This window comes from Shinella fusca (assembly GCF_014203155.1).
Taxonomy (GTDB): Bacteria; Pseudomonadota; Alphaproteobacteria; order Rhizobiales; family Rhizobiaceae; genus Shinella; species Shinella fusca.
On the sequence record NZ_JACHIK010000010.1, the window covers coordinates 1 to 55,667 of the forward strand.

Consider the following 55,667-nt stretch of genomic DNA (forward strand, 5'->3'; position numbering starts at 1 on the left):
TCACAAAACCACCCATAACGCGGGGTGGAGCAGCCCGGTAGCTCGTCAGGCTCATAACCTGAAGGCCGCAGGTTCAAATCCTGCCCCCGCAACCAGTGTTATATAAGAAGCCCCGTTGGAACTCCGACGGGGCTTTTTGTCGTCTGCCTCCCCAAGCAGCATGATCGCGCCAAGTTCACCCACGAGTTCGATATGAAGATCGCCCTCACTATCGGGCGTCAACCGGATCGAGCTGACCAGGCCGCGCAGAACCTCGACCGCCTCGTTGCGGGCAATCTCGTCCTTGTTCAATGCTTCCGTCAATGCCGCGACCTTGCGGCGGTAGATGTCGCTCAGACCCGGGTGAAGCCGGAGCGGTTCCTCTTCACCGAGCTCGCTCAGTTCGTCCCGGATCGCAATCTTGCGGGCCTCCAGAGCCGTCATCTTCTCCTTCATCGACGGGTGATACATGCCGTCGGCAATCGCATCGACAATCTGGGTAATGGATTGCTCGACCTTCGCCAATTCTGTCTCGCGTGCCGTGCGGATAGCGAGATCGGCCTGCATGGCCTTGTTGTATTCCCGCTGGTATTCCTCGACGAAGGCGGCGATGAGGTCCGGATGGAGGAGCTTGTCGCGCAGGCCGCCCAGAACGCGGTCTTCCAGGCGGTTGCGATGGATCATGCGGCGATTGTCGCAGGTACCCTTGTTGCGGGCGCTGGCGCAGCCGTAATGCTGGCCGCCGACGAGCGTGTATGCGCCGCCACAACAGCCGCAGGCGAGAAGGCCGGAGAGAAGATAGCGGGTGCGGCGTGCGCGCTCGGGGCGAAACGCCCGGTCTTCCGTTTCCATGACGCGGCGCGTGACGCCTTGGCGTTGCTTGACGGCATCCCAGAGCGCCTGTTCGAGGATGCGAAGCTCCGGCACCTCCTGGATCACCCATTCCGTCTCCGGATTGGGGCGGGCCTGCCGCTTGCCGGTCTCCGGGTCCTTCACGAAATGCTGCCGGTTCCAGATCATCCGGCCAATGTAGAGTTCATTGTTGAGGATGCCGGTCCCGCGTCGCCAGTTGCCGTAGATGGTGGAGGCACCCCAAGATGCGCGCGCAGGGCCGGGAACACGGTCTTTGTTCAGGCGGGCGGCGATGGCGCGTGGGCTGATCCCGCTTGCATAGTCGCGGAAAATGCGACGGATGACAGCGGCCTCGTGGTCGTCGATAGCGCGCTCGCCGGTTGTGAAAGTGCCGTCCGCCAAAGGTTGGCGAACGATCTTGTATCCATAGGAGATGCCGCCGACGGCCTTGCCGTCGCGGACACGACCCTCGAGGCCGCGATGCGTCTTCTGGGCGAGATCCTTGAGGAAGAGGGCCGACATCGTGCCCTTCAGGCCGATATGCAGCTCGGAGATCTCGCCCTCGGCCACGGTGACGATGGGAATGCCGAGATAGCGCAGCTGTTTGTGGAGGGCGGCGATGTGTTCCTGGTCGCGGGAGAGGCGGTCGAGGCCTTCGGCGACGAGGACATCGAACTTCCCGGCGCGGGCATCCATCATCATCGCCTGATAGGCGGGGCGCAGGTGCGAGCTGCCGCTGAGGCCCTGATCTGCATGGAGCTTTGCTTCGCTCCAGCCACGCTCGTCGATGAGGCGGCGGCAGATGCGATGCTGATCCTCGATGGAAGCCTCGCGCTGTAGTTCGGAGGAATAGCGGGCATAGATGGCGGCGCGCATGGTCGATTCCTATTCCCTCTTGTCGGTTCGCCGTTTGCGGCGTTCTGTCTTTGCCCTCTTGCGGCTCTCGCTGCGAAGGTTGCGTAAAACCTCCTGCAGCCTACGGCTCGCTTCGACGGCGGTTGCGCGATTGTAATGCCGTTCCGCCGTCTGGAGGGTGGAGTGGCCGAGGATGTCGCGGATGATGCCGACGTGTTCAGGAGCATAGGTGGCAATCGACGTCGCTGCGATATGGCGGAAGGCATGAGGACGAAGGGTGAGTCCAAAGACGCGTTCTGTCAACAGGGCAAGCCCCGAGGTGAAACTGTCGATAGACATGGGATTGCCGCGCTGGCCGATCCACAAAGCATCGGAATTCTTGCGGCGCAGGAGGGCCGGGCGGTGAATGTCGAGATAGCGCAGCATGAAGGGAACGAGCGGTTCGGGGAACGGCATGCGCCGTGCCTTTTTGTCCTTCATGTCTTCTGCCGCGAAGCACAGCGTTATGCCATGCTCCGAAACTTCGACATGCTTGCTGACGGTCATAGCCATAAGGGCACGGACCCTGACAGGCCGGGCGATCAGCAGGCCGACCATCAGCGCCTGGCGAAATCGCATGGCGTGGACCACCGGATCTGAAACGGGGCTGTCTTCCAGCCGGTTCAGGAGAGAAAGGCTCCACTCGAACAGCTCGGCAGCGGTGATCGGAATGGGCGGCTTCAACTGGTGCGGGTTGGATTGCTCATAGAGCGACCGCGCCGCATGGTAGAGCCAGGACCAATCGCCGTCCTTATCGAAACCCCTTGCGACAACCGCAAGTGACAGAACTTGGTTGGAGATCGGGCGGAGCTTGAGACGCTGCTTGCCCTCATCGATGAAGGCGCTCACGGCTTCCTTTGTGATGCGCTCAGTCGGGAGGAGGTCGAGACGATCAGGCTGGCTGCGATGCAAAAATGACAGCTAGGCTCAGGACCTATTAATTTGGCCTGAGGTGTGATTCACGGTATCCGATAGGAGGCCGTGATGAGTGATTTGTTTCTACTGAGTGAAGACCAGATGGCTCGGATCTCGCCGTATTTTCCTTTGGCACATGGCGTTCCGCGCGTCGACGATCGCCGTGTGATCAGCGGGATCGTCTATGTCATCAAGCACGGCCTGCAATGGAAAGACGCGCCAAAGGACTATGGGCCACACAAGACGCTCTATAACCGCTTCATCCGTTGGAGCCGCCTGGGTGTATTCGACCGCATCTTCGTGGCCCTGTCCGGTGACGGCCCGAAGCCCGAACGCATCATGATCGACGCCACACACCTCAAAGCGCACCGGACAGCCGCAAGCCTGCTCAAAAAGGGGATGTTCCCCGCCGTATCGGGCGAACCAAAGGCGGACTGAACTCAAAACTATACACTGTCTGCGACGGTGAAGGCCGCCCGATCATCATGCTGCTCAGCGAGGGGCAGATGAGTGACCATAGGGGCGCGCGCCTTGTGCTGGATGCCTTGCCGCCAGCCAAGACGCTCATTGCCGACCGGGGCTATGACAGCACGCCGTTCCGAGACGCCCTACAGGCAAGAGGTATCGAACCTTGCATTCCCTCCAGCCGAAGCCGCAAGATACAATACTCCTACGACAAGGTGCTCTATCGCCAGCGCCACAAGGTGGAGAACCTCTTCGCCAAGCTCAAGGACTGGCGCCGTATCGCAACCCGATACGACCGATGCGCGCATACCTTCTTCTCAAGCATATGTATCGCCGCAACAGTCATCTTCTGGCTTTGATTTAAAAAGTCCTGAGCCTAGATGCATGGCTCGCTTTCACCTTGCCCTCTGCTCCGATCCTCTTGGCCTTCGCTTTCGGCGCATCATCGATCATCGGACCATCCATGGCCTTCCTAGCGCCTTCATCGCGCTCGCGGCATATTCCTTCCGGGAATGCTCATAGTTTATGGTGCACTTCCGTTCTTGGGCATCCTCAAAGCGCAACCCTTTGCGCAGGCCGGCATTCGCGGAGCAAACGCCGCGGTCGTCGGCATTTGGGTGCGGCGCTCTATGACCCGCTCTGGATCAGCTCCGTCTTCTTCTCGGTGGAATTTGCCCTGGCACTGGCAGGGTTTCTGCTGCTTACAGTCTGGAAAGCGCCGCCTTGGACAGTTGTCTTGCTCCTGGCCGGGTGTTCGGCTCTGCTCTCCTATTTCTAGAAAATTCTGTTCCGAGATATCGATTCACGAGTCTGCCCCCATCGATTGCAAAAGTCAGTTCTCCACTCTGTTCGACGTTGGCACGTCCGCCAATGCCGCCCATGGTCTCGACCTCTGCGGTCATATCTCCGAGGAAGGCGCACCGGGATACGCGCTTTCGCAAAGCTTGCTGCGGAAACTGTTGTCTCCTCCGTCGCCGTTCGAGGGGCCTCCACCAAATAGGTACCCCACCGGCTGCGGCCGCACGGTTCCTTCCTCGCGCAGGAGAAACAGCGCATCGAGGTGCAGACGGCGCGCGAGCTTGCCGCCGGATTCCGGACCGAGAACCATCAGCGCGGTCGCCCATGCGTCGGCTTCGGCGCAGGTGCGCGCAACGACGGTGACGGAGGCGGGAGGCGAGAGGAGGGGCGCGCCGCGACGCGGGTCCATCGTGTGCGAAAGACGACGGTTTCCGACGTCGACCCAGTGCCGATAGTCGCCCGAGGTGGCCACCGCGGCATCCTGCAAGGCAAGGATCGAATATGGCGCCCGGCGCTCACGGTCCGGTTTCTCAACCGCGATGGTCCAGGGTTCGCCGTCCGGGCGCAGGCCGAGCGCCCGCATCTCGCCGTCGATACCGACCAGTCCGGAAGCGATGCCGAAGTTGCGTAGCGTTTCGGCCAGCCGATCCACACCGTGGCCCTTGGCTATCCCGTTGAGATCGAGGGTGACCGGGCTATCCTTTCTGATCCTGCGACATTCGAATTCCAGCTCAAGTACCTCATGGACAGGCCGGCGCGGAGCCGCAAACGCCTTCTGGACGAGATTCCGGTCGGCCGCTGCCGGGCCAAAACCCCAGGCATTCACCGCATCGCCGACGCCGATGTCGAAGGCGCCGCCGGAAGCGCGGCCGATGGCGAGCGACAGGCGCAACACCTCCATCAGCCGTTCCGGCACAGTCACCCATTCGCCGGCCGGAGCAGCATTGAGGCGCATCAGATCGCTGTCCGGCTTCCAGGTGGACATCTGCGCATCCACTTCGTCCACCGCGGCCTGGAGCGCGCAGCGAACCGGTTCGGGGTCGAAGGGGGCCGGCCTGTAGAACAATGCCGACCAGCGCGTGCCCATCGTGGGTCCGCTCAGCGCGTATCGCCCGGGATCAATAGACATCTTCGACATAGCGTCCTTCCGCTTTGAGCAGGTCGGGCGACAGGCCGATGGGTGCCAGAACGTCGGCGAGCGCGTCGGAGACCCCGGCTGCCATGCCGCGTCCGCCGCAAACCATGATTTTCGCCCCCTTTCGGACCAGCCTTGCGATTTCGGCGGCCTCCTCGCGTAAGGCATCCTGCACGTAGCGAGGCATCCGGCCGCGCGAAAAGGCCGTCGCGAGTTGCAGGAGGCGGCCTTCCCGCTGCCAGGCAGCCAGCTCTTCGGTATAGAGAAAGTCGCTATCAGGGTGACGCATCCCGAAAAACAGGTGGATCGGACGATGCCGCGCGTTGGCGCGCACGAAGCCGGCCAGCGGCCCGATCCCCGTTCCGGCGCCGATAAGGATCAGCGGCGCGCGCCCGCGGCCGGCGTGAAAGCCGGCATTGCTGTGCAGAAAGCCGTTTATGGTGTCGCCGACCTCCAGTTCGAGGAGCTGCCCCGAGCATAGACCGGCAGGGTGTTTCCTCACGACGATCTCGATGAAGCCGTCGCACCGTCCCGAGGCCAGCGAATAAAATCTCGGTACGGCCGAACCTGCGGGCAGGACGCCGAGCAGATCTCCCGCCGAAAAACGCCCGAAGCCGCCGCCTGCGAGCGCCCGCCACAGCGAAACCTTCGGCAAGGCGAAGCGCAGGATGGCCGTCGGCGCCTGCACCTCCGCTCCGTAATTGCGGCGTGAAACGAGCGTCAGGGAAAGGACGGCAGGCGGAACCGGCTGGTGGACGAGTTCCAGGTCGATGTCCATCGCCGCGCCGAGCAGCCGGCCCCAGCGGGCGAAATCCTGCGCCGACTGGCGGTCGATGCTGTCGAACGGCACCAGCATGCGCCAGCCCTTGGCTTCCGCCGTCTCGGCAATTGCCCGCGCGAAGGCGCAATAGGCGGGAAAGCTGCGGTCGCCAAAACCGAGAACGGCGAGGGGGATCGCGGGCGGAGCAGGAAGCGAGCGCAACCGGTCGATGAACCCCTTCGCCGAGGCCGGCGCATCGCCGTCGCCATAGGTGGCGGCGAGGATCAGGATGCGTTGCGCCTTTGCGTAACGCGCGGGATCGAAGGATGATATCGCCGCGACATGAACGGTCTGGCCCGCATTCGTCAGTGCGGCACGCAGCGTTGCGGCAAAACCCCAGGTGCTACCGCCCTCGCTGCCGACGAGGATGATCGTCTCGGCATGACCGGCGGTGACGTTGCCGCGAATGCGCGGCCTTGCGCGCCACCCTGAAAGCCAGAGGATGAAGCCCGTCACAGCCATTGCGGGCACGCCAAGCGCCGTCAGCCCGAGGACGAGCCCGATCCAGGCGGCGCCTTGTCCGGTGTGAAGCATGTAGATGGTTTCGGAGACGCCTTGCCAGCCGGTCAGGTCGTTCCAGGCCAGCAGCGCGCCGGTGCCCTGATCGAGCGTTCCGGTGCCGCGATCGGTCTTGACCGTGAAGACGTCTGCCGCGTCATCGGGCGCTGGAAGCGACAGGCTGCGCAGTTCGGCAGCCGGCGTTTCCCTCAGGAAATCCATTGCCGCAAGCGATAGGCCGACACGGCCGCTCGGGTTGGCCTGCATCGTCGATATTGCCGGCCCGTCGGGGAACAGGTCGAAGGTCGAAGCGGTCATCCATAGGCCGGTTGCGGAAGACAGCAGCAGACCGGCGACAGCCACGCGGGCGATTTCGACATGTAGCCGCCCCCAAAGCGGTCCGCGGAGCGGCATGAACCAGCGCCGCCAGCCGCCGGCCCTGCGCGCGACAAGAACGGTGCCGGACAGGGCGAGCAGCACCATGGCCGACGCTCCCGCCGCCGCCGCGATGCGGCCGCCGTCGCCCAGGAAGAGCGAACGATGCAGGTTGGTCAGCCACCGTTCCAACCGGTTCGGGTCGGCCGAAGCGATGCCCTGTCCGGTGACAGGATCGATGACCGCCGCCTGCGGCCTGCCGCCCTCGACCCAATAGGCGGTGATCCGGCCCGACGGTGCCCGCCGGATCTGCTCGACCTGGGGATGGACGGCCTGGATTCGCTCCGCCAGATCGGCGATCGAAAGCGCGGTCGGGGTCTGCGGCGAGGACAGGCGCTCGGCGGCGGGGAACACCGAGAGGGCTGCGCCGCTCAGGCTGAGCACCAGCAGGAGAAGCGCAGCCAGGAGGCCCGGCCAGCGGTGAAGCGCGCGGATCATGACGCCCTCCGGCTACATCGAATAGGAAAAGGCGGCGATGTAGCGCCGTCCGGGCGCCCGGGTCCCCGCGCCGCTCGCCGTCAAGGGAACCGCGACCTCGCCGGGACTGTCGCGCATGTCTTCGACGGCAGCGTCGATATGCAGCGTATAGCCGGCGTCAAACAGCGCATCGGCGAGGTTGAGTGTGATTTCCAGCGTCCGTCCCGCGCCGACGCTGGCCCCCGTAATGCCGTTGATCTCGGCCACGTTGCCGCCGGTCGCCCGATACCATCCTGTCAGATGCTCGTAGTATTTCGATTTGCCGCCAGCCATCCAAAGGCTGCCGACATAGGCGCCCTGCGCGTCGGTGACGTAGAGCGCGAGATAGGCGCCGTCGCCGCCGTAATTGCTCAGTGTCGTGGTGAGCGTGACGGGCCGGGCCATGGCAAGGCCCGGGAATGTCAGCGCCGTGCTCAGGGCAAGGGCTGAGATAATGGATTTCATAGTGGCTCCGCCTGTTCAATCGCGGGTCGCGAACGAAAATGTTCGGACCGGTTTGAGCGGATCAGGCCGGTCGATAGACGCCGCACCGATCCGCTAAAGGCAACCTGAAGCGTGCGGCTGAGCGTTTCCTGACATTGTGCGGGTTCATGCTTCAGCTTGCCGTCAGGACGGCAAGCCGCGGAAAAGCTCGGCCCCGCCCCCGCCCCACATCGCTGCGATGTGGGGCGGGGGCGGGGCCGGAGAAGAAAAAGGGTCGTGTCGCCTAGCGCAGGCTCATGCGCCGCATCGTCCCGTCACGCCGAACGAACTGATGCCACAACGCCATCAGGGCATGCAGGCCGGCAAGAATGAGGATGAACGTTCCGGCATTCTCGTGCAGCTCGGCGATGAGGCCGGGGCGGCCCTCGACCTTCGCCGCGATTGCCGGAAGCTCCACGCCGAGGAACGATATCGGCACGCCCATGCGCGATGCCGCGTACCAGCCGGTGATCGGCAACCCGATCAGCAGCAGATAGAGCAGGCCGTGGCCGGCCTTTGCGCCGGTCGCAAGCCAGCCGTTCTGCCCATCGCCGGCGGGAGCGCCTTCGGCCAGCCGCAGAATCAGTCGCGGCACGACGAGCGCCAGCACCGCCAGCCCCAGGGTGAAGTGCAACAAGGGCGGGTCCTGCACCATCTCGCGGCCGCCCCTGGCGGTCAGCCAGGCACCGAGCACGAACAAGGCGGTCAGCCAGTGAATGAGGATCATGCCTGTCGAATAACGAAGGGAATTGCCGGACATCGTCTGCTTTCCTGCATCTGGGGTGAAATGGCGCCGCGCGGCCGGTTATTTCACGACGGTCTTCGGCCGTGAGCCCGCCTCGAACAGCCTGTTCGAGGGCAGGATGCCGGAGGCGCCGGTCAGGTCCGATCCGCTCGGTCGCTGCCTGGCGCGCGTGTGGTCGTCGTCATGCCTGTCCTTGCGTTTCATCTTGACGACCGAGAGCGTCGCCGGATCGATCCTGGCCTTGAATCGCCGTCCTGTTTCATCGACGCCCCTGATCTCGTAGCAGCCGTCGTCGATCTTGATCCGGCTCACCTGCCAGCCGCGTCCTTCCGCCATCTTCTGCACCGCCTCGCGCGGCTGCCACAGGCTCATGGGGACATGGCAATCGTCGTCGTCGGCCATCGCCGGACCCCAGCCGATCAAGGCCAGGAAGAGGGAGGCTATGGCAATGTGCTTCATCATGTCGTTTGTCCTGCATCATCGTTCATGTGCAGGAAAGGTGGCACTCGTTCCTGACGAATAGCTGAAGCCGTCACGCCTTGTCCGTCAGCCGGCTGACAGGTTTGCCGGCAAGGGTTCAGAACAGACAGGACGATGTGTTCATGAGAATCCTTCTGATCGAAGACGATACGATCCTCGGCGCGGCGATCCGCGACCACATCGCCGCCGACAACCATTCGGTCGACTGGGTGACGCGGCTCGACGCGGCCGGCGATCACCTCGACAGCGCCGTTTACGATCTCGTCCTTCTCGATCTCATGCTTCCCGATGGGCGGGGCATCGCCTTCCTGCGCGCGCTGCGCCGCAGGGGTAGCGTGACGCCGGTCGTCATCCTGACGGCGCTGGACCAGATTTCCGACCGGATCGCCGGGCTGAATGCCGGAGCCGACGACTACATGACCAAGCCTTTCGATCTTTCCGAACTGTCGGCGCGGCTGAGCGCCGTAGCGCGCCGCTACAGCGGCAACCCGAACCCGCTGGTCGCCATAGGCAATCTCGAAATCGATCTGGCGGCGAGAACCGTCCTGCGCGACGGCCGGCCGGTCGATCTGACGGGACGCGAATGGGCGCTGTTCGAGGCTTTCGTCCAGCATCCCGGCCAGGTGCTGTCGAAGGGGCAACTGGAGGAGCGCCTTTATGCCTTCGGCGCGCAGGTCGAGAGCAACACCATCGAGGTCCATGTCAGCCGTTTGCGCAAGAAGCTGGGGCACGCCGTCGTCGAGACGGTGCGCGGTATCGGCTATCGGCTGGGAAGCGGGCGATGATCGGACCGCGAAGCCTGCAATGGCGCATTTCGCTCTGGATGGGGCTTGGCATCACCTTGCTCTGGGCATTTGCCGCAGCGGTCACCGCGCAAAAGCTGCGCCATGAGATGAACGAGGTCTTCGACAGCGCGCTCGAAGAAACCGGGCAGCGCCTGCTGCCGCTCGCCGTCCGTGATATCGTCGGCCGCGACAGCGACGATGATGCCAGCCAGAGCGTCGCGACGATGCGCGAGCACGACGAATACTTCACCTATGTCGTGCGGGACGGTGAAGGCCGGGTGCTGCTGCGCTCCCACAAGGCGGACCTCTCCGTCTTTCCGCCGTTCACCGGCATGGGTTTTGCGAATACCCGCACACACCGCATCTATTCCGATGCCGCCCTTCAGGGCACGATCACCATTTCGGTCGCCGAGCCGCTCGCGCGCCGCCGCGCGGTGGCACGGGACGCGCTGCTCGGCCTGGCGCTGCCGCTCGGCCTGATCGCTCCCATTGGGCTGGTCGGCGTCTGGGGCGTGGTGCGCCTGTCGATGGCGCCGCTCCGGCGTTTTCGGGCGCAAACCGAGGCGCGAGGCGCCGGCGACCTGACCCCGATTTCCACGGCGGACCTGCCGTCCGAAGTCCAGCCGAACGCGCAGGCGGTAAATCGTCTGATGGAGCGTCTCGGACGCACACTGGAAGCGGAACGCAGCTTCACCGCCAATGCCGCGCACGAGTTGCGCACGCCGGTAGCCGCCGCGCTCGCCCAGACGCAAAGATTGATCATCGAAACGCCGGATGAAGCCGCGCGCAACCGGGCACGCGACATCGAGACGGCGTTGCGCCGGCTGTTCAGGCTGTCGGAAAAGCTGATGCAGCTCGCAAGGGCCGAGGGCGGACGGCTGCAGGCGGCCGAGCCGACCGATATCGCGGCCATCCTGCGCATGCTCGTCGGCGAAATGACGGAAAGCGCCGACGGTGCCGGGCGGATCGACCTTCAGCTCCCCGAGGCGCCGGTATCCTCGGACATCGATGCCGACGCCTTCGCCATCCTGGCGCGCAACCTGATCGAGAATGCGCTGAAGCACGGCGCCCGCCAGGCGCCGGTTCGCGTGGCTCTGTCGGCCGACGGCGCGCTACGCGTCGCCAATGCCGGGCCGGCCGTTCCACCCGATCTCCTCGCCCGTCTCTCCGAGCCGTATGAGCGCGGCCGCACGCAGGCCAGCGGCACCGGCCTCGGCCTTGCCATCGCCAAGGCGATCGCCGCGGGCACGGGCGGCAGGATCGAGCTCACCTCTCCGCGGCCGGGGCATGACGACGGCTTCGAAGCGAGTTTCCGGATAGGCGGGAGAACCTGACGCTCGGCTATTTGAATCTATTCAAGGGCGCTGATCCGGAGGCCTCCCGGGCGGGCGGTACTCCCTCAAAGATTCTCCTTCAGCAAGACTTCGATGCGTATCCGTTCCTGCGATGCCAGAAGCTCGCGGTGATCGGCGCGGGCGCGCATGATGCGTAGCGCGCTGCGCACGGCGTGGCCGGGATCCTGGGCGATCACGGCGTCAATGCGCTCATCCATGAGGGCCTGCTCGCTGAAGGGGGTGCGCTCGTGTGCGACGACGGTGAGGGGGCGGGAGCCCTGCGCGCTCCAGACGGCGGACAGCGGCACGCGCGCCTCCGAGCTCAGCACATAGACCGCGACGGTATCGGGATTGTGCTGCAAGGTGCGCCGGATGATGAGGTCGGCACGGTTTGCGTCCGCATAGGTTTCGAGCGACGGCAGGGGGTGAAGATGCGGAAACTGCGCGTTGATGATGCTGTCGAAGCCGAGGCGGCGCTGGATGCTGTCGAGCGCCATCATGGTTTCGGCGACGACCATGATCTTGCCCGGCCGGTTTCCGATGAAGCGGCCGGCGATCTTGCCTGCGGTGGCGCCCGCGGCGAAGTTGTCGATGCCGACGTAGTCGGCGCGCTCCAGCCGCTCCTGGCCGGAGAGGAACTGCACGACCTTGACGTCGCGCTCGACGAGCCGCAGCAGCGCGTCGCGCACCTGGGGCGATTCCGGCGCCATGACCGCAACGCCGTCCAACGTATCGGCGCCGATGGCGGAGAGATACTTGGCGACGTGATGGGGATCGTTCATCGGGATCTGGGCGATCTCGACATCCGTGGAATCGGCGCGCAGGATTTCCTTGGCCTCTCCCGCGCGGGCGATGAGCTCGGCCAGATACTGGTCGCCTGAGGTCGGCAGGACGAAGCGGAAGCTGTAGGTCTTGTTGCGTGCCAGCGCCACGGCGGCGGGATTGCGCACGAAGCCGATGCGCTCGATGGCCTCGGCCACTTTCCTGACCGCCTTCGGGCTGACGTTCGGCCGCTCGTTGAGAACGCGATCAACGGTGGCAAGGCTTACGCCGGCGGCTTCTGCCAGGTCTTTTGCGGTAGGCCGCATTCCACTCTCTCTTCAACGACGCAGGATCCAGATCGGATTTCTCCAGCAAAAGCAGGTGAAAAGCAAGAATTGGTGTGCGCACCTCAAAATTTGCTTGCATTGAGGTGCGCACCTCAATATGACTCCATGCGTGGCCGGCAGGAGGAATGCGCGCCACGAGGCGGTGCGGAGGAGACAGGCCCGCCGGGAAGTTGTTCCGCGCCATTGGCCCGCAAAGGGCGTTGTCAGCCTTCCGATGGGGTCGGAAGGCGAGGGAGGAGGTCCCCACCATGAAATTTCGTCACGCAAGATTTTTCGCCGCTTTCGGTGCGCTTCTGGCGGCTGGCGCCGCGGGCACGGGGCAGGCGAGCGCCAAGGAGCTGACGCTCTGCTGGGCCGCCTGGGATCCGGCTAATGCGCTTGTCGAGCTCAGCAAGGATTTCGAGGCCAAGAGCGGCATCAAGATGAAATTCGAATTCGTGCCGTGGCCGAATTTCGCCGACCGCATGCTCAACGAGCTGAATTCCGGCGGCAAGCTCTGCGACCTGATGATCGGCGACAGCCAGTGGATCGGCGGCGCGGCGGAGAACGGCCAGTACGTCAAGCTCAACGATTTCTTCGACAAGGAAGGGATCAAGATGAGCGATTTCATTCCGGCGACGGTCGTCGGCTATGCCGAATGGCCGAAGAATTCGCCGAACTACTGGGCGATGCCCGCCTTCGGCGACGTCGTCGGCTGGAGCTACCGCAAGGACTGGTTCTCCCGCCCCGAACTGCAGGCCGAATTCAAGGAGAAATACGGCCGCGAGCTGACCGTGCCGAAGACGTTCGGCGAGTTGAAGGACATCGCGCAGTTCTTCCAGAAGCGCGAGATCGACGGCAAGACGGTCTATGGCGCGGCCATCTACACGGAGCGCGGGTCCGAGGGCATCACCATGGGCGTCATGGACGTGCTCTACAGCTTCGGCTTCAAGTACGAGAACCCCGACAAGCCCTATGAGCTTGAAGGCTATGTCAATTCGGCGGAAGCGGTGAAGGGCCTGGAGTTCTACAAGGAGCTCTACGATTGCTGCACGCCGCCCGGCCATTCCGACGCCTACATGTCCGAGGACATCGATGCCTACAAGTCGGGCCAGGTCGCGCTGCACATGAACTTCGCGTTCACCTGGCCGGGCATCAACGCCGACGCCAATGTCGGCGGCGACAAGTCGGGTTACTTCCCGAACCCGGCCGGCCCGGAGGGTGCTGCCTATGCGCAGCTCGGTGGGCAGGGCATTTCGGTCGTCTCCTCGTCGGAGAAGCAGGAGGACGCGCTCGCCTACATCAAGTGGTTCGCGCAGCCGGAAATCCAGCAGAAATGGTGGCAGATGGGCGGCTATTCGGCACTCCTGAAGGTGGTCGAGGATCCGGGCTTTGCGACCAGCCAGCCCTATGCGCAGACGTTCCTCGATTCCATGGCCATCGTACAGGACTTCTGGGCCGAGCCGAGCTACGCCTCGCTGCTGCAGGCCGCGCAGAAGCGCTTCCACGACTATGTCGTCGCGGGCCAGGGCACGGCCGAGGACGCGCTCGACGGGCTCGTCAAGGACTGGACGCAGGTCTTCGACGACGAAGGCAAGTACTGACGCCATCGGCCGGGCCCGCGCCTCCCAGCGGGCCACGGCGCGGCCGGAGCCGGGGAGCTGCCCCGGCTCTGCCGCCGCCCATGCTGCTATAGGGGACTATCAATGCTGAAATCATCCGTGGACCGGGTCGCCGAGGCGACGCCGCATGCCATCGCCGGACGTATGCGCGGCCTGTCCGACCGCACGCTCGCCTGGCTCTTCGTCGCGCCGTCGATCGTGCTGCTGCTGGCGGTCAATATCTTCCCGCTCATCTGGACGATCCGGCTGAGCTTCACCAATTTCCGGGTCAACCGGCCCAATGCCGCGGTCGAGTTCGTCGGCCTCAAGAACTACCTGAATATCCTGTCCGACCGGGATATCTGGCTGACCATGCAGGCGACGGCGCACTTCCTGATCTGGACCATCGTGCTTCAGGTCCTGATCGGTTTCGCGCTTGCCTATCTGATCAACAAGAAGTTCCGCGGCAACGACCTGTGGACCACGATCATCGTGCTGCCGATGATGCTGAGCCCGGCGGTGGTGGGCAACTTCTGGACCTTCCTCTACCAGCCGCAGATCGGCCTCTTCAACTATGCGGTCGGCTTCCTGACCGGCGCGGACCCGTCCAGCTTCTCGATGATCGGCGACGTGGCGCTCGCCCCTTGGGCCATCGTCATCGTCGACACCTGGATGTGGACGCCCTTCGTCATGCTGATCTGCCTTGCGGGCCTGCGCTCCATTCCGCCGAGCATCTACGAGGCGGCCGAATGCGACCGCGCCAGCAGGTGGCGGCAGTTCTGGACGATCACCATCCCGCTCGTCCTGCCCTTCCTGATGCTCGCCGTGCTCTTCCGCGGCATCGAGAACTTCAAGATGTTCGACCTCGTCGTGCAGCTCACCGGCGGCGGCCCCGGCTCGATCACCGAGCTTACCTCGATCAACCTCAAGCGCGAGGCCTTCGAGAAGTGGCGTACCGGCTATGCCTCTGCCTATGCCGTCATCCTCTTCGTCACGGTCTTCGGCCTCGCCTCGATCTACGTCAAGGCGCTCAACAAGGTGAAACAACGATGAGCAGCTATTCCGTCACCGAACCGTCGCTGCGGCAGAAATGGGTCGCGGGCATCCTGGTCGTCGGCTACGCGCTGATCACCATCCTGCCGCTCATCTGGATCATCGCCACGGGCTTCAAGACGCCCTCCGACGCCATCGCCTATCCGCCGAAAACCTTCTTCACGCCGACGGTCGAGGGCTACGTCAACGTCTTCACCACGCGCACCCGGCTTTCGCAGGAGCAGTTGCAGGCGCTCGGCGAGCCCACGACCTGGTACGACAAGCTGGTGCGCAAGGACGGGCTCGTCATTTCCGGACCCTCGCGCTTTGCCGAGCGCTTCACCAATTCGGTGATCATCGGCTTCGGCTCGACGGTGCTGTGCATCGTGCTCGGGACGGTGGCGGCCTACGCCTTCTCGCGCTTCAAGGTGCCGCTGAAGGACGATCTTCTCTTCTTCATCCTTTCGACGCGCATGATGCCGCCGATCGCCGTCGCCATCCCGATCTTCCTGATGTTCCGCTCGCTCGGGCTCAGCGACACCCATGCCGGCATGATCCTGCTCTACACGGCGGTGAACCTGTCGCTCTCCGTGTGGCTGCTCAAGGGCTTCATCGACGAGATTCCCGTCGAATACGAGGAGGCGGCGCTGATCGACGGCTATACCCGCTTCCAGGCCTTCTACAAGGTCGTGCTGCCCCAGGCGGCGACGGGCATCGCCTCCACCGCGATCTTCTGCCTGATCTTCGCGTGGAACGAATATGCCTTTGCGGTGCTGCTGACATCCGGCAACGCCCAGACGGCCCCGCCCTTCATTCCCACCATCATCGGCGTCAGCGGCCAGGACTGGCCCGCCGTCGCCGCCGGTGCGACGATCTTCCTCGTGCCGGTCATGGTGTTCACCATCCTTCTGCGCAAGCATCTCCTGCGCGGCATCACCTTCGGAGCAGTCCGCAAATGACACGATTTTTCAACGGCCTCCTGCATTTCCGGCGCAAGGCCTGGGAAATGCTGGCCTCGGTGCTGATCGCGGCGGGCGTCGTCATGCTCATGCAGCCCTTCGCGCTCGCGCTCTATTCCTGGTCCTTCGTCGTAACCCTCCTCGGCACGGTGATGTTCATCATCGTCAGCCATTTTCCGGAGTAGGCCGATGGCGCAAATCAGGATCCAGAACGTACGCAAGGAGTTCGGCGCCTTCACCGCCGTCCGCTCCTCCACCTTCACCATCGAGGACGGCGAGTTCTTCATGCTGCTCGGCCCTTCCGGCTGCGGCAAGACGACGACGCTGCGCATGATGGCCGGCCTCGAACTGCCGACCTCCGGCGAGATCTTCATCGACGGTGAGGAGGTCGGCATGAAGCCGGCGAGCCAGCGCGATATCGCCTTCGTCTTCCAGATGTTCGCGCTCTATCCGCATATGAACGTGCGCAAGAACATCTCCTATCCGCTCGTCAGCCAGGGCATGAAGCGCGAGGCGGTGAGCGCCCGCGTCGCGGACGTCGCCCGCATCCTCAGGATCGAGCATCTTCTCGACAAGCCTGTCGGGGGCCTTTCCGGCGGCGACCGCCAGCGCGTGGCGCTTGGGCGCGCCATCGTGCGCCGGCCGAAAGCCTTCTTCATGGACGAGCCGCTCGGCGCGCTCGACGCGGAGTTCCGCGAGCACATGGCCGAGGAGTTGCGCGCGCTGCATGACCGCATGGGCGCCACCACCGTCTATGTCACGCACGACCAGCTCGAGGCCATGCAGATGGGCGACAAGATCGTCGTCATGAACCATGGCGTCGTCGAGCAGTTCGGCAAGCCGCAGCAGATCTACGACTGGCCGGCGACGAAGTTCGTCGCCCAGTTCATCGGCTCGCCCTCGATGAACTTTCTCGACTTCGAGGGCATGATCGGCATCGGCGGCGACAGCGTCGAGCTCGGCGGGGTCAAGGTCCACGTACCCGCCGCGCGGGAAGGCCGCGCCGGCCGCCTGACGCTCGGCGTTCGCCCCGAGCATGTGGCGTTCCGCGACGACGCCCCCTATCGCGGCCGCGTGAGCGCCGTCGAATATCTCGGCACGACGCAGATCGTTACCCTTTCGACGGAGCACGGCGACGTCAAGGCCCGTATCTCCTCGGGGCAGGCGGTGCGAGAGGAGGAGCTGGTCGGCCTCGATTTCGACGCGCGCACCCTCTCGCTCTTCGATGCGGAAAGCGGCAAGGTCCTCATTTCCGAGGGCAATGAAGGAGTGCTCGCCCATGGCTGAGGTCGTGCTTGAAAACGTGACGAAACGGTTCGGCGCGACGGTCGCCCTCGACAATGTCTCGCTGACGGTGCCGGACGGCTCCTTCGTCGTCCTGCTCGGCCCGACGGGCGCGGGCAAGACGACGACGCTGCGCATGGTCTCCGGCCTCGACGTTCCCGACAGCGGAGAGGTCTACATCGACGGCCGGCCGATGAAGGGCCTTCAGCCCGCCGAGCGCAATGTCGCCATGGTGTTCCAGCAATATTCGCTCTATCCGCACCTCACCGTTCGCCAGAACCTGGAGTTCCCCCTGAAATCGCCTCTCCTGAAGACGCCGAAGGCGGCGATCGAGCGGAAGGTCCAGGAGGTTGCCGAGGTCCTGCAGATCGCCCACAAGCTGGAGAACAAGGCGACGGCGCTTTCGGGCGGCGAGATGCAGCGCGTCTCCATCGGCCGCGCATTGGTGCGCGATCCCAGGATATTCCTGATGGACGAGCCGCTGAGCTCGCTCGATGCGAAGCTCCGCGCGGACCTGCGCATCGAACTGAAGCGCATCCAGGCGAAATCCGGCGCGACGCTGCTCTACGTCACCCACGACCAGATCGAGGCGATGACCATGGCGACCCATGTCGGCGTGCTGAACGAAGGCAGGCTGGTGCAGTTCGGCTCGCCGCGCGAGGTTTACGAAGAGCCCGTCAGCATCTATGCCGCGACCCGCCTCGGCCAGCCGCGCATCAACGTGCTGCCGGCCGATCTCTTCGCCGGCGCGCCGGCGGGGGCGAAGAGCATCGGCCTTCGCCCGGAGCATATTTCGCAAGGCGAGGGCGAGGAGGCGCTGGTCAAGCGCGTCGAACATCTCGGCGACCAGACGCGCCTGCACCTCACGTTCAAGCGGCACGACCTCATCACCGTCACCGACGCCCACACGCCGCTCCGGGGCGGTGAGACCATCCGGATCCAACCGTCGCGGCCGCTCTTTTTCGATGCCGCGGGCCTGCGTTTAGTTTAGGGAGAACAGCAACCATGGCGCAATTCATCAACACGCGCGAAGATGTCGTCACCGAGGCGATCGACGGGGTCCTGGCCCTTTCGGGCGGCGCGTTGACGCGGCTCGACGGCTATCCGCATATCCGCGTCGTTCTGCGCAGCGACTGGGACAGGTCGAAGGTGGCGATCGTCTCCGGCGGCGGTTCTGGCCATGAGCCGGCCCATGTCGGTTTCGTCGGCAGGGGCATGCTGACCGCCGCCGTCTGCGGCGACGTCTTCGCCTCGCCCAGCGTCGACGCCGTGCTCGCCGGCATCCTGGCGGTGACGGGCCCGGCCGGATGCCTCCTCATCGTCAAGAACTACACCGGCGACCGGCTCAACTTCGGGCTTGCCGCCGAGCGGGCGCGCGCCTTCGGCCTCAATGTCTCGATGGTGATCGTCGGCGACGACATCGCGCTGCCCGACCTGCCGCAGGCCCGCGGCGTGGCCGGCACGCTCTTCGTGCACAAGATCGCCGGCGCGCTCGCCGAAGAGGGTGCCGACCTCGATACGGTGACGGCCGCCGCCAGGCGCGTCATCGCCGGCACCCGTTCCATCGGCATGTCGCTCGATACCTGCCGCGTGCCGGGTTCGCCGAAGGAAGACCGCATTCCCGAAGGCAAGGCCGAGCTTGGCCTCGGGATCCATGGCGAGGCAGGCGTCGAGCAGGTGGATTTCGCCGGCGCGCGGGCGGCGGTCGCCACCATGGCGGAGCGGCTTTCCGCCGTCATGGGCGAGGGGCCGCATGTCGCGTTGATCAACAATCTCGGCGGTGCGTCGGTCCTGGAGATGTCGGTTCTCGCCCACGACCTCCTCGGCTCTGCGATCGGCGGCAGGATCACCCATGCCATCGGGCCCGCGCCGCTGATGACCTCGCTCGACATGCAGGGCTTTTCGGTCTCCGTCTTCCCCGCCGAGGCGGGTGAGCTGGCGCTTCTCAAAACCCCCGTGCCGATTGCCGCCTGGCCCGGCGTCTCGGAGGTCCGGCCGATCGCGGTCGCGGCGTTGCCGGACGGCCTGACGCCGATCACGCCGATGCCGTCGAACCACGAGATGACGCGCGCCTTCATCGTCAATTGCTGCAAGGTCCTGATCGCCGCCGAACCGGGCCTCAATGCGCTCGACGCCAAATCCGGCGACGGCGATACCGGCTCGACGCTGGCGGGCGCCGCCCGCGCGCTGATCAGCGCCCTCGACCGCCTGCCGCTCTCCGACCACACGCAGCTCCTGCGCGCCATCGGCCAGGAGCTGAGCCAGACGATGGGCGGTTCTTCCGGCGTGTTGCTCGCGATCTTCTTCGCCGCCGCCGGCGACGGCGCATCGAGCGGCCTGCCGATGCGCGAGGCGCTGCTTGCCGGCCTTGCCCGCATGCAGGAAATCGGCGGCGCGCGCATCGGCGACCGCACCATGGTCGATGCGCTCGCGCCCGCGCTCGAAGCGCTCGGCGAGAGCCTTTCCGCCGCCGCCGCGGCGGCCCGGAAAGGCGCGGACTTCACCGCGACCCTCACCCGCGCAAAAGCCGGCCGCGCCGCCTATGTCAACGCCAGGCAGCTTGAAGGTCACGTCGATCCCGGCGCCGAAGCGGTGGCCATCCTCTTCGAGCATCTGGCAACGTGAAATACGAACATCCCGGCCGCTGATCCGATACTGCGGCCGGGATGGAATGAAAGACGCTGCGCCTATCCTAGCGAACCTGATCGACCATGTGGAACAGCATCACGTCGATGGTCGGAAAGAGGTTCTGCCGCCCGATCAGTCGGATTTGCGCATCCACCGAAACACCGTCGGCTATTTCAGCCTTCAATGTTCCTTGCCCGCGACGGTATGCTGTGCTTCGTCAGAGCTTCTGATGAGACGTACCGTTCCGAGCCGGATCTCGGACCTCAGATCCAGACGCGCTCGCGCCAGCAGCGACGGTGCCAGCGGCCGTGAATACGGGCACGGCGGCACACGCGGCGCCACACCCTGCGCCGGTGGTGGCGATGATGGCGGTGCCAATGTCCCCGGCGATGGCGGACATCCACTATATCCGGCCCGGAGCCTTCCAGGTCGCCCAGAATGCCGCTTCCGGAGCCGATGTCCCCGGGGTTGACGATGCCAGCCTGCACGATTTCCGGTTTGACTACCGAAGCCAAGGCCGCGGTGCCGGCCAGTCCAAGCAATCCGGTCAGAAACGATCGCCGATCCATGCTCTCCTCCAATTTTGCGCCATACTTGGCGATTGAACGAAGAAGAGCCTGAATGGTTCCTGAATGGTCCTGCGATGGACGGGCACGGGACCCGGAGCCGCTTGTGGGCTCCGGGTCCCGGCGCGGCTTCAGTGCGAAGCGCCGGAGCCTCCGACGGCGACGATGGCGAAGGGCCGGCCTTCGACGGCGATCGTGCCCGTTTCCTCCAGCGTTTCAGGATCGACGAGGCGGACGAGCGAATGGCGCGGATCGGTGATGGCGACCCTGCCGTCGGCCACCGCCAGCCGCGGACGTTGTTGTGTGGATGCGCAGGCGGTTTGCCTGCCGCAGCACCGCTTTCCTTCCGAATCGATCGAAGCTGAGCTGAACGGATGATCGGGGCTTGCTCTCCATAGAATTAATGTTATTACATTACTGAAATTCTCGGTACGTAATAACATTACAAAAGCGAATGCTGTCAACCCCGGAGCGGCCATGAACCGCAGCTTCATCAATTCGCCGGCGCGTGGGACGGCGAGCGTCGTCGACAGGGCACGCACCACCAAACGATGGACGCGCCTCCGCGGCGGTTTCATGTCCGGCCTTGACCAGCCGCCAGCTTCTCAATTAACTGGTCGCGACGGTTCCCCTACCCATGAGGCGGAGGGGAATAATAGGGAACACGGTGCGGACGACCCGCATGGGACCAAAACCGTGGCTGCCCCCGCAACTGTAAGCGGTTTGCCGTCCATCCTTGTGGCGCATAGCGCCATGCCACTGCGCGATCCGCGCGGGAAGGCAGATGGACGGCGGATATCCGCAAGCCAGGAGACCTGCCGTCATCCATCGATCCATCGTCACGGGCGGGGAAGCCCGGAACAGGAGCATGCAATGAACATCACCAGCGCCTCGCGGCGTCGACTGACGCCGCCTTTTCCCCAATCCGTGGATCGTTCGATCGCAAGGACGGCTTGACCGTCCTTCGCTTCGCCGTGCCGCCTTGCGCGGCTTTCAATCCGTATTCGGGGAAAATCATGATATCGCTTTTCAAGACGCCGCTTCGAGCGGGCTTCCTTCTCGCGTCGCTGGCAACCGCCGTCCTTGCCGGTCACGCGCAGGCCGCAGAGACCGCCTATCCGCTGACCCTGCAGAATTGCGGCCGCCAGATCACCATCGACAAGGCGCCGACGAAGACCGTGTCGATCGGCCAGAGCAGCACCGAAATTCTCTATCTACTCGGCCTTGCCGACAAGGTCGTGGGCACCGCGCTCTGGGTCGGGCCGGTCCTCAAGGGCTATGAGGAGGTCAATGCCAGGATCGACCGCCTGGCCGACAATGATCCGAGCTTCGAAAGCGTGCTCGCCAGGAAGCCGGACCTCGTCACCGTTCAATTCCAGTGGCAGGTCGGCCCGGAAGGGGTCGTGGCCAGGCCCGAGCAGTTCGAGGAATTGGGTATCCCGGTCTACACCTCGCCGTCCGATTGCGTCGGCAAGGAAAACTCCGCCGCCAGTGACGGCGTGCGCCATCAGGTCTTCACCATGGACCTCGTCTATCGGGAGATCCGCGAGCTGGCGAAAATCTACAACGTCCAGGACAAGGGCGAGGCCGTCGTCGCGGACCTCAAGGCGCGAGAGGCGGCGGCCCGGGCCAAGGTTGCTTCGGCCAAGGGAAAGCTCTCGGCGGTCTTCTGGTTCTCGAGCGCTGCGGATGCCGATCCCTACGTCGCGGGCAGGAACGGTGCGCCGGGATACATCATGTCGGCGCTCGGCATCGAAAACATCATCAAGACGGATGACGAATGGCCGACCGTCGGCTGGGAAACCATCGCCAGGGCAAACCCGACAATGATCGTCGCCGGGTCGATGGAGCGGCGGCGCTACCCGCTCGACAGCCTCGAGGCGAAGCTCGATTTTCTCAAGTCCGACCCCGTGGCCAGCCTGATGCCGGCCGTCGCCAAAGGCTACGTGTTCGATATGGATGCACAGGCGATGAACCCGACGATCCGCACGATCGAAGGCATTGAACTGCTGGCCGACAGCATCGCCAAAGCCGGCCTCGCCCAGTGAGCCGCGCAGCCCCATCGATCGGACGGGCGGGCGCGGCTTTCGCCGCGCTCGTCGTTCTTTTCGCCGCACTCTGGTTCGGCGCGGCAATCGGGGAAACGGCGATTCCGTTCTCCACCGTCGTTCAGACGATCGCGAACCGTTTGTGGGATGCGGGCTATCCGCTGGAGCCGATCGACGAGGGCATCGTCTGGAGCTACCGGCTGAGCCGCGCCGTGGTCGCGGCCTCCTGCGGAGCGGCGCTCGCGCTTTGCGGCGTCGTGCTGCAATCGCTGCTGCGCAACCCGCTGGCGGATCCCTATATCCTCGGCATTTCCGCCGGCGCTTCGACCGGCGCCGTCGGCGTCGCCATTCTGGGTATCGGCGCCGGCTTCCTGACCATGCCGCTCGGCGCCTTCTTGGGCGCTGTCGTCGCCTTCGCGCTGGTGAGCGTTCTGGCGTTGAAAGCGGGGCGCGGTACGGCGGCGATCATTCTGGCCGGTGTCGCCGGTTCACAGCTTTTCAACGCACTCACGTCCTTCATCGTCACGAAGGCGGCGACGGCGGAGCAGGCGCGCGGCATCATGTTCTGGCTGCTCGGCAATCTTTCCGGCGTGCGCTGGCCGGATGCCTGGCTGGCGGTGCCGGCGGCGCTCGCCGGCCTCGTGGTCTGCCTTCTTCATGCGCGCGCACTCGATGCCTTCGCTTTCGGCTCCGAGTCTGCGGCCTCCCTCGGGATTTCCGTCCGCCGGACCTATCTGGTCCTCGTCGGCACTGCGGCGATGATGACAGCCGCCATGGTCTCGATCGTCGGGTCGATCGGGTTCGTTGGCCTCGTTATCCCGCACGCTGCGCGCATTCTTGTGGGCGTTCGCCACGGCGTCCTGCTTCCGGCCTCGGCGCTGGGCGGCGCGGTCTTCATGATTTTCGCCGACATCCTGTCGCGCACGCTCATTCCCGGGCAGGTTCTGCCGATCGGCGTCATCACCGCGCTTGTTGGCGCGCCGGCTTTCGCACTTATTCTCGGACAAAGGAGAACACGGGCATGACACTTTCTGCCGAACGCGTCTCCTGGGCCGCCGGGGGGACGGAAATTCTCAAGGACGTCTCCCTCACGGTGGAGACGGGCGAGTTCCTCGGCATCATCGGCCCCAACGGTTCCGGCAAGACGAGCCTGATGTCGCTTCTTGCAGGCATCCGCGCCCCGAAATCCGGCTCCGTCCTCCTCGATGGCGCGCCGATTGGATTGCTCGGCAGGCGCGCCGTCGCACGGCGCCTGGCCCTTGTCGAACAGCAGGCGGAAACCGGCGAGCGCATCACGGCGCGGCAAGCCGTCGAACTGGGCCGCACACCCTACCTCGGCGCGCTGTCGCCCTGGTCGCCAGAAGACGACCGGATTGTCGATGGCGCGCTGGAGGATGTCGACATGGCGTATCTGGCGGGCCGATCCTGGCACACCCTGTCCGGCGGCGAGCGGCAGCGCCTGCACATCGCCCGCGCGCTTGCGCAACAGCCGGAAATTCTGCTGCTCGACGAGCCGACCAACCATCTCGATATCGGTCATCAGATCGGCCTGCTCGATCTGGTGCGGCAACAGGAGCTGACGGTCGTTGCGGCTCTGCACGATCTCAACCATGCGGCCCTGTTCTGCGACCGGATCGCGGTGCTGCAGGAAGGCCGCCTTGCCGGGCTCGGCGAGCCGCGCGAGGTTTTGACGGAGGAGCGCATCCGCACGGTGTTCGGCTTCGATGTCGAGATCGAGCAGGACGATGGGGGCATCTGCAACATCCGCTTCCTGACGCGGCGGACGCAGAAGCGCGCGCCGCGTGCACAAGGGCGCAGAACCCTTTCCGCCATGGGGGCCTAGGCCGATGGAGATGCGCAATCGTGATCTGAAGGAAGACATCCGGGAATACTGGACGCGGCGCTCGGCGACCTTCGACCTCGCATTCGGCCACCGCATCCCGCCGGGCCCGGAACTGGACGCCTGGGCAGCGGCCGTGCGTCAGGCAATCGGCCCGGCGCCGCAAAGGGTGCTGGAACTTGCCTGCGGTACCGGCGAGGTGACCAACGTCCTGCTTTCCCTCGGCCATGAGGTGACGGCGCTTGATTTTTCCGAAGCGATGCTCGGCGTGGCGCGCGCCAAGCACGCCGGCAACGCGCGGGCCCGTTTCCTCCTGGCCGATGCCGAGCGGACGATGGAACTCGACCAGGCCTATGACGCGGTGATCTGCCGCCATCTCGTCTGGACGCTGACGGAACCGGAGCAGGCGCTTGCGGACTGGTTCCGCGTGCTGAAGCCCGGTGGAACGTTGCTGGTCTTCGACGGCGACTGGACAAAGCCGACGCCGATCGGGCGGATTGCGAGCCTGGCGGTCCGTGCGATCGAGCGCTTCATCGGCCATGACCCCTATTACGACGGGGCCATGAGCGAGAAGCATGCGGATATCATGACCCGCCTGCCATTCAGCGACGGGCTGACTGCAGAACGCGTGGAGCCTCTCGTTGCCGCCGCGGGTTTTGCGGATATCCGCTTTCCCTCCCACCGGCCGATTGCGGCCGCACAGCGCCGCAATGCCGACCTCAGGAACAGGTTGCGGACGCGTTTCTACCGGCGCTTTGTCCTGACGGCATCTCGCCCCCGCGACATCGACGGCCCGGACCTGAACGCCCTCCCGCAAGCAGAAGGACGCTCGTCGTGAACAAAGCCGGCGTATTCGTTTCAGTGGCCCTGGCCGCTTCCGCCACGTTCTTCTGCAGCGCGTCGGCCGGCGCCGGCCAGGAAACCCGATATCCGTTCTCGATCGAGAATTGCGGCCGGACGCTGACATTCGACAAGGCGCCGTCGCGTGCGGTTGCCGACGGCCAGAACTCCGCTGAAATTTTCTATCTGCTTGGCCTCGAGGACAAGCTGGTCGGTTCGGCGCTCTGGATCGGCCCGGTGCTCGAAGGCTTCGAGGAGGCGGATGCCCGCGTTCCGCGCATTGCCGAACTCGATCCGAGCTTTGAAGGAATTCTGGCAACGAAACCGGATTTCGTCGCCACCCAATTCCAATGGCAGATCGGCCCGGAGGGCGTTGTGGCCTCGGTCGAGCAGTTCGAGGAGTTGGGCATTCCGGTCTATACGGCGCCGGCCGATTGCCACTTGAAAGGCAGGAAGGCCGGGGACGAGCCGCCGACGTTCTCGATGGGCCTGATCTACCAGGAAATCGAGGAGGTCGCGCGCATCTTCAACGTTTCCGGCCGGGGTGCCGAGGTGATTGCCGCGATGAAGGCCCGTGAGCAGGCGGCGAAAGCCCGGATTGCGGCACTGACGAAAGATGTGTCCGCGGTCTTCTGGTATTCAAGCGCCAAGCTCAAGGGCGACCCTTATGTGGCGGGCAAGGGCGGCGTCCCGGCCTATCTCATGTCCGAACTGGGCATTGCGAACGTGGTCGCCAGCAACGAAGAATGGCCGACGGTCGGCTGGGAGACGATCGCCAAAGCTGACCCCACCCTGATTGTCGCCGGCGACATGACGCGTCGGCGTTTCGAAGGCGACGATCTCGCCGCAAAGCTCGATTTCCTCAAGAATGACCCGGTTGCGAGCAACATGGATGCCGTACGCCAGGGACGGATTGTCGAGATGAAGGTCCAGTTCATGGACCCGACCATACGTACAATCCGCGGCCTCGAGATTCTCGCCGACGGCCTCGAACGCTTTGGCCTCGCCCGATAATGCCATTTTTCTCGCTTTTGGGATCGCTGATGCACCTGTCTTCCAGCAATGCGGAGCACCAAGAGCTTTGCATTCCTCCTATAGTAGAGAGGTGGTATATGCGGGGCTGTCCCATATACAACTAAGGTGTGGGCCTGGTGCCGCTGCGGCTTTCGAGGCGGTATCGTTGTCCCGGATAGATGATCCGGGTGGTGGAGACGATATTGCGATCCGACCAGGTCAGGCGCCGGATCATCAGGCAGGGCTCGGTTTTCAGGATCATCAGGAGCTTGCATTCCCAAGGCTGTGGGATCGTTGCCTCGACGACATGCTCGGAGCCTCTCAGCGGGGCGATGGCCGACAGGTACGCATTCGGCGTCGTGGCCGAAAAGTCCTGGCTGAGATAGTCGGGCGCAACGCCGGGATGCACGTAGCGGTCCTCTATCTGCACCGGCACCCCTTCCTCGCTGTGGACGATGAGGGAGTGGAAAACGGGAGCGCCGATTTCCAGCCCCAGGGCATCCGCGACATCCGGGGGCGCCGAGGCTTCCGCCAGCGTGACCACCCTCGCTTCGTGGGTGTGGCCCCGCTCCGCGATCTCCTCCGCGATGTTGCGGACCTCGAACAGGGTCGAGACACCCTTGCGCTCGGCCACGAAGGAGCCGATGCCCTGGATTCGAACGAGTTCGCCTTCGTTTGCAAGTTCGCGCAGCGCGCGATTGGCCGTCATCTTGCTGACGCCGAGCTCGGCCACCAACTCGTTCTCCGAGGGAACGCGATGCTTCGGCGGCCATTCCCCGCTGTGGATCCTGTCTAGAATGATCTGCTTGACGCCGACATAGAGGGGGGTCGTATCGTTCGCCGCCAGTTCGGTCCGCATTTCATTGATACGTTTCATCGTCGAATCCCCGGCATCGCGCCCGACCATCAAAAAACCGAATATCTATCTTGCATAACATAAGTTTTATCCTATGGTACCATATACAACCTCCCCAGAGCATTTGCGATGGCGGCAAGCCGGCGAAGATCGGCAGGCAACGGTAGTCAACGAACTTCAGAGGGATTTTCAAATGAAACTGCAGAAACTTATTCTTGCGGGCGCGGCTGCTTTGGCCGTGCTCTCTGCCCCGGCCTTCGCCAAGGACTGGAAGACGGCGACGATCACGCTCGAAGGCGCCTATGCGCCCTGGAACCTCACCAATGCCGACGGCACGCTCGGCGGTTTCGAGCCGGAGCTTGCCAAGGTGCTGTGCGAGCGCGCCAAGATCGAATGCACGCTGGTCGCTTCCGACTGGGACGGCATGATCCCGGCGCTGAATGCCGGCAAGTTCGACGTGATCATGGACGCGCTGTCGATCACCGAGGAGCGCAAGCAGATCATCGATTTCACCATTCCCTATGCCGCCACCCCGGCAGCCTTCGCGACGGCGGCCGACAGCCCGCTGGCCAACGCGGCCGGAACCGGCGCGACCGTCAAGATGACGCCCGGCGAGACCGGCGTGAAGGAAATCGACGCGCTGAAGGAGGCCTTCGCCGGCAAGACGATCGGCATCCAGGCCGCGACCGTCTATGCGAAATTCATCTACGACAATTTCGGCGCGAGCTCCGAGATCCGTGAATACAAGACGGGCGCCGAACGCGACCTGGACCTCCAGAACGGCCGTATCGACCTCGGCTTCGACGACGCCGTCTATTTCGGCAATGCCTTTGCTGCCGCAAACGGCGCGCTCGCCTTTACCGGCCCGGAAATCGTCGGCCCGATCTGGGGCGAGGGCGAAGGTCTCGGCATTCGCAAGGCGGATACGGACCTGCGTGACAAGTTCAACGAGGCCATCAAGTCGGCGCTTGCCGACGGAACCGTGAAGGACCTGTCGATGAAGTGGTTCAAGGTCGACGTCAGCCCGGCGGAGTAAGCCGCGCGATACGTCTTCGCGATCGAGGCCTCCGGCAACGCTGCCGGGGGTCCGCGTCGCATTTGTCTTGATGCCGCAATCGACGGAAAACGGACATGGCAACCTTGGAACTGCTGGGCTTCGGCCAGAACGGGTGGGGCGCGCTGCTTCTGGTCGCCACGCTGATGACGCTCGCGGTGACGGCGACGGCGCTTTTGATCGGGGCCGTGCTCGGCACCCTGGTTGCGACCGCCAAACTCTCGGGCAACGTGCTTTTGGTCGGCCTCGGCAACGTCTACACGACCGTGTTTCGCGGCGTGCCGGAACTGCTGATCATCTATCTCATCTATTTCGGCGGCTCGTCGGCGGTCACCGCCGTCGGCCAGTGGCTCGGCTATGAAGGCTTCCTCGGCCTGCCGTCCTTTGCGGCCGGCGCGCTTGCGGTCGGCATCATTTCCGGCTCCTACCAGGCCGAAGTCTATCGCGGAGCGTATCTTGCCATCGCCAAGGGCGAGCTCGAGGCGGCCTCGGCCATCGGCATGAACCGCATGCTGCGCCTGCGCCGTGTCGTCATGCCCCAGGTGCTGCGCTACGCCATTCCCGGCCTCGGCAATGTCTGGCAGCTCACGCTGAAGGATTCGGCGCTGATCTCCGTCACCGGCCTTGCCGAGCTCATGCGCACCAGCCAGGTGGCGGCGGGCTCGACCCGGCAATATTTCCTCTTCTACATCGTCGGCGGTGTTCTCTATCTGCTGCTCACCAGTTTTTCGGACCGGGTCTTCAACCGCGCCGAGCGGCGCGCGAACCGCAGCATGCCGGCCGCAGCCATGGGGCAGGCCTGATGGATATCGCCTTCCTTTCCTCCGCGATGGTCACGCTCCTCAAGGCCGTGCCCATGACGCTTCTCCTGTTCTCGCTCTCGGTGTTCTTCGGCGGCCTTCTGGCGCTGGTGATCGTCACGATGCGGGTTTCCGGCAACCGGATCCTGTCCGGTTTCGCCAAGGGCTACATCTTCGTCTTCCGCGGCTCGCCGCTCTTGATCCAGATGTTCCTCGTCTTCTACGGGCTCGGCCAGTTCGGCGTCATCCGCTATTCGTTCCTGTGGCCGTTCCTGCGCGAGCCCGTCGTCTGCGCCGTCCTGTCGCTGGCGCTCTGCACGGCCGGCTATTCGGCGGAAATCTTCCGGAGCGGCATCCGTGCCGTCTCGCCGAAGGAGATCGAGGCGGCCCGTGCGATCGGCATGTCGGGCTTCCTGCTGGTCCGCCGCATCATCGCGCCCATCGCCTTCCGCCATGCGCTTCCGGCCTATTCGACGGAAATCGTGCTGATGATGAAGTCGACCGCGCTCGCCAGCCTCGTCACCGTCTGGGAAGTGACCGGCGTCGCCCAGCGGCTGATCTCGCAGACCTACCGGACGATGGAGGTCTTCCTCTGCGCGGCCCTTATCTATCTCGTGCTGAACTTCCTGATCCTGCAGGGCATGGCGCTGCTCGAACATTCGCTCTCCAAACATCGCCGCGCGGCCCCGCCGTCGGCCGTCAAAGCCTGAGGGAGATCCCGATGCCCGGCGTGACCCGCCTTTCCGTCCGCAATATCCGCAAGAGTTTCGGCAGTCACGAAGTGCTGAAGGGTATTTCGCTCGACGCCGAAGACGGCGACGTGATCTCGCTGCTCGGCGCTTCCGGCTCCGGCAAATCGACCTTCCTGCGCTGCATCAACCTCCTGGAGACGGCGACGGACGGCGAGATCTTCGTCGACGGCGAGCAGATTCGCATGGTGAGGAAGAACGGCCAGAGCCGGCCGGAGAGCCAGAAGCAGGTGGATCATATCCGCTCCGAGCTCGGCATGGTGTTCCAGAGCTTCAATCTCTGGTCCCACATGACGATCCTGCAGAACGTCATCGAAGGCCCTGTCCATGTGCTGAAGCGCCCGAAGGCCGAATGCATCGCCGAGGCGGAGGCGCTGCTCGATAAGGTCGGCATCGCCGACAAGCGCCATGCCTATCCCGCCCATCTGTCGGGCGGCCAGCAGCAGCGCGCGGCCATCGCCCGCGCGCTCGCCATGAAGCCCAAGGTCATGCTGTTCGATGAGCCGACCTCGGCGCTGGACCCGGAACTCGTCGGCGAGGTGCTGCGCGTCATGCGCGCGCTGGCCGAAGAGGGCATGACGATGCTCGTCGTCACGCACGAGATGAGTTTTGCGCGCAACGTCTCCAACCGCGTCGTCTTCATGCGCCAGGGCCTTGTCGACAGCAGCGGCACGCCGGACGACATGTTCGGCAGCGGCGCGTCGCCGGCTTTCCGCCAGTTCATCGGCCATTTCGGCGGCGAGCAATGAGCGTCGTTCTCGACGGCGGACTGTCCTGGCGGGAGGTCGCGCGGATCGGGGCGGGGGAAACGCTCGTCCTCTCCGAGCGAGCCGTCGCCCGCGTCGCCCATGCGCGCAAGATCGTCGATGCCATCGTGGCGGCCGGCATTCGCGCCTATGGCGTCAATACGGGCGTCGGCGCCCTTTCCGATACGGTCGTCGACGTGGCCTCGCAGAGCCGGCTGTCGCGCAATATCGTGCTCAGCCATGCCTGCGGCGTCGGCCCGCTCCTGCCGCCGCGTGCGGTGCGGTCGATCATCGCCGCGCAGATCGCCAATTTCAGCCACGGCCATTCGGGCGTGCGCCCGGCGGTCGTCAATCATCTCGCAGCCTTCCTTGCGCAGGACTGCATTCCCGAGGTGCCGTCCAAGGGGTCGGCGGGATATCTCACCCACAATGCGCATACCGCCCTCGTCCTGATCGGCGAGGGGCATGCCGTCGTGCGCGGCGAGCGGATGACCGGGCGCGAGGCGCTCGCCGCCATCGGTCTCGCGCCGCTGGTGCTGGAGGCCAAGGAAGGCTTGAGCCTTGTCAACGGCACGGCCTGCGCGACGGGGCTTTTCGCGCTCGCGCTCTCGCGTGCCGAGCATCTGCTGCAATGGGCCGACGCGGTCGCCGCGCTCACGCTCGAGGCGGCGGGATGCCAGATGGCGGCTTTCGACGAGGCCGTTCTGGCGCTTCGCCCGTCCGCGGGGATTGCCCGGGTCGGCGCGACGCTGCGGGCGCGGCTTGCCGGCAGCGGCCTGATCGCCGCAGCGCTCGGCAGGCGCACGCAGGATGCATTGAGCCTGCGCGCCGTCCCCCATGCGCACGGCGCGGCCTGGGATGTGTTCGAGCAGGCCGGCGCGGTCGTCAATCGCGAGCTTGCTTCGGTCACCGACAATCCGGCCGTTTCCGGCACGCCGGAACATCCGCTCGTCTCCTCGCAGGCCCATGCCGTCGCGCCGGCACTGGGGCAGGCGGCCGATGGCCTGGCGATAGCGATTGCCCAGATCGCGGCGATGAGCGAGCGGCGCATGGACCGTCTGGTCAATCCGCTGGTCAGCGGCCTGCCGCCCTTCCTTGCCAGCGATGCCGGCAGCCATTCGGGCTTCATGATCGCGCAATATACCGCAACCGCGCTCAGCGCGGAGAACCGCCGCCTTGCGGCACCCGCCTCGACCGACGGGGGCATCACCTCCGGCCTGCAGGAAGACTTCCTCGCGCATCCGACGGCGGCGGCCAGCAAGCTGCACGATATCATCGACAATGCCGAACACATCCTCGCCATCGAACTGATGGCGGCGGCACAGGCGCACGATTTCCTGGCAGGCAAGGGGAAGCGTGCCGCCGGCACGCAGGCCCTTTATTCCATGGTCCGCGAGAACGTCGCGCACTACGAGGACGACCGGCCGCTCGGCGCGGATATCGAAACGCTGCGGGCCCTGATCGCCGGAGAAAAACCGGCAACGTAGACGGAGAAGACGTCATGCCTGCGGAATTCGATCTCGCCGTCATCGGCCTCGGCGCCATGGGAAGCGCCGCGGCTTCATTTGCCGCCGCGTGCGGTGCGCGCGTTCTTGGCATCGAAGCGCATTTTCCCGCTCATGCCCTCAGCTCTTCGCATGGCGACAGCCGGCTGATCCGGCTCGGTTATTTCGAGGACCCGTCCTATGTTCCGCTGCTGCGGCGCGCCTACGGGAACTGGCGGGCGTTGGAGGCGCGGTTGCGGGCGGAGATCCTCACCGTCACCGGCGTGCTCCAGATCGGCCGGCCCGACAGCAAGATCGTCAGCGGCACGAAGGCATCCTGCGACCTGCACGGCCTGGCACATGAAATCCTCGACAAGGCCGAGATGGCGCGGCGCTACCCGGCCTTCGCGCTGGAGGACGGCGAGATCGGGCTGCTCGATCCCCAGGGCGGCTACATCCGGCCGGAGGCGGCCATCATGGGCTATCTGAAGCTCGCGGCCGAAGATGGTGCGGAACTGCATTTCGGCGAGCGGGTGACGGCGATCGAACCGGACGATAACGGTGTCGACATCCTCACGACGACCGGAAAATACCGGGCGCGGAAAGTGATCGTCGCGACGGGTGCGTGGATCGCCGAGCTTGTTCCGGAGCTTGCCGCCCAGGCCGTGCCGATCCGGCAGGTCGTCGCCTGGTATCAGCCGGAAGACGGTTTCGTCGCCCGGCCCGACCGGATGCCCTGCTTCCTGCGTGACGAGGGTGACGGCGGCTCCTATTTCGGTTTTCCGGCAATCGGGTTCGACGGCGTCAAGATCGGCCGCCATGCGCATTTCCGCGAGCCTGTCGATCCGGCCAAGCCCAATCCGCCGGTCAATAAGGCCGACACGGACCTGCTGGATGCCTTCGCCCGCAAGCGCCTGCCGAAGGCGGCCTCGGCGCGCCTGCGCGCCACGACCTGCCGCTACACGATGCTGCCGAGCGAGGATTTCCTGATCGACTTCAGCCCCCGGCATCGCAACGTCGTGGTATCGTCTGCCTGCTCCGGCCACGGGTTCAAGTTCACCAGCGTGGTCGGCGAGATCCTGAGCGATCTCGCGCTTGAGGGCGGTTCGGAACTACCGACCTCGCTTTTCACATTCGAGCGCCATTTCAGCGGCGGGGCCGCCCGATAGCTGGAGATTTTACCAGGTTCGTTTGACGCTAGAGATCAGCAAGCCAACCAGCTAGAACTCCCTTGACTTGCAGATTGGCATGTATGGACGAGGTATTCTGCATCGCGTTTACTTACATCAAGGTCAAGCGAGAATGCTGAAGGGTGCAATCGAAACGCCGCTATACGGCAAAATATGATTAGTGGCCTGAAGAAACTCGAAACCTTCTCGCCGGCCAGGATCACCAGTCTTGATTGAGAGGAATCTTTGATATCAGACCGTCCGACACTTACTCAGGTCCAGATCATTCAGTCGCTTGCGGAGGCGTTGTCATGGTTTGAGAAAGAGATCAGCTGGGGCGTCAGTCCGGGCGAACTCAATCATCTTACGGGACGCATCGGTGAGCTTTACGCCGCGATGATTAAGCGTGGGCAAATGGCACTGGATACAAACCAGCGCGGATATGATGTAGTATCGGCATCCAACGAGCGGATATCAGTCAAAACCGTCACGACATCGAACCATGTTAGCTTCAATCAGAACACCTTTCACCATGTGGATCGCATATTGGTGCTTCGGATAAATGTTGATGAGGAGAAGGGTGTCTCCGTCGAAGAGTTGCTCGACATCGCAGCGCACGATGCGCAGACGCGCATGCGATCTCGAGATGGCAAGTTTATCTATTCAATCGTTCAAGGGAGGCGGGAGGAGCGACCAGTCGAAGACTTGGAAATCACAGCTCTTGCGACCTACGCTAACCTTGAGATCGTCCAATACGAAAATGGCGCAATCCGGATTCGTAGCCGCGGAGAAATCCAACCGGTCGTAGTCAAAGAAGTCTTGCGCCCGATAGCAACCGAGGTGGGTGTCGATCTATTTAACTCGAAGGGTGGATTGAAAAACACCCAGCAACTTGGAAGCGACATCATTCGTGCACTAAATGCCAGGATCGCCTCCGCGACGACTGGGGCTAGTCACACCAGCGCGTCCTGAAGTTTAGGGTCGTTGTCTGAACCGCCCACTAGAATCTTTCAGCCGCTCTCGGGGCACGCATACGAGTGCCGGTCTTTCAGCCCGGTTGGAGGGTCGGCGAGAGAGGTCCGCTTCTTCCACTCGACTATCTTAGCGCATCCCTCCATCGCTGCGAAAGGACCGCATCATCAAAGCCTGGGATCGGACAGCCACGACCTTGAGAGATCAGTCTTATCGGGCTCGTTTTGCACCGGAGGTCTTCGAAGGCATTGCCTTCAGCCTGATCTTGAAGATCGCGCCTTTGTTCTCGGCGCCCTCCACCCATATGTCGCCGCCGTGCTGGGCGACGATGCGTTGCGAGATGGCGAGTCCGAGCCCGGCGCCGTGCGGCTTGTCGGTCATCGTGTCCCCGAGTTGCCGGAAGCGCTCGAACACGACTTCCCGGTCTTCGGCCCGAATGCCCTTGCCATTGTCGGACACCGCGATCTCGAAGAACTCCCTCTCACGGCGGAGCGAAAGGTGAGCCTTGCCTGTTTCCGGCGGGGAGAACTTTACCGCATTGCCCAGCAGGTTGATGGTCACCTGCACGAGCCGGTCGTGATCGCCGAGGACGTGAGCCGGTTCCACCGCGATGTCGAGCGACAGGCCGACCCGGTTCTCGGCAAAGACCTGCCGCACGGCGGCGACCGATTCGCGGGCGACCTCGGCCAGATCGACCTTGCTGTTGGCGACGGGCATCGATCCATTGGCCTCGATCTTCGACAGATCGAGCAGTTGATTGATAAGGCGCGTCAGCCGTTCCGATTCGTTGACGACGATCTGCAGGAATTCCCGCCGCTCGCCATCGGTGATGCCGGCGTGGTCGCGAAGGATTTCCGAGAAGGCGCGGATCGAGGCGAGCGGGGTCCGCAGCTCGTGGTTCACCGTGACGACGAAGTCGTCCTTCAGGCGGTCCAGCACCTTCAGCCGCGCATTGGCAGCCCGCAACTCGGCGGTCGCGTTCTCCAGCTCGTACGATTTTTCCTGGAGCTGCCGGTTGGCCTCGAACACCTTGGACGTCTCGTCGAGAATCCGCATGACCTCGTCCATGCCGAGCGGCTCTTCCTCGACGACGGCGCCTACGAGGACGCGCGCGGACGCCGCGCCGATGACGCCTGCCAGCAGCCGTTCGTAAAACAGCACCGTCTCGGCGTCGGCCCGCATCGTCGTGTCCGGATCGACGCCGCGGGTGCGGGCGAAATTCGCATAGGCTTCGACGGCCTTCTCGCGGCCGACGAACCGTGCGGTCACGGTCATCAGATCGGGAACCAGCGCCGTGCGGCGCATGATCTGCGCCACCTCGCCGGAATCGACGGCATCGACGAACATCGTCGCGCGCGCCCTTTCCATCGGCCGCTGGTTGCCGACGAGCGAGACGGCCACGAAGGCGCCTATATTGGCGAACAGCGACCAGAAGGTGGCATGGGTGACGGGATCGAGGCCTCGCAGTCCGAACAGTTCATAGGGCTTCAGGAGCGCAATGCCGGCGGGGCCATGCGCGATGAACTCCATGCCCAGCGCGCCGGACCGCGCGAAGGACGGCAGCAGCAATGTGTAGCACCAGATGCCAAACCCCAGTGAAATGCCGGCAAAGGCGCCGGCCCAGGTGGCGTTGCGCCAATATATGCCGCCGAGGATGGCCGGCGCGAACTGCGCGACCGCAACGAACGACATCAACCCGATCGACACCAGCGCGAACTGGGCGCTGTCGTGACGCATGTAGAGGTAGCCGAGCGCCATGATCGCGGCCATGGCCGCGCGGCGGATCCACAGAAGCAGTCGTGTCAGATCGGATTTCTCGGCAAGGCCGAGCCGCCTGACCCGCAGCAGCGCCGGCATCACGACATCGTTGCAGACCATCAGGCTCAGCGCGGTGGCCTCGACGACCACCATGCTCGCCGCGGCGGACAGGCCGCCGAGAAAGGCGATCAGCGCAAGCCACGGATGCCCGGTCAGATAGGGCAGGGCCAGCACGAGGCTGTCCGGATCGGTGTCGGGCGACAGTATGAGCCGTCCGGCGATGGCGATCGGCAGCACGAACAGGTTGATCGCAAGCAGATAGAGCGGAAACAGCCAGAGCGCCCGGTTGAGATGGCGTTCGTCGACGTTTTCGACCACCATCACCTGAAATTGCCGGGGAAGGCAGAAGATGGCGAGTGCGGCGAGCAGCGTCATGCTGATCCAGCTATAGCCGTAGGGCTGCGACGACCCGTCGAAAACGGCGCCGATGTCCGGCACCTGCGAGGCCTGTGCGAACAGGTCGCCGAATCCGTCGAACAGCCAATAGACGACGAAGAGCCCGATCACCGTCAGGATGATCAGCTTCAGGATCGATTCGACCGCGACCGCCACGACCATGCCGGGATGATGTTCGCCCGGCCGGATGCTGCGGCTGCCGAACAGCATTGCGAAGATGGTCAGCACGATGGCGGCCCACAGGGCGCCGTCCGCCAGCACCGGTCCGTCTATGCCGGCTGCCGAGCCGCTGCTGCTCAGCGCCGCGAGCCCGTTGGAAATCGATTTGAGCTGCAGCGCGATGTAGGGAACGAGGCCGATCACCGCGATCGTGGTCACCAGCGCGGCGAGGCTGGCGCGTTTGCCGAAGCGCGCGCCGATGAGGTCTGCGATCGACGTGATGCGGTTGGCGCGGCTGATGCGCAGGATGCGGCGCAGCACCAGCGGCCCCAGGCAGAAGACCAGCGTCGGCCCGAGATAGATCGGCAGGAAGTCGAGGCCCGTCTGCGAGGCTTTGCCAACGCCGCCGTTGAACGTCCACGAGCTGCAATAGACGGCGAGCGACAGCGTGTAGACGACGCTGGAGCCGGTGAGCCGCGACAGCCGGTCCGATCCGCGCTCCACCGCCCAGGCAATCGCGAACAGCAACAGCAGATAGGCGACGGCGATCGCGACGAGGACCGGCTGGCTCATTGCGGCGGCGTGTCCCTGCCGCCGTCGGCCGCCTGGCCTGCGCCGCGTTCGCAAATCAGGGCGATGGCGCCGATCACCAGCGCCCAGACGCCGAAGAAGTAGAGATAGAGTGCCGGTACGCCGAAGACGTATCCGGAGAAGAGATTGACGATCGGCGGGTTGAGCAGCAGCACCCCGGCGCCGAACAGTGCCAGTACGCGATCCCGTCTTGCCGTTTTTCTCAGCATCCTTGCATCCGCCGCTACTCGGGCATCCGGGTGGACAGCACCGATTGCACACACGAGACCACATCGATGATGGCAAACGGCTTGGTGATATAGGCGTTCGCGCCCAGTTCCATGCCGACCCGCTGGTCCGCCTCGCCACCCTTGGCCGTCAGCATGATGATGCGGATATTTCCGTACGATCCGTTTGCACGCAACGCGCGGCACACGTCATATCCGTTGCCCTTGGGCATCATGACGTCGAGCAGGATGACGTCGGGCGGATCGCTGCTGACGGCAGCCAGCGCCTGCTCGCCATCGGCGACGATGCGCACGTCATAGCCTTCCTGGCGCATCAGGAAACCCAGGGCGCGCGATATGTTCGGATCGTCATCGGCGATCAGGACCGAAGCCGACATGCCTCCTCCTCGGCCAGGAAATCGTTGCCGCGTGCCGGATGTCGGTTCGACGAACGCTCCTGGTCCCTGGCGAAATATGTAAACCTCTTGCTTTTGCCTCACAAGCCTTCCAAAATCCCAAGACAACCGGGGGGTGAAACAATCGGGCGAGTGAGATGGTGAACCGCGCTTCCACGGCGGAGCCGGGAAAAAACGCTGCATTCGATGATGGAATGGCGTCCGCGTCGCCACGCGTTCTGGTCGTGGAAGATGATCGCGACGTCGCCGGGCTTGTCGGGCGGGAGCTGCGCGCGCTTGGCTTCACGGTCGACGTCATGGGTTTTGCCGAGGATGCGCTCGCTGCCGCGCGTGAGACGGAATACTCCCTGATGGTCGTCGATATCGGCCTGCCCGACCGTGACGGGCTCGAGCTTGTCCGCGAAATGCGCAAACGCTCGATTGCCGCCCCCATTTTGATGGTGACGGCGCGCGGCAAGGTGGAGGACAAGGTCAGCGGGCTCGCCAACGGCGCCGACGACTATCTGGTGAAGCCGTTCGCCGTTCCCGAGCTTCGCGCCCGGATTGCCGCCCTCTTGCGCCGGCCGTCGTCGATGAAGGACAATCGGCTGGTCGTGGCCAACATCGTCGTCGACCGCGATGCGCTCGAGGCGATCGTCGGCGGCGTCAGCGCGCCGCTGACGCGCAAGCAATTCCAGCTGCTTGAGCTGCTGGCCCGGCGCAAGAACCACATGACGCCGAAACGGATGATCGAAGAGGCGCTCTACTCGTTCAGCGACGAGGTGTCCGGCAATGCGATCGAGGCCCATATCTCCAAACTGAGGCAGGTTTTGCACTCCGTCGGCGCCGAGGCCAAGGTCGAGACCCGCCGCGGCATCGGCTACCGGCTGGTGGAAACGACCCGCTGCAACCAAATGATGAAGCGGCCGGGCCCGGCGGATCTCGCACGTCTCGACCCGGACGGGGCGTTTGCCGCGCGTCTTGCCGAAGATCGTCTTGCGCTCGCGCGTTTCGCGGACCTTCTCGAATATAACCCGACCGATGACGATGTGCTGGCGGACCTCGAGAGCCTGGCGCACAGGCTTGTGGGCGCCGCCGGCACGTTCGGGTATCCCGAGATCAGCGAGGCGGCGCTGGCGCTGGAGAACGGCGTGCATGCGGCGCGCTCGTCCGTGCAATCGGGATATGCGGCTGCCGCGCCGTCCCTCGATTTGCTGATCGGTGCGATTGACGCGGCGGTTCCGCCGACACGGCAAATCACGAAAAACTAACAAAATTCAGTTTCGCGTCAGCTTTGTGTCAGGTTTCGATCAGTTTGCTGCCGTTTATTGAAGCCTGGATTCAGTGGAGGAGCTGATCCTGCTCATTCCGGGTCGACGGCGCACGCCGTACGCCCTGTTGCGGGATTTGTCGAGGGAATTTTCCTCCATCGAGTTCTCAGGGCGGCCGGGAGGGCCGGTGTCTGAAACGGGAGGAAGTCTATGTCTCGAATTTTGAATAGCGCGTGGACGCGCCGCCAGGCCTTGCTTGCCGGCGCGGGCGCGGCGGGTGCGGCAATGCTGCCGTCAATGCCGATCCTTGCATGGGCCGACGACAAGCCGCCGATCGGCACATGGCCGGCCGGCTCCGAAGGCGACAGCATCTATGTCGGCGCGGCCGTTCCGTTGACCGGCACCTATGCGGTGCAGGGCGCCGACGAGCTGAAGGGATGGGAGCTCGCCGTCGAGCACATCAACACCAACCACGAGCTCATGAAAGCGATCGCGCCGAAGATCGACAACGGCCTTTTGGGCAAGAAGGTCCAGCTTCTTTCGGCCGACTCCGCCGCCAAGCCCAACAATGCGGTGCAGGCCGAACAGACGTTCATCAACCAGAACAAGATCGTCCTGATGACCGGGTCGACCTCCTCGGCCGTCGCGGTGGCGCTCAACAAGTTCGCCCAGCGCGAAAAGATTCTCTACCTTGCCGGCATCTCCGGTTCCAACGACACCACCGGCAAGGACTGCGTGCGCTACGGCTTCCGCCAGGGCTTCTACGGGGAGATGGCCGCCAACGCGATCGGCCCGGTGCTGGTGAAGAATTTCGGGGAGAAGCGCAAGGCGGCGTTCATGACGCCCGACTACACCTACGGCCACACCACCACCAAGTCCGTCAACGACTACCTGACGCAGAAGGCCGGCTGGGAGATGGTCACCAATCAGGTGTCGCCGCTCGGCACGCAGGACTTCAGCCAGTATCTGACGAACATCGCCAATTCGGGCGCCGAGTTCCTGATCAACGTCAACTGGGGTCGCGACGCCGTGTTGTCGACCCAGCAGGCCAAGCAGTTCGGCATCCTGCCGACGATGACGCTGGTCATTCCCTACCAGATCCCGTTCCTCGCCAAGGAAGTCGGCCCGGACATCACCGCCGGCGTCTTCGCGGCGACCGACTTCTGGTGGACGCTGGAGGACAAGTTCCCGCTGGCCAAGCAGTTCGTCGAGGTGTTCCAGCAGAAATACGGCTACCGGCCGGAATGGGGCGCGGAGAACAGCTATGTCAGCTTCGCCCACTGGGCGCGCATGGTGACGGAAGCCGGCAGCTTCTATCCGCCGGATGTCATCAAGCAGTACGAAAAGGGCGAGACGATCCCCTCGCTGCTCGGCGATGTCCATTATCGCCCCGAAGACCATCAGTGCGTGCGCCCGGTCGTCATCGTCAAGGGCAAGGCCCAGTCCGAAATGAAGAACGACGAGGATTTCTGGGAAGTGCTCGAAATGGTCGCGGGCGACACGGTCATCCAGGCGCCGGACGCCTTCGGCTGCCAGCCGGGCGACTATACCTGAGGCGCGACAGTCTCCCCGCGGCCCAAAGCCGCGGGGGGTCGGTTTATATCCGGCCCGACGGCGGCGCGGGGGCGAGCCCCGCAAAAGTCCGGGCGGGCCATTACAAAGGTGGGGCGGCGTGGTCAACTGGGCGAATTTTATCTCGCAATGCTTCAACGGGCTTGTGCTGGGCGCGCTGCTGGCGCTGATCGCATCGGGCCTGACGATCATCTACGGCACGCTCGGCGTGCTCAATCTCGCGCATGGCGCGATGTTCATGCTCGGCGGCTATGCCGGCTGGCTGGCCTACACCTATACCGATTCCTTCATAGCCGCGATGGTCGTCGGATCGCTGTTCGTCATGCTTGCCGGCGTCGTCACCGAGCGGTTGATCATCCGGCATTTCTATGCGCGGCCGCCTGAAGACCAGTTGCTCGTCACCTTCGGCCTCGGCATCGTCTTCGTCGAACTGGTCCGCTTCTTCTTCGGCAGCCTGTCGCGTACGACCCCGCCGCCGGCGATGTTCCAGGGCATCACCAATCTCGGTTTCATGGTCTATCCGACCTATCGCCTCGCTGCGCTCGGCATCGTCGCGATCGCGCTGCTCGTCCTCTACTTCGTCCTCTACAAGACGCGTCTCGGCATGATCGTGCGCGCCGGCATCGAGGATTCGGTCATGGTCGATTCGCTGGGCATCGATGTCTACAAGGTGTTCATGCTCGTCTTCGGCATCGGCGCGATGGCGGCCGGCTTTGCCGGCATCGTCAATGCGCCGGTGGTTTCGATCGCGCCCGATGTCGGGGAGGCGATCCTCGTCCAGACCTTCGTGGTCGTCGTGATAGGAGGCGTCGGGTCGTTCCCCGGCGCCATCATTGGCGGCCTCATCGCAGGAGAGATCATCTCGATCACCTCCATGTTCAACCCGGCCTATTCCTATGTCATGCTTTTCGTGGCGATGACGCTGGTGCTCGTGCTTCGTCCTCACGGACTGCTCGGCACGGCGGGCCGCGAATAGACGCGGTCCCCATGATCAGACAACGCCCCTACCTCATCGAACTGTTCGTCGTCATCGGCCTGTGCCTGGCGCCGTTCGTGCTCCCCTATCTCGGCTTTACGCCGAGCACCATCAACCGCATCCTCATCTGGGGATTGCTCGGCATCGGCTTCGACCTGCTGTTCGGCTATACCGGGCTGCTCTCCTTCGGCCAGGCGGCCTTCTTCGGCACCGGCGGCATGTTCGCCGCCTACATGCTGACGGAGACGCCGATGGAAAACACCATCCTGGCGCTGTTCCTGGGCGCGGCCGCCGCCGGCGTCGTGGGCTATCTCGTCGGCCTGATCGCGCTGAGGCGCACCGGCATCTATTTCGCCATGATCACCGTGGCGATCGCCGAGGTCTTCTTCTTCGTCGAGTTCAATCCGCTGTCGGAATATACCGGCGGCGAAAACGGACTGCCGGGTGTTCCCACGCCGAACCTTTCGCTCGGGTTCACGACGATCGAGTTCGACTCGAACTGGACGATGTATATCTTCTTTGCCTTCTGGTATTTCGTCGGACTGGCAATTGCGTTGCGCATCGTGCGCTCGCCGTTCGGCCTGCTGCTGCGCGCCATCCGCGACAATCCGCTGAGGGCCGAGGCGCTCGGCCACAACATTCACGGATACAAGCTGTCGGTCTTTGTCATCGCCGCCATCTACACGGGCTTTGCCGGCGGCCTGCTCGGCATGTTCCAGGGCTTCATGCCGCCCGATGCGTTCATGTTCGCAACGTCGGGCGAGATCGTCATGCAGACGGCGATCGGCGGCGCCGGCACGCTGTTCGGCCCGTTGCTCGGCGCAGGCGCATGGCTTTTCATGAGCGATTTCTTCCAGACCACGCTCAACCTCGGCGCCAGCTGGAAGCTCGTCCTCGGGATCGTCTTCGTGCTCCTGGTCTGCTTCCTGCGCCGCGGCCTCGTCGGCGCGTTCGTCGATCTCTATCACCTCGCGGCCGGCGAAAAGCGCAAGCACGAGCCGGTCGACGAAACGACCGCCGGGACGGGCGCCGAAGTCGAGAACATGGCCGCGATTGCAAACCGCAGCGCCGAAATGCTCGCCCGCAAGCCGTCGAGCGAGAATGTCGGCGCCATCCTGAAGGCAACGGGCCTGACCAAGAGCTATGGCGGCGTCGTTGCAAACAGCGACATCGACTTCTCGGTCGACTATGGCGAGATGCGCGGCATCATCGGGCCGAACGGCGCCGGCAAGTCGACCTTCTTCAAGATGCTCACCTGCGAAGTGTCGCCGACATCGGGCAAGATCGTGTTCGAAGGTCGCGACATCACCGGCCTCAGCGTGACCGACGTGTGCCAGTTCGGCCTGACCAAGAGCTATCAGATCAACCAGTTGTTCGAGCGGCTGACGGTGCGCGAGAACCTGTCCATCGCGGCGCTCGGCCTGCTGCGCGGCAAGTTCAAGCTCGACCTTTACAGGAGCCTGTCGGGCGTGCCGGGCCTCGATCACCAGGTCGAGGGCGCCGCCGCGCTGGTCAACCTGACCCGCCGCCTCGATACGCCCGTTTCCGAACTCGCCTATGGCGAGAAGCGGCGCCTGGAGATCGGGTTGGCGCTGGCGACCTCGCCCAGCCTGCTGCTGCTTGACGAGCCTCTGGCCGGCATGAGCCCGCAGGAGCGCGTGACCACCGTTGCACTGCTGAAGTCGATTGCGATCGGCCGCACCATGATCATCATCGACCACGACATGGATGCGCTGTTCGAACTCGTCGGCAAAGTCACGGTGCTCCAGGAGGGCAGGGTCCTTGTCGAGGGCACGCCTGAAGAAATCAAGAACAACCCCAAGGTCCAGGAAGCCTATCTTGGCGGCGTTGACGAGGAGATGGCATGAGCCTGCTCGAAGTCGAAGGGCTGAACAGCTATTACGGCGACAGTCACATCCTGTTTGACGTCTCCATGCGTGTCGAGAAGAACGAGGTCGTCGCGCTCATCGGCCGCAACGGCGCCGGCAAGTCGACCACGCTGAAAAGCCTGATGGGCGTGGTGCGGCCGCGCACCGGCAGCATCAGGCTCGAGGGCGAGGAACTGGCGGGCCGGAAGGCCCATGCCGTCGCGCGCCGGGGCATGCAGCTCGTCCATGAGGACCGGCGCATCTTCGGCAGCCTCAATGTCGAGGAAAATATCATCCTCGCCGGCCTGACCGCCGAGAACAGGTGGCCGCTCGACCGCATCTACGAGATGTTTCCGCGCCTGAAGGAGCGCCGCACCAGCCGCGGCACCGACCTTTCCGGCGGCGAGCAGCAGATGCTGGCAATCGCACGCGCCCTCGTTCGCGACCCCAGGGTCGTCCTGCTCGACGAGCCGTTTGAAGGGCTGGCGCCGGTGATCGTCCGCGACCTCATGCGCGCCTGCCAGGACCTGGCCAGGGCTGGCCAGACGATCGTGCTGGTCGAGCAGAACCTCGCGGCGACGCTCGCATTGGCCGATCGCGTCTACATCATCAACAACGGCCATATCGCCCATGAGGGGCCGGCAAGCGAACTGAAGAAGCAGCCGGAACTGCTGCAACGCTATCTCGGCGTCTAGGACGGAGACGTCGATCAAACCATGATGTTGACTCGGATTTTCGGGCCGGGCTGAACAGCCGGCGCCTGTACAAGCGCCGGCATGCCACCCTTTGCCGCGGCATAGGCAAAATCGATGCCTTCCGACATCCTGGAGCGAGGGCTTTGCAGCGCGCGACATCAGGAAGGACCGGTCAAATGGCTTCCAATGGTGCTTTTCCATTTTTCCAGCGGCGCCGCGCCGAGTTGCATGAACGTGTCGAACGCAAGCTCGCCATTGTTGACGGGAAGGATCGAGCCGATCCAAGCCGAGTTGACGGAAAGCCTCGTCAACCGAGGCTTCGCTGGAAAGATCCGAGTGAATCTGTAAGCCGAATGGCCCGATAGAACGCGTGGAGCATCATATGTTCTCTCCGGCGCGGGATGGAGCCTCCGGTTGTTCCTTCACAGCATCGGCGAACTTGCGCATGAGCCGCACGAGTTCGTCGACGTCGTGGGTGTCCCATGTCTCGAAGATAGCGCGGGCGTAGCGTTCGCGCGCCGCGTCGATCCTGTCAGTCATCGCCTTGCCCTTCGGCGTGATCACAGCCTCGTTGACGCGGCGGTCGGCGGCGCTCTGCCGGCGCTCGGCAAGGCCGAGGCTTTCCAGCTTCGCCACCTGGCGGCTGACGGTGGTGTAGTCGCGGCCGGCCCGGTCGGCGAGTTCCACGATCCCGATCGGCCCGACCCGCTCGATCCCGACCAGCAGGGGAAACAGGGCGCGATCCAGCGCGATCCCGGCCTCCCGCACCATCTGCTCGTCGCGCTGCGGCCGGTTCATGACGCTGACGATGTCCATCAGCGCGCCGTGGAGCTGCCGAAGCAGGCGACTCTCGATATGTGTATTTTTCACATTTTTTCTTGACGGCATCTCGCCCTCCTATTATGTGCATAATACACACATGGAGACGGACATGACAAACGATTTTGCGGCAGATGTGCTCATCTGCGGCGCGGGAGCGGCTGGCCTGACGCTGGCGATCGAGCTTGCGCGGCACGGGATATCCTTCCGGCTGGTCGAAAAGCGCGGGGAGCCCTTCCACGGCTCGCGCGGCAAGGGCATTCAGCCGCGGACCCAGGAGATTTTCGAGGACCTTGGCATTCTCGACAAGGTCGCCGCCACGGGCGGCACCTATCCGCCATTGCGTGTCTATCGTGACGATGGCGGCTGGACCGAGAAGGACAACCTCGAGCGCCAGGATCCGACGCCTTCGGAGCCGTATCATCTGGCACTGATGATCCCGCAGTTCCTCACCGAGCGGATCATGCGGGAGCGATTGGCCGAGCTGGGCCATGAGGTCGAGTTCGGATGCGAGCTGGTCGGCTTCGAACAGGGCGGGAACGGCGTCGAGGCGCGCCTTGCCGGGCCGGATGGCGAAGAGACCGTCCATGCGCGCTATCTCGTCGGCGCGGACGGCGGACGGAGCTTCGTGCGACATGCCCTCGGGGTCGCGTTCCCGGGCAAGACGCTGGGCGTGCATGCGATCGTGGCGGATGTCGAGCTGTCCGGGCTGGAGCGCGATGCATGGCACCAGTTCAACGACGGCGACACGGAGCGGATGGTCGCAATCTGCCCGCTCGCAGGAACCGATCTCTTCCAGATCCAGGCCCCCGTCCCGCCGGACTGCGCGGTCGATCTCTCGGCCGAGGGGCTTGGGCTGATGGTCGGCGAGCGGACAGGCCGCCATGATATCCAGGTGCATTCGGTCGCCTGGGCTTCGGCCTACGCCATGAACGCCCGGCTTGCCGATCGCTACCGCGTCGGCCGGGTGTTCCTCGTCGGCGATGCCGCCCACATACACCCGCCGACGGGCGGCCAGGGCCTCAACACCAGCGTGCAGGATGCCTATAACCTGGGCTGGAAACTGGCCGCCGTGCTTCGGGGCGCGGAGGCTCAACTGCTGGACACCTACGAGGCGGAACGGCGCCCGGTCGCGGCATCGGTGCTCGGGCTTTCGGTCCGCCTGCTCGATGCGCAAAAGCAGGGTGGGATGCGGCGCGGCCGCGAGGTGCGCCAGCTCGATATCGGCTATCCGGGTTCGCCGCTTTCCCTGCAATTGTCCGAACGCGCAGGAAGCTTGCGCGCCGGGGACCGCGCGCCGGATGCCCCGATCCGGGGTGCGGCGGGCCAGCCGTCCCGGCTCTTCCAGCTGTTCCGGGGGCAGCATTGGACGCTGCTCGTCCATGACGCCGGGCTCGGGGCGGTCGCGTCCCGCCCGGGGCTGCATATCCACCATATCGGCCCGCAAGGCGATATCGTCGACGCCTGGGGACATCTCCGCGATGCCTATGATCTGGCATCCGGCGAGTGCGTGCTGATCCGGCCCGACGGTTATGTCGGCGCGATCCTGAGCCTTGACGCAGAACGAACCGCAAAGCTCGAGCGCTATCTCGGCGACATGGGCGTGGGGCAAGGCGAAGGGGAGCCGAAATGAAGGCCGCGATTGTTTCTGCTACCGGACGGCCCCCCGCTCTGGGCGAACTTGCCGCCCCCGTGGCGTCAGCAGGCGAGAGACTGATCCGGGTAGATATCGCGGCGATCGCCAACCCCGGCATGTCCTCCTGGATTGCGCTGACCGAACGTCCCCGCCTGAAACCGGGCGAGACGGTGCTGGTCAACGGTGCCACCGGCACATCGGGACGGCTTGCGGTCCAGATAACCAGGCTGCTTGGTGCGGGCCGCATCATAGCCACCGGCCGCAACGCCAAGGCGCTTGGCGAAGCGAGATCCCTCGGTGCCGATACGACGATCCAGCTCGGCGAGGATGCAGAGTGGCTTGAACATCGCTTCATGCAGGAATTGGCCCAAGGTATCGATATCGTGATCGACTATCTTTGGGGTCCTGGCGCCGGGCGCCTGCTGATCGCTGCCGCCAAGGCAGGCCGGGACGCAGTGCCCATGCGTTTCGTTCAGGTCGGATCGGTGTCCGCATCGGATATTACCCTGCCAGGTTCCGTCCTGCGCGCCTCGGCTATCGAATTGATGAGCAGCGGCCATGGCAGCGTGCCCGTCCCGCGCCTGATCGAAATCACGGGCGAGGTCCTGCGTGCGGCCGTCCCCAACAATCTGGCGATCGCCTTCAAGCCGATGCCGTTCGCTGATTTCGACCGGGCATGGCCGCTGGACGATAGCACTTGCCGCACCGTGTTTGCCATGAATGCCGGAAGGACATGAAATGACCGGTCGCTCCTTACCGGAGGGCGTTGCCAGCGAGAGGGAGAACCTCGACTGGTGGCTGATGCTGCCTCTCTTCGCTATCGTCAGCCTCTATGCTGCCGGTATCGGCGCGGTTCTACCCGTCCTGCCATTCTATTTGCGGGAGATGGGGGCCAGTCCGCTGGTCTTCGGCCTGGTCCTTGCTACGGAAGCGTTGAGCCAGTCCGCCGCATCGCCTCTGCTCGGCCAGCTTTCCGACCGTTTCGGGCGCAAGCGGGTTCTTCTGGCCAGCCAAGCCGTAGCTATCGTTAGCCTGCTGCTGCTCGCACTTGCGCAAAGCATTTTCACGGTCCTGCTGGCACGTTTCCTGTTCGGTTTCACGGCCGGCAACTTCTCGGCCGCAGCCGCCTATGCGGCGGACAACAGCTCGCCGACGACCCGACGCCAGGCGATTGGCGTCGTAAATGCCGGGCTTGGCCTCGGAGCGATCGTCGGTGCGGGTCTTTCAAGCATTCTGTCCGAAATCTCCTTGACCGCGCCGATCTACATGGCGCTGGCGCTGTCGGCTTCCGGCGTCGTCGTGACGGCCTTCGGCCTGAAAGGCGGCAAGGTGGCGGAACAGGCCAAGGGCGAGGCCGATCAGGCGAAAATCTCATTGCGGGCAATAACCAGCTTGCCGGTGATCCGTGTGCTCATCATCGTGATGCTCTGCCACTTCTTCGCGTATGGAATGTATACCTCGCAGCTCCCGATTTTTCTTGCTGACAGGTTCGTCTGGAATGGCCACGCGCTTGGGCCGCGCGAGTTCAGCTACATCATAGCGGCGGACGGCGTGATCAACATTTTCGTCCAGCTTTTCCTGCTCGGATGGCTCGGCCGGTTCTTCCCGGAACGTCGGTTGATCGTGCTGATATTTGCCCTCATCTGCACTGGTTTCGTCAGCGCGGGGTTGGCGAGCACGATCCCCGTCCTCGCCTTTGCCGTTCTCTGCATCAGCACAGGCGACGCTCTGGCAAAACCCACATATCTTGCAGCGCTGTCAGTCCATGTTCCGTCCGAGCGGCAAGGCGTCGTCATGGGAACAGGGCAGGCACTGGTCGCCGTGACGGATATCACCTCTCCGGTTCTGGCGGGCTTCATCCTTGGTTTGGGCCTCTATGGAGCATGGATCGGCGCGGCGGTGGCAATCGCCGTTATCGGAGCTGCTATCGCGATAATCCGCCTTCCTCGTTAAGATGACATGCCAGCCTCCTCGGCGTGGTGCGCGCCTAGGATAGGGCGTAGAAATGAACTACTATCTGTAGCTGCTCGGGGAGTGGCCGTATCTCCTCTTGAAGGCGTTCGAGAAATACTGGCTCGAATTGAAGCCGCAGCTCAGTGCGATCTCCGTTACGCTGGTCTTGCGCGGGTCTTGCAGCAGGCGCGAGGCCTGCTCGAGGCGCAGGTGCTGGAGGTACTGGCGCGGCGCCATGTTGGTGAGCTTCTTGCAATGGTCGGCAAAGCGGGTGCGCGAGAGGCCGCATTCCTCCGCCATGCCCTCCAGCGACCAGTCCTCCTCCAGCGCCAGCGCGAGGCGGCGCAGGAAGATGGCGACGGTGTGCTGCGACGTCGAAAGGTCGGGGTCGAGGGTCGGCACCTGCTCGCTCATCCGGTCGATCAGGCTCAGCATCATCGCGTTGATCGCCACCTTCAGGCGCGTCTCGCCGTCCTCCGGGCTGCGATCCAGCAGGATGGAGGGGATCGCCTCGAAGGCGCGGCAGAGCTCGGCGCCGCCGTCCCAGACGGGCTGGTTGTTCTGCGTCAGGATCTCGCCGAGCCGCGTCGCCTCGTCCCTGGAGAAGACGAGCCAGTCCGGCCAGTCGGGCGTCTCGCTCGGCCGGCGCAGGCCCGCGTCGAGGATGATCCACAGGAGCCGGCTCGGCCCGACATTCGGATTGCCGATGGCATGGAGCTGCCAGGGGCGGATGACGATGAACTGGCCCTGCTTGAGCGCATAGGTCCGCTCGTCCACGACGAGGTCGAGGCTGCCGCGGGCGAGATAGGCGATCTTGAAACCCTCGTTGCAATGCCGGCCGAGCCCCCAGGACTGGCCGTGGCGCGCATCCCAGAAGCCGACGGTGCGGATGCCCGGCAGGCGCTCGCCGAGCGAGGTGCCGGGGTAGCTGCCGCGCGTCCAGGCGTGCAGCTCGACCTCGCCGCGCCGGGCGGCGGCCTGCAGCTCCCTGCAGTTGTCGGCATACATGACGGAGTCCGGCTGGCGGAAGACGGAAGGCCGGCAACCGGCCGGCGAAATCACCGCATGTCTGTTCACGTCGCGCCTCCCAACACAAAACGACTTAAGAAATCTACCACTGTTGTCGTCCGCAAGAATTGCCGAGTCAAGCCTGCCATTGTGGCTCGTGTCGCGGATGCCGGTGGAAGAGGCCGGCGCGGCGAAGGGGAGGACATCCGTGAAAGTCGCATTCAACCTGCTCGTCATCGGCGCGGATATCGGCATGCAGCACGCGCGCCAGCTCGAGCGGCTGAAGGCGCTCGGCTACGACGCGGTGGAGGTTCCGGTCTTCTCCGGCAGGCAGGAGCATTATGCGGCGCTCGGCCGGCTCCTTGCCGATATCGGCCTGACGGCGGGCGCGGCGGCCGTCGCGACGCCCGAGGCGAACCCCGTCAGCCCCGATCCGGCGGTGCGCGCGAAAGCGCGCGACCATCATCGCTGGATCGTCGACTGCACGGCGGCGATGAGCGGCGAGATCGTCGCGGGGCCCCTTCATTCGCCCGTCGGCGTCTTCACCGGCTTCGGGCCGACGGCGGCGGAAACGGGCCGCTGCGTGGAGGCGATGCGGGCGATGGCGGAATACGCGGCCCCGGCGGGCGTGCGCATTTCGGCGGAAGCGGTCAACCGTTTCGAATGCTACATGATGTCGACCATCGCTGAGGCGTCGGCCATCCACCGCGCCGTCAACCATCCCAACTACGGCTACATGTTCGATACGTTCCACGCCAATATCGAGGAGAAGGATCCGCCGGCAACCTTCGAGCGCTACCACGGCGAGATCAACCATTTCCATGTCTCGGAAAACGACCGCGGCGTTCCCGGCTCCGGCCATGTGCCCTTCGCGGCGCATTTCGACGCGCTGCGCCGCTGCAACTACGACGGCTGGCTGACGGTCGAATCCTTCGGCCGGGCGCTGCCGGAGCTCGCCGGGGCGACCCGCGTGTGGCGCGATCTCTTCGACGATCTCGACGGCCTCTTTTCCCAGAGCATCGCCTTCATCCGCCGCGAATGGGCGGCGGCGGGAGAGCGGCTGGCATGACGGCCGCTCCCGCCCTCAGCATGTCCGGCATCAGCAAGGCCTTTCCGGGCGTGCGCGCGCTCGATGGCGTCGATTTCGACTGCCTGCCCGGCGAGGTCCACGCGATCTGCGGGGAGAACGGCGCCGGCAAGTCGACGCTGATGAAGATCCTTGGCGGCAGCTACCGGCCGGATGCCGGCGAGATCCGCCTCGCCGGCGCAAACGTGCATTTCACCCATCCCCGGCAGGCCGCCGAGGCGGGCATCTCGATCATCCACCAGGAACTCAGCCTGCTGCCGCACCGCACCGTGGCGGAGAACATCTTCATGGGGCGCGAGATCGCCCGGCGCGGCATCCTCGACCGGGCGGCGATGCGCGAGACGGCCGCGGCGCTGCTTTGCCGCATCGGCGCGCAGATCGATCCGCAGGCGCCCGTCTCCTCGCTTTCCATCGCCATGCAGCAGCTCGTCGAGATCGCCAAGGCGCTGCTGCTCGACGCGCGCATCCTCGTCATGGACGAGCCGACGGCGGCGCTGGACGAACGCGACAGCCGGGCGCTGCTGGAGCTGGTCGGGACCCTTCGCGGGGAGGGCGTTTCGATCGTCTACATCTCGCACCGCATGCCGGAGGTCACCGCCATCGCCGACCGCATCACCATCCTCAAGGACGGAAGGAAGGTCTGGACGCGGCCGCGCGAGGCCGCCCCGATCGGCGAGATCGTGCGGGCGATGGTCGGCCGCGACCTTGAGGATTTCTACCCGCCGCCGCCGGCGTCCCCGCCGGGCGCGGTGCTGCTTGCCGTGAAGGACGGCGCCAATGCCGCCCTGCGCGACATCGCCTTCGACGTGCGGGCCGGCGAGATCGTCGGCGTGGCGGGCCTCGAGGATTCCGGCAAGGGCGCACTGGCGCAGGCGCTGGTCGGCGACGCGCCGTTTTCCGGCGGCACGGTCGCGCTGCGTGGCAGGCCGGTCGCCCTGCGCACGCCGCGCCAGGCGACGGCCGCCGGCATCGGCTACCTGCCGGGCGACCGCAAGCGGGAAGGGCTCGCGCTACGCCAGTCGGTGCGCGACAACGCGCTTCTGACCCTGCGCTCGATGGCCGGCCTCTTCACGCGGCCGGGGCGCGGCGCGTTCGCGCCCCGCGCCATCGACGGGAAGCTGCGCGACATGGATGTGCGCGCGGCGGATTTCGGCCAGGAGATCGGCACGCTCTCCGGCGGCAACCAGCAGAAGGCGATCATCGTGCGCTGGCTGGCGCAGGCATCCGACATCCTCGTCTTCGTCGAGCCGACCCGCGGCATCGACATCGCGGCCAAGGCGGCGATCTACCGGACGATGCGCGCCTTCGCCGATTCCGGCCGCGGCATCGTCGTCGTCTCCTCCGACATGCCGGAGCTGATCGGCGTCGCCGACCGCATCCTCGTCATGCACCAGGGCGGAATCTCCGGCCAGTTGCCGCGGGGCGCCGGCGAGGAAGAGGTCATGCATCTCGCCCTCGGCCTTGCGGATGCGCCGCAGCGGGAGGCGCGGGCATGACGACGGATATCGCAAAGAACAAGCCGGCCGCCCGGGGCCTGCCCGTCGCCGTGCTGCTCGCAGGCCTTTCCATCGGCTTCTTCGTCGCGGTCGCGCTTGCCACCGGCGAGGTGGCGCAGCTCGGCGGGCAGGGCATTGTCGGCCTTCTCCAGCGCATGGTGGCCCTTGGGCTCGTCGCGCTCGGCCAGACCTTCGTGATCCTCGTCGGCTCGATCGATCTTTCGGTCGCCGCGCTCATCAGCGCCGTCGCCGTCCTCGCCTCTCATGTCATGCAGGGCGATCCGGCGATGATCCTGCCGGCCATCCTGCTCTGCCTCGGCCTCTGCCTTGCGGTCGGCCTCGTCAACGGCGTGCTCGTCGCCTATGGCGGCATCAATCCGCTGATCGCGACGCTCGGCACGGGGCTCATCGTCCAGGGCGTGCTCGCCGCCTCCTTCGGCGCGCTGCAGGGCGCGGTGGCGCGGGAATTCCAGGTCCTTGCCTATGGCGGCGTCCTCGGCGTGCCCTATTCCATCCTGCTGCTCGCCGTCCTGTCGCTCGCGGCCGCCTTCGTGCTCGACCGCACGCTGTTCGGCGCGCGCGTCTACGCCGTCGGCGGCAATCCGGAGGGGGCGCGGCTCGCCGGCATCCGCACGGAGCGCGTCACGCTCTCGGCCCATGTGGTCGCCAGCCTGTTCGCCGGCGCGTCGGGGCTCTACCTCGCCGCCCGGCTGCAATCGGGCACGCCGTGGATCGGCCGCGACGGCATCTACGACCTCGAATCCATCGCCGTCACGGTCATCGGCGGCACGATCCTGGCCGGCGGCAAGGGCGGCGTCGCGGGAACGCTGGCGGGCGTCCTGCTCTTCGCCAGCCTCGACGCGGCCTTCAACATGCTGGGCATCGACGCCTTCCTGAAACAGGTGCTGCGCGGGGCCATCGTGGTCGCTGCCGTCGCCATCCATGCCGTCCGCACGAAGGGGCACGTCGCATGAGCCCGCTCCCGCAGACCTCGTCTCCCCTTCGCCGTCCGGCGCGCCTTGCCGTCAATGCCGGCCTCGTGATCTTCCTCGCGCTCTATGCGGCCATCGCCTTCCTCCAGCCGAACTATCTCGAGCCGGGCCTCTTCATGAACTTCCTGCGGCGGGCGGCGCCCCTCGTCATCCTCGCCTGCGGGCAGCTCTACGTCATCCTGACGGGCGGCTTCGATCTTTCCATGGGGGCGGTCGCGACGCTGGCGGTGCTCGCCGCCTCGATCCTCATCAACGGCGATCCGGAGACGACCTGGGCGGTCATCGGTACGCTCTACGTCATGGGCATCGCGGTCGGCCTTGTGAACGGCCTCGTCGTCGCCTTCCTCAAGGTGCCCTCGATCATCGCGACGCTCGGCGCGATGCTCTCCGTCAACGGGCTGGCGCTCGCCTGGTCGGGCGGGGCGGCGCGCGGTGACCTGCCCGACAACTTCCGCAATCTCGGCCGGCTCGTCTGGCGCGGCGTTCCCCTCGTCGGCACGCTGCCGCTGGCGGCCGTCGTCCTTGCCGGCTTCGTGGCGCTCGCCTGGTGGGGGCTCAACGGCACGGTCTACGGCAAGCGGGCGCTCGCCGTCGGCGACAATCCGCGGGCGGCGGAGCTTGCCGGGACGCCGGTGGCGGCAACGCGCATCCTCGCCTTCGTGGTCTCCGCTGTCTCGGCGGTGACGGCCGGCATCCTGATCGGCGGCTTTTCCGGCGTCTCCGTCAATGCGGGCGAGGGGCTGGAGCTGCAGGCGATCGCCGCCTGCGTCATCGGCGGCGCGCAGCTTCTGGGCGGGCGCGGCTCCATCTGGAGCGCGGTGTTCGGGGCGCTCAGCCTCTTCGCGCTCTTCACCCTGCTCAATCTCATCGGCCTGCCGCAGGCGCTGCGCGACAGCATCCAGGGCGTGATCCTGATCGCCGCGGTGGGCGCCAGCCTGTGGCGCACCCGGCGGCGGACCTGACCGACCATCATCAACCGCCGGCGCGGCCGGCTTTCTGGAGGAGGAAGACATGACACTGAGGACACTTCTGGCGACGACGGTGGCGCTGACATTCGCCGGTCAGGCGCTGGCGCAGGACTTCAACGACCCGGCCGAGTTCAAGAAGCAGCGCGAGCAGCTTTCGATGACGCCGCAGGGGCCGGAAGGCCAGCCCTGGGCGCAGCATCTCGGCGACGGCATGGTCGATACGGCCAAGTACAGGAAGGACGGGCAGGTAACGCTCTGCTTCTCCAACGCCGGCGTCTTCAACCCCTGGCGCGTGGTCGGCCTCAACAACCTCAACGCCGAGGCCGAGCTGCACAAGGACCGCCTCAAGGAGCTGATCGTCGTCGATGCGGAGGGCAAGGACGACAAGCAGATCTCCGACATCGAGGCGCTGGTCAGCGGCGGCAAGTGCGACGCGCTGATCGTCTCGCCGAACACGACGGCGGCGCTGACGCCGGCCGTCGAGGCGGCCTGCGGCAAGCTTCCGGTCATCGTCTTCGACCGCGGCGTCAACACGTCCTGCCCGGTGACCTATATCCACCCGGTCGGCGGCTACGGCTTCGGCATCACCTCGGGCGAGTTCATCGCCAGCAAGCTGAAGAAGGGCGACAACGTGCTGGCGCTGCGCATCATGCCGGGCGTCGACGTGCTGGAGACCCGCTATTCGGCCGCCAAGACCATCTTCGACGAGGCCGGCATCAACGTGATCGGCTCGGAATTCACCGGCAGCGACCGGGCGAAGACCAAGTCCGTCGTCGAGGACTACATCAACCGCGGCGAGAAGATCGACGCGGTCTGGATGGACGCCGGCGATACCGCAACGGCCGCGCTCGAAGCCTTCGAGGATGCAGGCCTGCCCTATCCCGTCATCAGCGGCGAGGACCAGCAGGACTTCCTGCGCAAGTGGCAGGCGGATAAGCTGACGGCGATCGGCCCGTCCTACCCGACCTACCAGTGGCGCACGGCCGTCATCGCCGCGCTCGACGTCCTGGACGGCAAGCAGGTGCCGGGCCCCGAATGGGTCCTGCCGCAGCCCGCGATCACCGAGGACGTGCTCGCCGACTATGTCGACGCGCGCATGCCGCCGCTGCACTACAGCCTCTGCGGCTGCCAGGAGCTGCCGGGCTACCCGGAGCGCTGGGGCGGCAAGAAGTAGGACGGCAGGGAAGGGGGCGCGCCGCGCCCCCTTCAATTCGATCGCGCGAAGCGCAGCATAAATCTGCCTATCGGTAGGCATGAGGCAGCGAAAATCCTTGCAGATATTTGCAAGGTTTCTTGCGTGTTTCGTATTGACTGCAAGGAAATCTGCGGGAACAATCGCGCTTGCAAGGAAACCTGTGAGCGCCATGACCATCCTCGACCGTATCAAGGCCAAGTCCCGGAAGCTGACCGAGGCCGATCAGAAGCTGATCGCAGCCATGCTGGAGAACCGCGCGGAAGCCGCGTTCCTGTCCGGGCCGCAGCTTTCCCAGCGCGCCAGCGTGCATGAGGCGACGGCGACGCGGCTGGCGCAGAAGCTCGGCTTCAAGGGGTATCCAGACCTGCGCGCCGAGCTCCAGCGCGAGGTGCTGCTCGATCAGGACGCGGCAAACCGGATGCGCCGATCGGTCGAAAAGGTCGAGCACGGCGACTATCTCACCGACCTCATCGCTGCCGAGATCGCGGCGCTCGAAACGCTTGCCCGGTCCGTGCCGCAGGCGGATGTGGACCGCGCCGCCGACCTGATCTTCGAGGCGTGCCGCGTCTTCGTCTTCGGCCAGGGCCATGCCCAGTCCGTAGCCGGCTTCCTGCAGCGCCGGCTCGACCGCTTCGGCATGTCCACCGTTGCACTGACCGGCCGGGGGCGCGACATCGCCGAGCGTCTGGTCGGCATCGGCGGCAACGATCTGGTGATCGCGCTCGCCTTCCGCAAGCAGCCGCAGAGCTACGGGCCGCTGAT

General features: G+C 64.9%; 52 protein-coding genes, 1 tRNA gene, 2 pseudogenes and 1 riboswitch (1 of these 56 running past the window's edge). Of the genes and pseudogenes, 38 read left to right on the forward strand and 17 right to left on the reverse strand.

The genetic code is table 11. The annotated features are described in order from the left end of the window. Positions 1–18 precede the first annotated feature (18 nt). Positions 19–95: transfer RNA gene (locus tag HNQ66_RS14795), tRNA-Met, on the forward strand. On the opposite strand, the gene HNQ66_RS14800 is transcribed toward HNQ66_RS14795, so the two are convergent. Next, positions 52–1,707 (reverse strand): recombinase family protein, encoded by a 1,656-nt coding sequence (locus HNQ66_RS14800; protein WP_184145088.1) that lies wholly within the window; start codon positions 1,705–1,707, stop codon positions 52–54. The genes HNQ66_RS14795 and HNQ66_RS14800 overlap by 44 nt on opposite strands. A gap of 9 nt (positions 1,708–1,716) precedes the next feature. Next, entirely contained in the window at positions 1,717–2,574 is an 858-nt protein-coding gene (locus tag HNQ66_RS14805; protein WP_184144936.1) for a tyrosine-type recombinase/integrase, read from the reverse strand. A gap of 135 nt (positions 2,575–2,709) precedes the next feature. On the opposite strand from HNQ66_RS14805, the gene HNQ66_RS14810 reads away from it, so the two are divergent. After that, positions 2,710–3,464 (forward strand): IS5 family transposase gene (locus tag HNQ66_RS14810; RefSeq protein WP_184144937.1). Its coding sequence is split into 2 segments (ribosomal slippage): positions 2,710–3,043 and positions 3,043–3,464, totalling 756 coding nucleotides; the frame shifts between segments, so codons are not numbered across the junction. A gap of 138 nt (positions 3,465–3,602) precedes the next feature. Beyond that, positions 3,603–3,883, forward strand: a pseudogene (locus HNQ66_RS23605) (chromate transporter); the annotation flags it as partial. 204 nt (positions 3,884–4,087) lie between these two features. On the opposite strand, the pseudogene HNQ66_RS14815 reads toward HNQ66_RS23605, so the two are convergent. The 5 genes and pseudogenes from HNQ66_RS14815 to HNQ66_RS14835 all read right to left on the reverse strand — a co-directional run. Then, a pseudogene (locus tag HNQ66_RS14815) lies at positions 4,088–5,041 on the reverse strand (FAD:protein FMN transferase); the annotation flags it as partial. Beyond that, complete coding sequence (locus HNQ66_RS14820) at positions 5,022–7,229, reverse strand: PepSY domain-containing protein (RefSeq protein ID WP_184144939.1); 2,208 nt, start codon at positions 7,227–7,229, stop codon at positions 5,022–5,024. The gene HNQ66_RS14820 and the pseudogene HNQ66_RS14815, both read right to left, overlap by 20 nt. Positions 7,230–7,241: 12 nt before the next feature. Beyond that, the gene (locus HNQ66_RS14825; RefSeq protein ID WP_184144940.1) at positions 7,242–7,712 is read right to left on the reverse strand and encodes a DUF2271 domain-containing protein; all 471 of its coding nucleotides are present in this window, start codon (positions 7,710–7,712) and stop codon (positions 7,242–7,244) included. 262 nt (positions 7,713–7,974) lie between these two features. Then, entirely contained in the window at positions 7,975–8,490 is a 516-nt protein-coding gene (locus tag HNQ66_RS14830; protein WP_184144941.1) for a cytochrome b, read from the reverse strand. A 45-nt stretch (positions 8,491–8,535) separates the two neighbouring features. Further along, the gene (locus HNQ66_RS14835; RefSeq protein ID WP_184144942.1) at positions 8,536–8,937 is read right to left on the reverse strand and encodes a PepSY domain-containing protein; all 402 of its coding nucleotides are present in this window, start codon (positions 8,935–8,937) and stop codon (positions 8,536–8,538) included. A gap of 140 nt (positions 8,938–9,077) precedes the next feature. Here HNQ66_RS14835 and HNQ66_RS14840 point away from each other — a divergent pair, with 140 nt between their 5' ends. Both HNQ66_RS14840 and HNQ66_RS14845 read left to right on the forward strand, forming a co-directional pair. Further along, complete coding sequence (locus HNQ66_RS14840) at positions 9,078–9,740, forward strand: response regulator transcription factor (RefSeq protein ID WP_184144943.1); 663 nt, start codon at positions 9,078–9,080, stop codon at positions 9,738–9,740. Continuing rightward, complete coding sequence (locus HNQ66_RS14845; RefSeq protein WP_184144944.1) at positions 9,737–11,074, forward strand: sensor histidine kinase; 1,338 nt, start codon at positions 9,737–9,739, stop codon at positions 11,072–11,074. The genes HNQ66_RS14840 and HNQ66_RS14845 overlap by 4 nt, the downstream gene beginning before the upstream one ends. A gap of 65 nt (positions 11,075–11,139) precedes the next feature. On the opposite strand, the gene HNQ66_RS14850 is transcribed toward HNQ66_RS14845, so the two are convergent. Then, a complete protein-coding gene (locus HNQ66_RS14850; protein WP_184144945.1) occupies positions 11,140–12,162 on the reverse strand; it encodes a LacI family DNA-binding transcriptional regulator in 1,023 nt (340 codons plus the stop codon). 269 nt (positions 12,163–12,431) lie between these two features. On the opposite strand from HNQ66_RS14850, the gene HNQ66_RS14855 reads away from it, so the two are divergent. From HNQ66_RS14855 to HNQ66_RS14885, 7 genes are all read left to right on the forward strand, one after another. Continuing rightward, positions 12,432–13,766 carry an ABC transporter substrate-binding protein gene (locus tag HNQ66_RS14855; RefSeq protein ID WP_184144946.1) on the forward strand — a complete coding sequence of 445 codons (1,335 nt, stop codon included), beginning with the start codon at positions 12,432–12,434 and terminating at the stop codon, positions 13,764–13,766. A 102-nt stretch (positions 13,767–13,868) separates the two neighbouring features. After that, positions 13,869–14,816: a carbohydrate ABC transporter permease gene (locus HNQ66_RS14860; RefSeq protein ID WP_184144947.1), complete on the forward strand. Its 948-nt coding sequence runs from the start codon at positions 13,869–13,871 to the stop codon at positions 14,814–14,816. After that, the gene (locus HNQ66_RS14865; RefSeq protein WP_184144948.1) at positions 14,813–15,754 is read left to right on the forward strand and encodes a carbohydrate ABC transporter permease; all 942 of its coding nucleotides are present in this window, start codon (positions 14,813–14,815) and stop codon (positions 15,752–15,754) included. The genes HNQ66_RS14860 and HNQ66_RS14865 overlap by 4 nt, the downstream gene beginning before the upstream one ends. Further along, positions 15,751–15,939, forward strand: a complete 189-nt coding sequence (locus HNQ66_RS14870) for a hypothetical protein (RefSeq protein ID WP_184144949.1) — start codon at positions 15,751–15,753, stop codon at positions 15,937–15,939. The genes HNQ66_RS14865 and HNQ66_RS14870 overlap by 4 nt, the downstream gene beginning before the upstream one ends. 4 nt (positions 15,940–15,943) lie before the next feature. Then, on the forward strand, positions 15,944–17,041 hold the full coding sequence (locus tag HNQ66_RS14875) for an ABC transporter ATP-binding protein (RefSeq protein WP_184144950.1): 1,098 nt from the start codon (positions 15,944–15,946) through the stop codon (positions 17,039–17,041). After that, complete coding sequence (locus tag HNQ66_RS14880) at positions 17,034–18,029, forward strand: ABC transporter ATP-binding protein (RefSeq protein WP_184144951.1); 996 nt, start codon at positions 17,034–17,036, stop codon at positions 18,027–18,029. Before HNQ66_RS14875 ends, HNQ66_RS14880 begins: the two co-directional genes overlap by 8 nt. 14 nt (positions 18,030–18,043) lie before the next feature. After that, positions 18,044–19,663: a dihydroxyacetone kinase subunit DhaK gene (locus HNQ66_RS14885; protein ID WP_184144952.1), complete on the forward strand. Its 1,620-nt coding sequence runs from the start codon at positions 18,044–18,046 to the stop codon at positions 19,661–19,663. Between the two features lie 266 nt (positions 19,664–19,929). Here the strand turns inward: HNQ66_RS14885 and HNQ66_RS14890 are convergent, their stop codons facing one another. Beyond that, positions 19,930–20,235: a protamine-2 (modular protein) gene (locus HNQ66_RS14890; protein ID WP_184144953.1), complete on the reverse strand. Its 306-nt coding sequence runs from the start codon at positions 20,233–20,235 to the stop codon at positions 19,930–19,932. A 128-nt stretch (positions 20,236–20,363) separates the two neighbouring features. After that, positions 20,364–20,513, reverse strand: a complete 150-nt coding sequence (locus HNQ66_RS14895) for a hypothetical protein (protein WP_184145095.1) — start codon at positions 20,511–20,513, stop codon at positions 20,364–20,366. Between the two features lie 325 nt (positions 20,514–20,838). Then, positions 20,839–21,069: riboswitch (cobalamin riboswitch) on the forward strand. A gap of 179 nt (positions 21,070–21,248) precedes the next feature. On the opposite strand from HNQ66_RS14895, the gene HNQ66_RS23610 reads away from it, so the two are divergent. Genes HNQ66_RS23610 through HNQ66_RS14920 form a run of 5 tightly spaced genes read left to right on the forward strand, consistent with a single transcriptional unit; the run spans position 21,249 to position 25,974 of the window. Further along, a complete protein-coding gene (locus tag HNQ66_RS23610; protein ID WP_184144954.1) occupies positions 21,249–22,280 on the forward strand; it encodes an ABC transporter substrate-binding protein in 1,032 nt (343 codons plus the stop codon). Then, complete coding sequence (locus HNQ66_RS14905; protein WP_184144955.1) at positions 22,277–23,305, forward strand: iron chelate uptake ABC transporter family permease subunit; 1,029 nt, start codon at positions 22,277–22,279, stop codon at positions 23,303–23,305. The genes HNQ66_RS23610 and HNQ66_RS14905 overlap by 4 nt, the downstream gene beginning before the upstream one ends. After that, positions 23,302–24,123 carry an ABC transporter ATP-binding protein gene (locus HNQ66_RS14910; protein WP_184144956.1) on the forward strand — a complete coding sequence of 274 codons (822 nt, stop codon included), beginning with the start codon at positions 23,302–23,304 and terminating at the stop codon, positions 24,121–24,123. Before HNQ66_RS14905 ends, HNQ66_RS14910 begins: the two co-directional genes overlap by 4 nt. Positions 24,124–24,127: 4 nt before the next feature. After that, a complete protein-coding gene (locus HNQ66_RS14915) occupies positions 24,128–24,958 on the forward strand; it encodes a class I SAM-dependent methyltransferase (protein ID WP_184144957.1) in 831 nt (276 codons plus the stop codon). Further along, the gene (locus tag HNQ66_RS14920) at positions 24,955–25,974 is read left to right on the forward strand and encodes an ABC transporter substrate-binding protein (protein ID WP_184144958.1); all 1,020 of its coding nucleotides are present in this window, start codon (positions 24,955–24,957) and stop codon (positions 25,972–25,974) included. The genes HNQ66_RS14915 and HNQ66_RS14920 overlap by 4 nt, the downstream gene beginning before the upstream one ends. Positions 25,975–26,095: 121 nt before the next feature. Here HNQ66_RS14920 and hutC read toward each other — a convergent pair whose 3' ends face one another. Beyond that, positions 26,096–26,851, reverse strand: a complete 756-nt coding sequence (hutC, locus tag HNQ66_RS14925; protein ID WP_184144959.1) for a histidine utilization transcriptional repressor HutC — start codon at positions 26,849–26,851, stop codon at positions 26,096–26,098. A gap of 172 nt (positions 26,852–27,023) precedes the next feature. Between hutC and HNQ66_RS14930 the strand changes: the two genes are divergently transcribed. From HNQ66_RS14930 to HNQ66_RS14960, 7 genes are all read left to right on the forward strand, one after another. Beyond that, the gene (locus HNQ66_RS14930) at positions 27,024–27,866 is read left to right on the forward strand and encodes a transporter substrate-binding domain-containing protein (RefSeq protein ID WP_184144960.1); all 843 of its coding nucleotides are present in this window, start codon (positions 27,024–27,026) and stop codon (positions 27,864–27,866) included. Positions 27,867–27,961: 95 nt separating this feature from the next. Continuing rightward, the gene (locus HNQ66_RS14935) at positions 27,962–28,687 is read left to right on the forward strand and encodes an ABC transporter permease (protein ID WP_184144961.1); all 726 of its coding nucleotides are present in this window, start codon (positions 27,962–27,964) and stop codon (positions 28,685–28,687) included. After that, the gene (locus HNQ66_RS14940) at positions 28,687–29,394 is read left to right on the forward strand and encodes an ABC transporter permease (protein ID WP_184144962.1); all 708 of its coding nucleotides are present in this window, start codon (positions 28,687–28,689) and stop codon (positions 29,392–29,394) included. Before HNQ66_RS14935 ends, HNQ66_RS14940 begins: the two co-directional genes overlap by 1 nt. Before the next feature lie 11 nt (positions 29,395–29,405). Continuing rightward, positions 29,406–30,182, forward strand: a complete 777-nt coding sequence (locus tag HNQ66_RS14945) for an ABC transporter ATP-binding protein (protein ID WP_184144963.1) — start codon at positions 29,406–29,408, stop codon at positions 30,180–30,182. Continuing rightward, positions 30,179–31,666, forward strand: a complete 1,488-nt coding sequence (locus tag HNQ66_RS14950) for an HAL/PAL/TAL family ammonia-lyase (protein WP_184144964.1) — start codon at positions 30,179–30,181, stop codon at positions 31,664–31,666. The genes HNQ66_RS14945 and HNQ66_RS14950 overlap by 4 nt, the downstream gene beginning before the upstream one ends. A gap of 14 nt (positions 31,667–31,680) precedes the next feature. Continuing rightward, a complete protein-coding gene (gene solA / locus HNQ66_RS14955; RefSeq protein WP_184144965.1) occupies positions 31,681–32,832 on the forward strand; it encodes an N-methyl-L-tryptophan oxidase in 1,152 nt (383 codons plus the stop codon). Between the two features lie 246 nt (positions 32,833–33,078). Beyond that, the gene (locus HNQ66_RS14960; protein WP_210308776.1) at positions 33,079–33,804 is read left to right on the forward strand and encodes a DUF6998 domain-containing protein; all 726 of its coding nucleotides are present in this window, start codon (positions 33,079–33,081) and stop codon (positions 33,802–33,804) included. Between the two features lie 210 nt (positions 33,805–34,014). On the opposite strand, the gene HNQ66_RS14965 is transcribed toward HNQ66_RS14960, so the two are convergent. The 3 genes from HNQ66_RS14965 to HNQ66_RS14975 are packed head-to-tail and all read right to left on the reverse strand — an operon-like array spanning position 34,015 to position 37,372. After that, positions 34,015–36,750 carry an ATP-binding protein gene (locus HNQ66_RS14965; protein ID WP_184144966.1) on the reverse strand — a complete coding sequence of 912 codons (2,736 nt, stop codon included), beginning with the start codon at positions 36,748–36,750 and terminating at the stop codon, positions 34,015–34,017. After that, a complete protein-coding gene (locus tag HNQ66_RS14970; protein ID WP_184144967.1) occupies positions 36,747–36,977 on the reverse strand; it encodes a hypothetical protein in 231 nt (76 codons plus the stop codon). Before HNQ66_RS14970 ends, HNQ66_RS14965 begins: the two co-directional genes overlap by 4 nt. Before the next feature lie 14 nt (positions 36,978–36,991). Further along, positions 36,992–37,372 carry a response regulator transcription factor gene (locus HNQ66_RS14975; RefSeq protein WP_184144968.1) on the reverse strand — a complete coding sequence of 127 codons (381 nt, stop codon included), beginning with the start codon at positions 37,370–37,372 and terminating at the stop codon, positions 36,992–36,994. 155 nt (positions 37,373–37,527) lie between these two features. On the opposite strand from HNQ66_RS14975, the gene HNQ66_RS14980 reads away from it, so the two are divergent. From HNQ66_RS14980 to HNQ66_RS15000, 5 genes are all read left to right on the forward strand, one after another. Continuing rightward, positions 37,528–38,640, forward strand: coding sequence for a response regulator (locus HNQ66_RS14980; protein WP_184144969.1), 1,113 nt, complete (start codon positions 37,528–37,530; stop codon positions 38,638–38,640). 210 nt (positions 38,641–38,850) lie between these two features. Then, positions 38,851–40,194 carry a substrate-binding protein gene (locus HNQ66_RS14985; protein WP_184144970.1) on the forward strand — a complete coding sequence of 448 codons (1,344 nt, stop codon included), beginning with the start codon at positions 38,851–38,853 and terminating at the stop codon, positions 40,192–40,194. 118 nt (positions 40,195–40,312) lie between these two features. Continuing rightward, positions 40,313–41,188 carry an ABC transporter permease subunit gene (locus tag HNQ66_RS14990; protein WP_184144971.1) on the forward strand — a complete coding sequence of 292 codons (876 nt, stop codon included), beginning with the start codon at positions 40,313–40,315 and terminating at the stop codon, positions 41,186–41,188. Between the two features lie 11 nt (positions 41,189–41,199). Further along, positions 41,200–43,056, forward strand: a complete 1,857-nt coding sequence (locus HNQ66_RS14995; RefSeq protein ID WP_184144972.1) for a branched-chain amino acid ABC transporter ATP-binding protein/permease — start codon at positions 41,200–41,202, stop codon at positions 43,054–43,056. Next, the gene (locus HNQ66_RS15000; RefSeq protein ID WP_184144973.1) at positions 43,053–43,751 is read left to right on the forward strand and encodes an ABC transporter ATP-binding protein; all 699 of its coding nucleotides are present in this window, start codon (positions 43,053–43,055) and stop codon (positions 43,749–43,751) included. The genes HNQ66_RS14995 and HNQ66_RS15000 overlap by 4 nt, the downstream gene beginning before the upstream one ends. 158 nt (positions 43,752–43,909) lie before the next feature. Here the strand turns inward: HNQ66_RS15000 and HNQ66_RS15005 are convergent, their stop codons facing one another. Both HNQ66_RS15005 and HNQ66_RS15010 read right to left on the reverse strand, forming a co-directional pair. Next, positions 43,910–44,062 carry a hypothetical protein gene (locus HNQ66_RS15005; RefSeq protein WP_184144974.1) on the reverse strand — a complete coding sequence of 51 codons (153 nt, stop codon included), beginning with the start codon at positions 44,060–44,062 and terminating at the stop codon, positions 43,910–43,912. A gap of 67 nt (positions 44,063–44,129) precedes the next feature. Then, a complete protein-coding gene (locus HNQ66_RS15010; protein WP_184144975.1) occupies positions 44,130–44,639 on the reverse strand; it encodes a MarR family winged helix-turn-helix transcriptional regulator in 510 nt (169 codons plus the stop codon). 43 nt (positions 44,640–44,682) lie between these two features. On the opposite strand from HNQ66_RS15010, the gene HNQ66_RS15015 reads away from it, so the two are divergent. Genes HNQ66_RS15015 through HNQ66_RS15025 form a run of 3 tightly spaced genes read left to right on the forward strand, consistent with a single transcriptional unit; the run spans position 44,683 to position 48,159 of the window. Beyond that, positions 44,683–46,203, forward strand: a complete 1,521-nt coding sequence (locus HNQ66_RS15015; RefSeq protein WP_184144976.1) for an FAD-dependent oxidoreductase — start codon at positions 44,683–44,685, stop codon at positions 46,201–46,203. Next, positions 46,200–46,943, forward strand: coding sequence for a zinc-binding dehydrogenase (locus HNQ66_RS15020; RefSeq protein WP_184144977.1), 744 nt, complete (start codon positions 46,200–46,202; stop codon positions 46,941–46,943). Before HNQ66_RS15015 ends, HNQ66_RS15020 begins: the two co-directional genes overlap by 4 nt. Before the next feature lies 1 nt (position 46,944). Beyond that, positions 46,945–48,159 carry an MFS transporter gene (locus HNQ66_RS15025; RefSeq protein ID WP_184144978.1) on the forward strand — a complete coding sequence of 405 codons (1,215 nt, stop codon included), beginning with the start codon at positions 46,945–46,947 and terminating at the stop codon, positions 48,157–48,159. Positions 48,160–48,219: 60 nt separating this feature from the next. Here the strand turns inward: HNQ66_RS15025 and HNQ66_RS15030 are convergent, their stop codons facing one another. Beyond that, positions 48,220–49,236: a helix-turn-helix domain-containing protein gene (locus HNQ66_RS15030; protein ID WP_184144979.1), complete on the reverse strand. Its 1,017-nt coding sequence runs from the start codon at positions 49,234–49,236 to the stop codon at positions 48,220–48,222. Positions 49,237–49,375: 139 nt separating this feature from the next. Between HNQ66_RS15030 and HNQ66_RS15035 the strand changes: the two genes are divergently transcribed. From HNQ66_RS15035 to HNQ66_RS15060, 6 genes are all read left to right on the forward strand, one after another. Further along, a complete protein-coding gene (locus tag HNQ66_RS15035) occupies positions 49,376–50,236 on the forward strand; it encodes a TIM barrel protein (protein ID WP_184144980.1) in 861 nt (286 codons plus the stop codon). Continuing rightward, positions 50,233–51,750: a sugar ABC transporter ATP-binding protein gene (locus tag HNQ66_RS15040; protein WP_184144981.1), complete on the forward strand. Its 1,518-nt coding sequence runs from the start codon at positions 50,233–50,235 to the stop codon at positions 51,748–51,750. The genes HNQ66_RS15035 and HNQ66_RS15040 overlap by 4 nt, the downstream gene beginning before the upstream one ends. Continuing rightward, complete coding sequence (locus tag HNQ66_RS15045) at positions 51,747–52,724, forward strand: ABC transporter permease (protein ID WP_184144982.1); 978 nt, start codon at positions 51,747–51,749, stop codon at positions 52,722–52,724. Before HNQ66_RS15040 ends, HNQ66_RS15045 begins: the two co-directional genes overlap by 4 nt. Beyond that, positions 52,721–53,704 (forward strand): ABC transporter permease, encoded by a 984-nt coding sequence (locus HNQ66_RS15050; protein WP_184144983.1) that lies wholly within the window; start codon positions 52,721–52,723, stop codon positions 53,702–53,704. The genes HNQ66_RS15045 and HNQ66_RS15050 overlap by 4 nt, the downstream gene beginning before the upstream one ends. Positions 53,705–53,753: 49 nt before the next feature. Beyond that, positions 53,754–54,884 carry a substrate-binding domain-containing protein gene (locus HNQ66_RS15055; protein ID WP_184144984.1) on the forward strand — a complete coding sequence of 377 codons (1,131 nt, stop codon included), beginning with the start codon at positions 53,754–53,756 and terminating at the stop codon, positions 54,882–54,884. A gap of 190 nt (positions 54,885–55,074) precedes the next feature. After that, on the forward strand, positions 55,075–55,667 hold the 5' portion of the coding sequence (locus tag HNQ66_RS15060; protein WP_184144985.1) for a MurR/RpiR family transcriptional regulator. It continues 244 nt past the right edge of the window; only the first 593 of its 837 coding nucleotides appear in the window; its start codon is at positions 55,075–55,077; its stop codon lies beyond the right edge, outside the window.

What these genes read in the sequence shown, in the direction of transcription:
- HNQ66_RS14800 (WP_184145088.1), bottom strand. Translation starts at nt 1,707, where the DNA reads ATGCGCGCCGCCATCTATGCCCGCTATTCCTCCGAACTACAGCGCGAG.
- HNQ66_RS14820 (WP_184144939.1), bottom strand. Translation starts at nt 7,229, where the DNA reads ATGATCCGCGCGCTTCACCGCTGGCCGGGCCTCCTGGCTGCGCTTCTC.
- HNQ66_RS14825 (WP_184144940.1), bottom strand. Translation starts at nt 7,712, where the DNA reads ATGAAATCCATTATCTCAGCCCTTGCCCTGAGCACGGCGCTGACATTC.
- HNQ66_RS14830 (WP_184144941.1), bottom strand. Translation starts at nt 8,490, where the DNA reads ATGTCCGGCAATTCCCTTCGTTATTCGACAGGCATGATCCTCATTCAC.
- HNQ66_RS14835 (WP_184144942.1), bottom strand. Translation starts at nt 8,937, where the DNA reads ATGATGAAGCACATTGCCATAGCCTCCCTCTTCCTGGCCTTGATCGGC.
- HNQ66_RS14840 (WP_184144943.1), top strand. Translation starts at nt 9,078, where the DNA reads ATGAGAATCCTTCTGATCGAAGACGATACGATCCTCGGCGCGGCGATC.
- HNQ66_RS14845 (WP_184144944.1), top strand. Translation starts at nt 9,737, where the DNA reads ATGATCGGACCGCGAAGCCTGCAATGGCGCATTTCGCTCTGGATGGGG.
- HNQ66_RS14850 (WP_184144945.1), bottom strand. Translation starts at nt 12,162, where the DNA reads ATGCGGCCTACCGCAAAAGACCTGGCAGAAGCCGCCGGCGTAAGCCTT.
- HNQ66_RS14855 (WP_184144946.1), top strand. Translation starts at nt 12,432, where the DNA reads ATGAAATTTCGTCACGCAAGATTTTTCGCCGCTTTCGGTGCGCTTCTG.
- HNQ66_RS14860 (WP_184144947.1), top strand. Translation starts at nt 13,869, where the DNA reads ATGCTGAAATCATCCGTGGACCGGGTCGCCGAGGCGACGCCGCATGCC.
- HNQ66_RS14865 (WP_184144948.1), top strand. Translation starts at nt 14,813, where the DNA reads ATGAGCAGCTATTCCGTCACCGAACCGTCGCTGCGGCAGAAATGGGTC.
- HNQ66_RS14870 (WP_184144949.1), top strand. Translation starts at nt 15,751, where the DNA reads ATGACACGATTTTTCAACGGCCTCCTGCATTTCCGGCGCAAGGCCTGG.
- HNQ66_RS14875 (WP_184144950.1), top strand. Translation starts at nt 15,944, where the DNA reads ATGGCGCAAATCAGGATCCAGAACGTACGCAAGGAGTTCGGCGCCTTC.
- HNQ66_RS14880 (WP_184144951.1), top strand. Translation starts at nt 17,034, where the DNA reads ATGGCTGAGGTCGTGCTTGAAAACGTGACGAAACGGTTCGGCGCGACG.
- HNQ66_RS14885 (WP_184144952.1), top strand. Translation starts at nt 18,044, where the DNA reads ATGGCGCAATTCATCAACACGCGCGAAGATGTCGTCACCGAGGCGATC.
- HNQ66_RS14890 (WP_184144953.1), bottom strand. Translation starts at nt 20,235, where the DNA reads ATGGATCGGCGATCGTTTCTGACCGGATTGCTTGGACTGGCCGGCACC.
- HNQ66_RS23610 (WP_184144954.1), top strand. Translation starts at nt 21,249, where the DNA reads ATGATATCGCTTTTCAAGACGCCGCTTCGAGCGGGCTTCCTTCTCGCG.
- HNQ66_RS14910 (WP_184144956.1), top strand. Translation starts at nt 23,302, where the DNA reads ATGACACTTTCTGCCGAACGCGTCTCCTGGGCCGCCGGGGGGACGGAA.
- HNQ66_RS14915 (WP_184144957.1), top strand. Translation starts at nt 24,128, where the DNA reads ATGGAGATGCGCAATCGTGATCTGAAGGAAGACATCCGGGAATACTGG.
- hutC (WP_184144959.1), bottom strand. Translation starts at nt 26,851, where the DNA reads ATGAAACGTATCAATGAAATGCGGACCGAACTGGCGGCGAACGATACG.
- HNQ66_RS14930 (WP_184144960.1), top strand. Translation starts at nt 27,024, where the DNA reads ATGAAACTGCAGAAACTTATTCTTGCGGGCGCGGCTGCTTTGGCCGTG.
- HNQ66_RS14935 (WP_184144961.1), top strand. Translation starts at nt 27,962, where the DNA reads ATGGCAACCTTGGAACTGCTGGGCTTCGGCCAGAACGGGTGGGGCGCG.
- HNQ66_RS14940 (WP_184144962.1), top strand. Translation starts at nt 28,687, where the DNA reads ATGGATATCGCCTTCCTTTCCTCCGCGATGGTCACGCTCCTCAAGGCC.
- HNQ66_RS14945 (WP_184144963.1), top strand. Translation starts at nt 29,406, where the DNA reads ATGCCCGGCGTGACCCGCCTTTCCGTCCGCAATATCCGCAAGAGTTTC.
- HNQ66_RS14950 (WP_184144964.1), top strand. Translation starts at nt 30,179, where the DNA reads ATGAGCGTCGTTCTCGACGGCGGACTGTCCTGGCGGGAGGTCGCGCGG.
- solA (WP_184144965.1), top strand. Translation starts at nt 31,681, where the DNA reads ATGCCTGCGGAATTCGATCTCGCCGTCATCGGCCTCGGCGCCATGGGA.
- HNQ66_RS14965 (WP_184144966.1), bottom strand. Translation starts at nt 36,750, where the DNA reads ATGAGCCAGCCGGTCCTCGTCGCGATCGCCGTCGCCTATCTGCTGTTG.
- HNQ66_RS14970 (WP_184144967.1), bottom strand. Translation starts at nt 36,977, where the DNA reads ATGCTGAGAAAAACGGCAAGACGGGATCGCGTACTGGCACTGTTCGGC.
- HNQ66_RS14975 (WP_184144968.1), bottom strand. Translation starts at nt 37,372, where the DNA reads ATGTCGGCTTCGGTCCTGATCGCCGATGACGATCCGAACATATCGCGC.
- HNQ66_RS14980 (WP_184144969.1), top strand. Translation starts at nt 37,528, where the DNA reads ATGGTGAACCGCGCTTCCACGGCGGAGCCGGGAAAAAACGCTGCATTC.
- HNQ66_RS14985 (WP_184144970.1), top strand. Translation starts at nt 38,851, where the DNA reads ATGTCTCGAATTTTGAATAGCGCGTGGACGCGCCGCCAGGCCTTGCTT.
- HNQ66_RS14995 (WP_184144972.1), top strand. Translation starts at nt 41,200, where the DNA reads ATGATCAGACAACGCCCCTACCTCATCGAACTGTTCGTCGTCATCGGC.
- HNQ66_RS15000 (WP_184144973.1), top strand. Translation starts at nt 43,053, where the DNA reads ATGAGCCTGCTCGAAGTCGAAGGGCTGAACAGCTATTACGGCGACAGT.
- HNQ66_RS15010 (WP_184144975.1), bottom strand. Translation starts at nt 44,639, where the DNA reads ATGCCGTCAAGAAAAAATGTGAAAAATACACATATCGAGAGTCGCCTG.
- HNQ66_RS15015 (WP_184144976.1), top strand. Translation starts at nt 44,683, where the DNA reads ATGACAAACGATTTTGCGGCAGATGTGCTCATCTGCGGCGCGGGAGCG.
- HNQ66_RS15020 (WP_184144977.1), top strand. Translation starts at nt 46,200, where the DNA reads ATGAAGGCCGCGATTGTTTCTGCTACCGGACGGCCCCCCGCTCTGGGC.
- HNQ66_RS15025 (WP_184144978.1), top strand. Translation starts at nt 46,945, where the DNA reads ATGACCGGTCGCTCCTTACCGGAGGGCGTTGCCAGCGAGAGGGAGAAC.
- HNQ66_RS15040 (WP_184144981.1), top strand. Translation starts at nt 50,233, where the DNA reads ATGACGGCCGCTCCCGCCCTCAGCATGTCCGGCATCAGCAAGGCCTTT.
- HNQ66_RS15045 (WP_184144982.1), top strand. Translation starts at nt 51,747, where the DNA reads ATGACGACGGATATCGCAAAGAACAAGCCGGCCGCCCGGGGCCTGCCC.
- HNQ66_RS15050 (WP_184144983.1), top strand. Translation starts at nt 52,721, where the DNA reads ATGAGCCCGCTCCCGCAGACCTCGTCTCCCCTTCGCCGTCCGGCGCGC.
- HNQ66_RS15055 (WP_184144984.1), top strand. Translation starts at nt 53,754, where the DNA reads ATGACACTGAGGACACTTCTGGCGACGACGGTGGCGCTGACATTCGCC.